This is a genomic window from Acidovorax sp. SRB_24, from assembly GCF_012931925.1.
The window spans coordinates 15219-68657 of record NZ_MWOM01000003.1 but is presented as its reverse complement, the minus strand read 5'-3'; the positions used below and the strand labels follow the sequence as shown (position 1 = coordinate 68657).

The following is a 53439-nucleotide window of genomic DNA, read 5'->3' as shown; positions in this document are numbered from 1 at the left end:
GGCGGTCGACGATTTTTCACGTCCTGGGTGTAGCGTTGATGGACCACCAGCACTGCGTCGGGCGCCTCCACCATGACCAGCCTTGCACGCCCATGCAGACCAGCGTAGGCGTCTGAAGAAAGCGCCAAGGTGTCGCAGCTGTCCTGCATGAGGGTCCGTCGCTGCGCCACATGGCCGTCGCCGTCCTTGGGCAGGATCTGCCACAGGGCATAGCGCGCCCCAGGCGCCCCCATCGGGCCTACACAGCGCCAACGCATGCTAGCCCGATGCACGCAGCACAAACAGCCTACTGTTACAAAGGTAGTCGCCCGATCGCACGTAACCCTTGGCCGTTGCAAGGTCGGGTTTTCCGACAGAACGGTCTATGGTGTGCGCCCCGTCGCGGCCGACCGGGGGGCTGGTCTGGAGTAGTCATAGCCCGTCTCTGGGCGATCGGGCGTGAGCCCAAAAGGCGCGATGGCACCCTCCTGTGCCAGCAGCGCTGGCTGGGCAATGGCATGGTCTGCAGGCATGACTAGCAGCAGCATCGGATCGGTGCCGCCGTCCTGGGCGGCCAGCGCAGCGAGCGTCAGGGCGGGGGCTGTATTGCGGCCATGGAGCTCCAGCACGATACGGGCCTGCGGCCGATCAGACGCACAGATGCGTGCCCGAGCCGCCCGATAGCACCACGGCTGAATCGTCAACATGCAGGCCTACCGTTTGTCTGGGTGCAAGGTCGACGCATGCGCTCTACCCACCGCGCCGGACGCGCATGACGGGGGCGGCGCCTGGCGCCGACGAAAAATCACCGGGTAACAACGGTATGGCGGCAAGAACGCAGGCCCCATTTCGCACGGCGCTTCGCAGGGCTGGGTCACTGCGGCTTCGTGCCGCCAGGCCGCCTTATTCCATTTGATGGCACGCAAGCGCTGCTTGGGGTCCGTGTTTGCAGCGCGCCCGCCGCGCCGCGGGTGCGCTCCTACAATGGCCCCGCCCCGGCCATTGGGGCAAGCTTGCCTCCCATGAGCCAGTACTCCGTTCTCTTCGTTTGCATGGGCAATATTTGCCGCAGTCCCACCGCGCAAGCGGTGTTCCGCCAGCGCGTCGCAGCGGCGGGGCTGGCGCAGCGCGTGCGCATTGACTCTGCGGGCACCCACGCCGCGCCCCAGGGCGAGGCACCGGATCCACGCGCACAGGCCCATGCACGCCAGCGGGGCTATGCCATGGACGCGATCCGGTCGCGCCCGGTTCACGAGGGCGATTTCCACCGGTTCGATCTGCTGCTGGCCATGGACGACCACAACCTGGCCTTGCTGCAGAGCCGCTGCCCGCCGGCGCTGCACCCGCGCTTGCGGCGCCTGACCGACTTTTGCCTGCGCAGCAGCTGCTCCGTGGTGCCCGATCCCTACTACGGCAATGCCCAGGGTTTCGAGAATGTGCTGGACTTGCTGGAAGACGCCTGCGACGGACTGCTCTTGCATGTGCGCCGGCAACTGGACTCGGCGGGATGAGCATGCGGCGCGGCCGCGGGACGGACGCAGGGCGGGCCCCAAGCGCCTGGCGACAGAAGCCCCGCGCGGAGCTGGACTCGCGAGACGCTCAGGCCGCGAGCGCGCCCCGCATCGCGGTGATCACGTCCCGGTAGTCGGGCTTGCCAAAGATGGCGCTGCCGGCGACGAAGGTGTCTGCCCCCGCGTCGGCCGCGCGGCGGATGTTGTCCACCTTGATGCCGCCGTCCACTTCCAGCCGGATGTCGCGGCCCGTGGCATCGATGCGCCGTCGCACCTCTTCGATCTTGCGCAGCGCCGAGTCGATGAAGCTCTGGCCGCCGAAGCCGGGGTTGACGCTCATGATGAGCACGAGGTCGATGTCGTCGATCACCCAGTCGAGCACATCGAACGGCTCGGCCGGGTTGAACACCAGCCCGGCCTGCACGCCTTGGGACTTGATGGCCTGGATGCTGCGGTGCACATGGTGCGTGGCGTCGGGGTGGAAGCTGATGAGATCGGCGCCGGCCTGGGCGAAAGCGGCAGCCAGCGCATCGACCGGCTGCACCATGAGGTGCACATCGATGGGGACGGCCACACCCTCGGGCGTGACGGCGTGGGGCTTCAAGGCCTGGCAGACCATGGGGCCGAAGGTGAGGTTGGGCACGTAGTGGTTGTCCATCACGTCGAAGTGGATCCAGTCGGCTCCGGCAGCGATGACGCTGCGCACTTCGTCGCCCAGGCGGGCGAAATCGGCAGACAAAATGGAAGGGGCAATGCGGTGGGTGCGGCTCATGCCTGCAATTGTCGCAGTTACCATTGGCCGATGCCAAAGTACCAATTCCAGGTCGAAGTGCAACCCGAATACCTGCCTGAGCAGTCGTCCCCGAATGCGGGTGTGTTCAGCTTTGCCTACACCATCACCATCACCAACGCGGGCTCCGTCCCGGCGCAACTGGTCTCGCGCCACTGGATCATCAGCGATGCGCACGGCCACACCGAAGAAGTCCGGGGCCTGGGCGTGGTCGGGCACCAGCCGCTGCTCAAGCCCGGCGAGTCCTTCCAGTACACCAGCGGCTGCCAGCTGCGCACGCCCAGCGGCACCATGCACGGCAGTTTTTTCTGCGTGGCCGAAGACGGCGAATCCTTTGACTGCGCCATCCCGCTGTTCGTGCTCGAAGCGCTGGACCCGGGCGAGCCCAGCCAGCCCCTGAGCAGCCGGGTGCTGCATTGAAGGTCGCGCCCCTGGACTTGGCCGCCCTGCTGGCGCGGCTGGATCCGCAGGCGCCGCTGGCCGAGCGCCACCTGTGGCTGATCGCTCTGCTCGACTGGGTGCGCGGCGCGCGCGACTCGGTGCCCGCCAGCCTCGGGCGCGTGCAGCTGCTGATCGATGCTGTGGAGGCGCGCCACGACGTGCGCGCGCGCCTGCAGGCTTGGTGGGCCGCGCTGGTGGAGACGGTGGACGTCACCACCTTGCTGGCCGATTTCGGCTTTGCGCCGCGCACGGCACTGGTCAGCGAACTGGCCGAGCGCCTGCGCCGCAAGCTGCTGCCCAGCAGCCCCGAGACCATCGATGCCTCCGAACTGTTCACGCTGGCGCTGCCCAGCGCCTTCGATGCGCAGTGGCTGGGGGCGCTGCACGAAGAGCAGCTCGAGCGCCTGGTGGCACTGCTGGCGGACGGCGAGGGCCACACCACGCGCTGGCAAAAAACCCTGCTCGACGCCATCACCTACTGCGCCGGCCAGATCCTGTCCACCGGCTATGCGCCCGAACTGCGCCTGCGCATGAGCGAGGCCGCGCGCGAGGCACAGCCGTTCCACGCGCTGATCCGCGATGTGGAGAGCCTGCGCGTCGAGGTGCTGCACGGCCTGCGCACGCGCGACCGGCTCGACGAATCGGCGCAGCGCCTGCGCGAGCGGCTCGATGCCTGCCGCAGCGCGGCATCCACCGTGTATGCGCACTTCGAAGACAACGGCATCTCGGTCGGCCTGGTGTTCCGACTGCGCCAGCTGCGCGTGCGCATCCTGCGCGTGCGCGAACTGCTCGAATGCGTGCTCTCGCCCACACCGGCCGTGAGCGCGGCGCGGCTGCTGGCCCACCTGGTGCAGGTCGGGCAGGAGCGGCGCAGCCTGCGCGCGCTGCTGGCGGCCAACTCCTCGCTGCTGGCGGCCAAGGTGGCCGAGCGCAGCGCCGAGACCGGCGAGCACTACATCACGCGCACGCGCGGCGAATACTTTGCGATGGTGCGCAACGCCGCCGGCGGCGGCGCCGTGATGGCATTCACCACGCTGCTCAAGTTCGCTCTGTACGCGCTGGCGCTGTCGGCCTTCTGGGGTGGCTTTGTCGCCGGCATCAATTACGCGGCGAGCTTTGTGCTGATCCAGCTGCTGCACTTCACCGTGGCCACCAAGCAGCCGGCCATGACGGCGCCGGCCATGGCCGCCAAGCTCAAGGACATCGATTCCGACAGCGGCGTGGCCGAGTTCGTCGACAAAGTGACCTACCTGGTGCGCTCACAGGTGGCGGCGGTGCTGGGCAACGTGCTGGTGGTGTTCCCGGCCGTGCTGGGCCTCACGGCCCTCTGGGCCCTCGCCACGGGCGGCCCCGCGATCAGTGAAAAGAGCGCGGAGCAGGTACTGGACTCGCTGCACCTGCTGGGGCCGTCCCTGCTGTTTGCGGCGTTCACCGGGGTGCTGCTGTTTGCCTCCAGCATCATTGCCGGCTGGACGGAAAACTGGTTCGTGCTGCACCGGCTCGACTCGGCCATGCGCTACAACCCGCGCATCACGCGCCTGCTGGGCGCCGCGCGCGCGGCGCGCTGGGTGCGCTTCCTGCGCGACAACCTCTCGGGCCTGGCGGCCAACATCTCGCTCGGATTCATGCTCGGGCTGGTGCCGGCATTTGCCAGCTTCTTTGGCCTGGGGCTCGATGTGCGCCACGTCACCTTGTCGACGGGCCAGCTGGCCGCCGCCGCGGCGAGCCTGGGCCCGGACGTGCTGAGCCACCCCGCGTTCTGGTGGGCCGTGGCCACCCTTCCGCTGCTTGGCGCCCTGAATGTGAGCGTGAGCTTCTACCTGGCCTTCCTGCTGGCGCTGCGCGCGCAGAACGTCACCGGCGTGGAGCGCGCGCGCATCTATGCCGCCGTGCGCGCGCGCCTGCGCTCGAAGCCGCTGAGCTTCTTCGTGCCCGGGCGCCAGGACAACTGAGGCCGGCCCATGCCCTCCTCCCTGCCGGGCGTGCCACTGTCCTACAGCGAACGCCTGCAACAGACGGTAAATTCAGGCTATCGCGCCGGCGCACGGCGTGCGCCCCCCAGGGTGCGATCCCCCTTCTCTGCGCGCACATGCCGCGCTTGACGCACAAGGACCCACACACATGAACGAGATCCTGTCTTTCTGGGCGCAATGGCTGCGCCCCTCTGCCGGGCTGCCCACCGTGCAGTGGTCGCTGCTGCTGGCCATGGCAGCCATGGCGGGCTACCTGTGCCAGCGCCACATCGGGCTGCCCAAGGTCGTCGGCTACTCGCTGGTCGGCACAGCGGCGGGCCTCGCAGGCTTCAGCGGCGCAGTCTGGCCGCTGCAGGGCATCGGCCTGTTCTTGCTCGAACTGGGCATCTCCGTCGTGCTGTTCGAGTGCGGCGCACGCATTCCACTGCGCTGGTTCCGCCACAACCCCATGGTGCTGGTGCAAAGCGTGCTCGAGTCGGCGCTGACCTTTTTTGCCGTCTATTGGACGCTGGTGTGGCTCCAGGTGCCCGAGCGTGTGGCCGGGCCGCTGGCCGTGGTGGCGCTGGCGGCTTCGCCCGCCGTGCTCACGCGCGTGGTGAGCGACACGCGCGCGGCCGGCCCGGTGACCGAGCGCGCCATCGTGCTGGCCACGCTGTCCACGCTGTACGCCCTGACGCTGGGCAGCGCGCGGGCCGAGCTGATCCACCGCCCGGCCATCTCGTTGGCCGACACGGTCTACCCGGTGGTCGTGGTGCTGGGCGTGTCCATCATCGTGGCCGCGCTGCTGGCGCTGGTGATGCGCATGGCGCTGCGCGCCATGAGCCCGACCAGCGAGAACACCTCCATGCTGCTGCTGGCCCTGATCGCCGCCAGCACCGCCGTGGCCGCGCACATGGGTGGCTCGGCGCCGCTGGCCGCGCTGCTGGGCGGCATGCTGCTCAAGCAGCTCAACCCGCGCCCCTGGGCGTGGTCGCGCCAGCTCGGCACGGCCTCGTCGCTGCTGACCATGCTGATGTTCGTGCTGGTCTCCACCGTCGCCGCGCAGGCCGACTGGAGTGCTCCGGTGGCCGGCCTGGTGCTGGTGCTGATCGCCGTGCGCCTGCTGGCAAAGGTGACGGGCGTGGCCATTGGCAACGTCGGCAGCGGCGCCAGCTGGCGCCAGGCGCTGTGGGTCGGCGGCGCGATGACGCCGATGTCGTCGATCGCGCTCCTGATCGCATCGCAGTTCGTCGTTGCCTCGCCCGCCACCGGCCAGATGATCGCCCGCGTGGCGCTGCCCGCCATCCTGCTGATGGAGGTGCTGGGCGCCGTGATCGCCACCATGGCCATCTACCGCGCCGGCGAGAGTTCCAAACCCTGGGCGCCACTGACGACACGCGCCAGCAACGGAGACACCCGTGAGCCTTGAAGCCTTCCACCATTCCGAACCGCTGACGCTGGGCGTCGAGCTCGAACTGCAACTCGTCAACACCCACGACTACGACCTCGCGCCCTATGCCGAGGACATGCTGCGCCTGATGCTCAAGAACCCGCTGCCCGGCAGCGTGGTGCCCGAGATGACCAACAGCATGATCGAGATCTCGACGGGCATCTGCCACTCGTCGAGCGAGGTGCTGGGGCAGCTGAGCCCGATCCGCGACGCGCTCGTCAAGAGCGCCGACAAGCTCAACATCGCCGTGGTCGGCGGCGGCACGCACCCGTTCCAGCAATGGCACGAGCGGCGCATCTACGACAAGCCGCGCTTCCAGGAGCTCTCGCAGCTCTACGGCTACCTGTCCAAGCAGTTCACCATCTTCGGCCAGCACGTGCACATCGGCTGTCCCGACGCCGACGCCGCGCTGCTCATGCTGCACCGCATGTCGCGCTACATCCCGCACTTCATCGCGCTGTCGGCGTCCAGTCCCTATGTGCAGGGGCAGGACACCGCGTTCGACTCGGCGCGGCTCAATTCCGTGTTCGCGTTCCCGCTCTCGGGCCGCGCCCCCTGCGTGCTGACCTGGGCCGAGTTCGAGCAGTATTTCGACAAGATGACGCACACCGGCGTGGTCAAGAGCATGAAGGACTTCTACTGGGACATCCGCCCCAAGCCCGAGTTCGGCACGATCGAGATCCGCGTCTTCGACACGCCGCTGACCATCGAGCGCGCCGCCGCGTTGTCCGGCTTCGTGCAGTCGCTCGGGGCCTGGTTCCTGGCCGAGCAGCCCTTCACGCCGACCGAGGACGACTACCTCGTCTACACCTACAACCGCTTCCAGGCCTGCCGCTTCGGCATGGACGCGGTCTATGTGGACCCGGCCACGGGCAGCCACATGCCGCTGCGCGAGCACATCATGCGCACCATGGACCAGATCGCCGGCCACGCGGCGGCGCACGGCGCCTCGGGCGCGCTGCACCTGCTGCGCAGCGAGGCCCATGCCGGCCAGAACGACGCGCGCTGGCTGCGCGAGCGCCAGCGCGAGGAGCAGCTGCTCGCCGAGGTCAGCCGCCAGGCCGCGCAGCGCTTTCGCGGCATGCCGGTATGACCGCGCCCCTGGCAGCGGCGCCGAGCATGGGCGAATTCGACCTGATCGCGCGCTATTTCACGCGTCCGGTGCGCCGCGCCGCGCTCGGCGTGGGCGACGACTGCGCGCTGCTGGCGCCGGCCCCGGGCATGCAGCTGGCGGTGTCGAGCGACATGCTGGTGCAAGGCCGGCACTTCTTCGCCGGCACCGACCCCAAGCGCCTGGGCCACAAGGCCCTGGCCGTCAACCTGAGCGACCTGGCGGCCTGCGGCGCACGGCCGCTGGCGTTCACGCTGGCGCTGGCCCTGCCGTCGGCGGACGAGCCCTGGCTGGCGGGCTTTGCGCGCGGCCTGCTGCGGCTCGCCGACGCCCACGGCTGCGAGCTGGTCGGCGGCGACACCACGCGCGGCCCGCTCAACATCTGCATCACGGTGCTGGGCGAGGTGCCCGCCGGCCAGGCCCTGCTGCGCAGCGGCGCGCGGCCCGGCGACGACATCTATGTGAGCGGCACGCTCGGCGATGCACGCCTGGCGCTCGAGGCGCTGCAGGGCCGCGCCGCCCTGCCGCCGCTGTGGCTGGCCGCCGCGCGCGAGCGTCTCGAACGCCCCACGCCACGCGTAGCGCTGGGCCTGGCGCTGCGCGGTGTCGCCAGCAGCGCGCTGGACGTGAGCGACGGCCTGCTCGGCGACCTGGGCCACATCCTGCGCGCCTCGGGCGTGGGGGCCCGCATCGACACCTCGAAAACTATCGAATTGATAGCTGCCAGCGCTTATCCAGCAAGCGCCCGAGGCATGATCGACCCCGAACTGCTGCACCAGTGCACGCTCGCCGGCGGCGACGACTACGAGCTGGCCTTCACCGCTGCGCCCGCGCAGCGCGCCACGGTGGCGGCCGCGGCGCAGGCGAGCGGCACGCCGGTCACGCCCATCGGCGTGATCGAGGCGGCGCCGGGTCTGCGCCTGGTCGATGGCCGGGGCCAGCCGGTGGCCCAGCGCTTCGCCTCGTTCGACCACTTCGCCTGAGAAGGCGGAATGCCCCCCCTTTCCACAGGAGCCCCCATGTACACACAGATCCTCGTGCCCATCGACGGCAGCCCCACGTCCGACCATGCCCTGGGCGAGGCCGCGGGCCTGGCGCAGCTGGCGGGCGCGCGCGTGCGCCTGCTGCACATCGTCGATCCGATGGAGCACACCAACGGTTTCGAACGCCCCGAGGTCTACCACCGCGACGTATTGCCCGGCGCGCTGCGCGCGGGCGAAGCGCTGCTGCGCCAGGCCCAGAAGCGGCTCGCGCAGCGCGGCGTGCAGGCCGAGACCGCGCTGGTGCAGAGCCTGGGGCCGCGCGTGGCGCAGCTGGTGGTCGAGCAGGCGCAGCAATGGGGCGCCGACCTGATCGTGCTCGGCACCCAGGGGCGGCGCGGCCTGCCGCGCCTGATGATGGGCAGCGACGCCGAGCAGGTGGCCCGCACCGCGCCCGTGCCGGTGCTGCTGGTGCGGGGGGCGCAGGCAGGGGCAGCGCCGGCCTAGAATTCCGCCATGCACAGCCCCTCCGACGCCTCCCCCGCGCGCCCTGGCGTCCGTTTCCTGCTCGCCCACCCGGCCCACTTCATCGCGCTCGGCTTCGGCTCCGGCCTGAGCCCCAAGGCGCCGGGCACCGTGGGCACGCTGTGGGCGTGGCTCGCCTTCCTGGTGCTGCAGCACTGGTTCGATCCACTGCGCATGGGGCTGCTGATCGCCTTTGCCACGCTGGGCGGCTGGTGGGCCTGCACCGTCACCGCGCAGCACATGCGCGTCGCCGACCCGGGCGCCATCGTCTGGGACGAAGTCGTGGCCTTCTGGCTGGTGCTGTGGCTGGCCATGCCGATGGGCTTCTGGGGGCAGCTCGCCGCGTTTGCGCTGTTCCGCTTTTTCGACGCGGCCAAGCCCGGGCCCGTCGGCTGGGCCGACAGCCTGTTCAAGGGCTTTGGCTGGCGCGGCGGCTGGGGCATCCTGTTCGACGACTTCGTCGCGGCGTTCTGCACGCTGCTGGTGTTGGCGCTGTGGAGGTTCTGGGCGTGAACGCCAAGGAACTATTAAATAAGGAGCTACCAGCGCTTGCCAGCCAAGGGCTGGAGGCCGATTTGGCGCATATTTCAGCGCAGCTGCTAGCCCGGGGCTGGATGCTCGCCACGGCCGAGAGCTGCACCGGCGGCCTGGTCGCCGCCGCCTGCACCGAGATCGCGGGGTCGAGCCAGTGGTTCGAGCGCGGCTTCGTCAGCTACTCCAACGCGGCCAAGACCGAGCTGCTCGGCGTTCCGGCCGCGCTGATCGAAGCCCACGGCGCCGTCAGCGAGCCCGTGGCGCGCGCCATGGCCGAGGGCGCGCTCGCGCATGCGCGCGCCCAGGCCAGCGTGGCCGTCACCGGCATCGCCGGCCCCACGGGCGGCAGCGCCGACAAGCCCGTCGGCACGGTGTGGTTCGCCTGGTGCGTGGCCGGGCAGACGCGCAGCGAAAGGGTGCGCTTTGCCGGCGACCGCGCCGCCGTGCGCCAGGCCACGCTGCGCCATGCGCTGGCGCGGCTGGCGGGCTGGTTGCAGGCGCCGGCGTAGTCCGACGGGGCCGTGCCACCGACGGCATACCGCGTCCTGCACAGAAAACAGTCAAATCGGCCTGAAACCCTTGATGCACCTGCGCAGCAGCTATGCTTTTTGCGAAGGCAGCAGCGCAGCATCAGGCGGCCCCGCTGCCCAGCCGGTCGATCAGCACCGCGCTGGCCGCGTTCAGGCCCACCACCTCGACCGTGCAGCCGTGGTGGCGCAGCCGCTGCACCACCTTGTCGAGCGCGGCCACGGCGGTGACGTCCCAGAAATGCGCGTGCGAGACGTCGATGCGCACATTGCGGCGCTCGGCACCGAGCACGTCAAAAGCCTCGATGAAGGCGTCGGCCGAGGCGAAGAACACCTGGCCCGAGACGCGCCAGGTGCGCGTGCCGCCACGGTCCTCGCAGCGCACGTCCAGCATGCGCGAGACCTTGAACGCGAAGAACACACCGCTGAGCAGCACGCCCACGGCCACGCCCGCCGCCAGGTTGTGGCTGGCGAGGGTGGCGACCACCGTGGCCAGCATCACGGCGCTGGACAGGTGCGGGTGGCGCACCAGCGTGCGCAGCGATGTCCAGTCGAAGGTCTCGGCCGACACCATGACCATGATGGACACCAGCGCAATCACCGGCACCTGCGACACCCAGGGCTTGAGCGCCACCATCAGTACCAGCAGGAATACACCGGCGAACAACGTGGACAGGCGCCCGCGCCCGCCGTATTTGACGTTGCCCACGGCCTGGCCGACCATGCCGCAGCCGGCGATGCCGCCGAAGCAGCTGGCGGCGATGTTGGCCACGCCCAGGCCGACGCACTCGCGGTTCTTGTCGCTGGGGGTGTCGGTCAGTTCGTCGACCACGGCGGCCGTGAGCACCGATTCGAGCAGGCCCACCATGGCGATCGCCAGCGCGGGCAGCAGGACGATGCGCAGGGTCTCGAGCGACGCCGGCACTGCGGGCAGGCCCCACACCGGCAGCGCATCGGGCAGCTGGCCCAGGTCGGCCACCGTGGGCAGCGCCAAGCCCAGGGCGGACGACAGCACGCTGAGGACGACCACGCAGATCAGCGGCGACGGAATGGCCGTGAGCGCGCGCCAGCCCAGCAGCGCGCCCAGGCGCGGCAGGCCGTAGATCAGCGCCAGGCCCAGCGCCAGCAGGGCCCAGGTGGCAATGCCCGCGCCGGCCAGGTGCGGCAGCTGGGCCGAGAAAATCAAAATCGCCAGCGCATTGACAAAGCCGGTGCGCACCGAACTCGAGACAAAGCGCATCAGCACGCCCAGCCGCAGCAGGCCAAACAGCACCTGCACCGCGCCCGCCAGCAGCCCGGCGGCAAACAGGTACTGCAGCCCGTGCGACTGCACCAGGGGCGCGGCCACCAGCGCGACCGAGCCTGCTGCCGCCGACACCATGGCCGGGCGCGAGCCCGTGAACGCGATCACGAGGCTGATGACGAACGAGGCGAACAGGCCCACCGACGGGTCGACGCCCGCGACGAAAGAGAACGCGATAACCTCGGGGATCAGCGCAAACGTGGCGACGGCGCCGGCCAGCAGCTCGCGCGGAATGCTCGGCGCCCATTCGGCGCGCAAGCGGGTCAGCAAGGGGGAGGTCATGGAACAGCAACGCGCCCGAAGGCGCGTGAAAGGGAAAAAGCATCAAATCGGGCGAAAGCGCCCGTCCAGAAAGCGTACCAAGCTATTTAAAGCATAGCGTTGCGCGCCCCCTGGACTGGGGCCGCGCAGCGCTCAGGCGCCGTGGCACTTCTTGTATTTCTTGCCGCTGCCGCAGGGGCAGGGGTCGTTGCGGCCGGGCTCGGGCGCCTTGCGCAGGGTCTCGACGCGCGGGCCCATGCTCTGCCAGAGCTGGCGCAGGTCGTAGACGGCCCAGATGGCCTCGCCGAACAGCTCCACGCGCGCCTGGCTGGTGCTGGGCGGGCCGTCCTCGGCGTACATGCTGACCTCGGGCTTGCCGGTGTCGTCCTCGGTCAGCGCGACGATGCTGCCGAGCGCGTCGTCGAGCCACTGCGCTGCCTCCTTGTCGCGCGGCGCCTGCCACTCCTCGGGCCAGTTTTCGACCGCGAACATGAAGCCCAGTGCCCACACCTGGGCAAACGACGGGATCTCCTGCCCCTCCATCTCGGCGCGCTCGTCCTCGGGCAGGCTGGCGATGGCGCCGCGCATGTCCATGACTTCGGGCTCGAAGGTGCGCTCGTCGTCGAGCTTCTCGACCGGGGTGTCGAGCGCCAGCACCACCTCGTCCCAGCGGCGCATCCACAGGTCCAGGAACTGCGCCTGCTGCGCGGCGTCGGCAAACATGGGCAGCAGCGGCAGGGCCTCGCCCTCGGCCACTTCGACGGGCTCGCCGTCGCCCAGCAGCATGGGCAGGTATTCGCCGGGCGGGATGGCGCGGCGTGTGCAGACCAGCGCGGTCAGGAAGCCATCGCAGAACTCCCACTGCGGGATCTCTTCGCTGCGCGTGCGCAGCTCGTCAAGCAGGGTGTCGAGGGCGTCGAGCTCGTCGGCGCCAAGGGCCGGCGCACCGGCGGCGCGTTCGGCAGTGTCCGGGGTGCGTTCATTCATGGGGGATTCCGATCATCGGTCAAAGGCTTCTATGATGCCCAAGGGCAGCGCCATGCGGCGGGCCCGCGGGGACGGCGCGCCGGGCAGGGCCCGTGCACGGCGGCAAGTGTAGTCCTGCACACCCCTGCCATCCCCCTTGTCAACCACCCAGCGACCTGTTGAAGCGCGCCGCGATATTTGAGCACGCAGCGCTGAGATAAATCGGATGCTCTGCATTTTCTCTCAGTGCAAGAGAATTGCGGATATGGACCCCCATCATGACAACGGAGTGCTCGCGCTGATCCGGGGCGAAGAAATCGCCGCGGCCTCGCAGCGCCTGCCTCAGCCCGAGCAAGGCCTGCCGGAGCGAATGACCGTCGATGTCGACTTGCTCCAGCACGGCCGGGTCAGGATCACCTTTCGGCTGACGCTGCACAAGCGTGGCAAAAGCCGACACTGGTTCTGGACCGCAGTACACGCCGAGCAGCTGACCTGAGGCTCAGAACAACCCTGCGGGCTCGGCCGCCCTATCCCAGTTGTAGATCACCAGCTCGCCGCGCTCGACCCGGTTGGCGCCGCCGCCCACGGTGTAGTCGATCTTGAGCGCCTCCATGTCGTAGCCTGCAAAGCACTCCCGGATGGCCGGGTGGTCGTTGATGCTGATGACGGCCTTGCCCTTGATCGCGCGCAGCTTGCTGGCCATCAGCTCGTACTGCTCCCAAGGGAACGGCACGCCATAGCCCTCGGTCTGCCAGTACGGTGGGTCCAGGTAGAACAAGGTGTGCGGGCGGTCGTAGCGGTCGACGCAGGCCGCCCAGTCGAGCTGCTCGATATAGGTGCCGCCCGCCAGGCGCAGGTGGGCGGCACTCAGGTTTTCTTCGATCCGCAGCAGGTTGATCGACGGCGCCGTGGTCGCGGTGCCCCAGGTCTGGCCAGACACGCGGCCGCCAAACGACTCCTGCTGCAGGTAGAAAAAGCGCGCCGCGCGCTGCACGTCCGTGAGCGTCTCAGGCCGGGTCTCCTGCAGCCACTTGAACACCTGACGCGAAGAGATCGCCCACTTGAACTGGCGCACGAACTCTTCAAGGTGGTGCGTGACGACCCGGTACAGGTTGACCAGGTCGCCGTTGACGTCGTTGAGGACTTCGACGTCAGCCGGGTGGCGCGCGAAGAACACGGCCGCGCCGCCCGCGAAGACCTCGACGTAGCAGCTATGGGGCGGGAAGCGGCTCAGGAGCAGCTCGGCGAGGCGGCGCTTGCCGCCGATCCAGGGAATGATGGGGGCCATGGGTGGGTCCGTTTGCGTTTGACGCTCCATGGCGCTCAAGGGTGGGGCTCTGGGCCCTCAGCGAATTGATGGCCCCGCAGCGGGGGCACTTGATGGTCAGCCGGGTGTAGACACCCTCGCCGAGTTTGCGGCTGCATGCGCCGCACCGTATTTCTTCCATTTGCAAGCCTGTTTCTCTGTGCGAAAACTCTGATAGGCTCGGCCGCACTCTGTACAGGGTGGCGGGCCTTGCCGGCTTGCAGGCGTGTTCTGCGGGTTGGGGCTTGGCCAGGTGTTAGCGCACCTGGGCAGGTCGCCCGTCTTTTTTTGTGGTTACGCCTCCCCTTCGACGTATGTCAGCGCTGGCGCGGGGCCATCGATCACGCCATCGCGCACGAAAACCCGCTGCCCCACGGTTGCCTGGCCACGCGCCTGGATGACTCCGCCGCCTGGCAGCATGATCGTGGCCACGCCAGCGTCGACGGCTGTCACCTCGCCGCTTTGCAGCGGCCGCTTGGGCAGCAGGTCCAAGAATTGACGGTAGATGTTAGGCATGGGTCTCCAGCTTGATGGTCTGGCGCAACTTCGGGAAGCTCCAGTCGATGGACGTGCTGCGCACGATGCCCATGACGGGCCTGTCGCCCAGGTAGCGCACAAACTTGCCAGGCACGATGACGCCGGTCTCGGGCAGCACCTGCATATTGAGGGTGACGTGCTGTTGGCGGCCGGTGTTTGACAGCTCGGCCACGCCGCGCTGGCGGTGGACCACGGCGTCTGTGATCAGTGCGTGGGTGACCTGGGGAGCGATCACATCGCCCGCAGTGCCGGCACGTGTGAATGGGCCGAACACACCAGCACCCACACCGCCAACGAACACCCGGTTGTAGGCGGGCTGGTCGATGTACTCGGTGCCCTCGACCTCGGCCGCGTCTGCCGGGATCTCGAAATCGGGGCTGATGCTGCCCCAGTCCCACGGCGCGGCCGGGTACCTTGGCAGGATGCGCAAGACGGAATCCGTGGGGTGCGGCTGCACGTAGCCGCCCGCTGCGGCTGCTATGTCGTTGATGGCGTCGATGTAGCTGCCCTGCATGGCCCAGGCGCCGGCCGGCACCAACCAGTCCTGCAGGTGCCAGTCCACCGCCCAGCCAATGCCCACGCCGTTGACCGTGAGCACGTCGGCCATGAGCTGCTGGGCCGTGCGTGCGGCCGATGGGTTGCCGAAAGGCATTGCTGGCGCATACGGGCCGCTGAGGATCGAGGCCTTGCCTCTGCCAGAAACGCCCCAGCGCGTGGGGTTGAAGCGCCGGTCGCGGGTGATGCGCTCCATGCGCAGGCGGAACTGCTGGCCGTTGACCATGATGGCCAGCTCAGCCGGGTCACCGTGATTGACGCGACCCAGGTAGTCAGCGGCGTCGTGGTGCAGCGATGCCTGCCAGCTCCAGGTCCACGATTGGTAGTCGAGTGACATGCCGAAGCTGTGCGCGCGCAATTCGGCGCCGGTGTCCACGCGATGGAGAGTGATGTTGTTGAGCACTATGTAGACCCTTTGGAGAGGAACAACGACGCCCGATTCGGGCTCGGGCTGTGGGCCGGGGCCGTGCCGCTCGCAGATAAAAACCAACCCCGTGTCGCTCGACCAGAGGGCGTCGAACAGCAGGTGCGGATCGGGCAGGTAGCACGGGTCTATTTCTGGCAAGACCGGGATGCGACTCCACTGGCCTGCGGGCGGGCGCATAGCGTTCTCGTGGCGGGCGCCGAACCCCTTGTTGAGCCACTGGGCCGGCCCCTGCCGGCTGGTGATGCCTTTTGGCGCCTCGGGCTTTGCCACTTGCCAGCGGGTTGTCCGCAGGGGGCGGCGGTCCGGGAGCCCGTCTTGATGGCGCTGCCGCAGGAGCGGGGTCTGGGCCTTTTCGGCGTTGGCGAATGCCTCGTGCAGCACCGCGCGAATGGAGCGCTGCGCATCTTCGTACAGCGCATAGGCGCTTGCCAGGGACCGCAGCGCCGACTGGTGGGCAGCGGAGGTGCCTATAGGCGTGCGGGCGGTGGTGCCGATGATGCCCTCGGTGTAGGCCGGCACGGGCTGCGCCGGTTGCCAGCGCGGGGCGGTGCCTGCGGGGGTCGCGTCGGTGTCCTGTGCGCGGTGCTGTATGCCGGATTCCAGGCTATCGGAGGGCGTCCAGGGGGCGCGAGACTGCCCCACCGTGGGGCGTTCCGTGTTGGACAGATACGCGGCGGCAAAATCCGCGACCAATGCGGGTTGCGGGAGGACGCTCGCCAGGGTGACGACATATGCCTGCCGCACGTCGATGCGCCCGGTCAGCTTGGGTGGCGGCAGGACTGCAGCAATCGATGCAAGGGTGTCCGGAATACCGAGCAGCACGCCGGCCAGTGTCGGCGGCGGAAGTACGCCTTCCAGGTGGGCGTTGACGGTAGCCGGTAGCGAGGTGTCCGTGAGACCAAAGACGAGTGCGACCGGCTGCCCCGTAGCAGGCAGTTGCGAAAACAGCAGGTCGACAGACGCCATGGCTTACCCCAGTACGCCAGAAGCCAAGTGCACGGAGCCCCCTGCATAGAGCTGAGTGGTGGCAAGACGAAGGGTGGCCGTGCCGGTGGTGTCGGACACGTCACAGTCGAACAGCAACGCGGTGCCGGCCATCACCCGCGCCCACAAAGCCTCGCCTGTGGACATGATGAGGGCGTCGGGAACCACTCCCAAGGTCAGCTGGCGGTCCGCGATAGTGCCCGCGGGCTTTGGCAGGGTGAAGGTTGCCAGTGGCGACCCGCCAGGCGCGTCTCCTGTAGCGGGGCGCACCGTGGCATAGATGTCGATGGTCGCACCTGTGGCCCCGGAATTCAGCGCTGTCAACGTGGCCTGCAACGCCGCCGCCGCACGGGCCTCTGCGTGTGTGGTCGAGAGGGTGATCATGGGGCCGCCTCGGGCAATATGTTGTCGGCGCCCACCGCACGGTAGTTGCGCGCGTAGTCGTAAGCGATGACCGTGTACGCATAGCCCGGGTTGATGTCGGTGAACTCGTAGGCGCCGGTTACCGCATCGCTCCAGGTCTCGCGCACGAGCATGCCGTCCACGTCGCGGTGCAGGCGCACCTTGCGGCGCAGCGGGGCGTTCGGCGTGCCTTTTTCTTCGACGGTGCCGGTGATGCGGCCGGGGCCGCCATGGATGTAGTCGCGCGACTTCTGGACACTCAGCAGCACGGGTCCACTGTAGGGCGCGGCAGCGCCCGCACTGGGTACGACCTGGATACCGAGCAGGATGACTGGGGCGGCGATTTCGGCCATGGTGCTTACCGCCAAGGGCCGGTGATGTCGAAGAAGCCCCGCCCGCCGCCAGGGGTATTGACGTTGAAAACAGAATCTGCACACACGGCATAAAAGTGCCGCCCTGCCAAGGTCACCCTGTCGCCAGGGGCAAACGAAGCGTTCAGGTTGGACTGCGGTACGTGATACACACCCGGTAGAACACCGCGAAGTACCGACGCATCGCCGGAGAGTGCGCCCTCCATTAAGAGAATGTTCGAAAACCGCAAGCCACCGTCGGTGGGCAGCGGAAATCTACCCAGCGTTCCGTCAAGGCCCGAGTAAGTAGTGGGGGATCCGCAGACGGGTGGGGCAAACGCCGACACCGCCCCTCCTAGCCCGGTATATGAGCGCAACCACCTGGTAGCGGCGCCTGATTGATTGGCGTTAAACACGCTACCTGGAGCCGCCGACTGACCGGGGGCAGAAGCAGCAGAAAATATTACGGTCGCAAAGGCGTCGCCGCTCTTGTAAGCTGTGGGCTCACCAAAAAAATAGGCGCCCTGACCCACCCGAACAGTTTGGCCGACACTGCCAATAACAGGGCAGTAATACAAGGCGCGCCCATCGGCAAACACATTCCATCGGGCGGCGTTGGCACTGGCTGCCTCAGATTTCGCCCAAAAACCGCCCGCGGCAGACTCTGCCACGGTGGGTGCCGGACCAGTACCAGCGTCCACCCCCGTCATGTTTTCGTAGGCGCGCACGTTTGCGTTGATGGTTCCGGTGTCGTTGATCCACAAATGCGCTCCACGGCTTGTGACGTCGAGGCTCTTGAAACCGGCTGTGTTCGTGCCTGGAAACTTTTTCTCCCACCCGGCCGGCGCCGTCTTGACCGTGATGGACCCCGTCGCCGTGCCGTCTGCTGCGGCGGTGGCGAACTTGATTTCGGTCGGACTGGCGAAGGTCACGCGCTGCTCGCCATTGAGGGCCGTGAGGGCGCCTGTGACACCGCTGACAAGTACCACGCTGTTGAGCAGATTGGGGTTTTTGGCGTCGCTGGCCAGCACGAGCGTGGCCACGCCGCCCGTCACCACCAGTGATGTGGCCGAGCGCAGGCCAAAGCCTGTGCACAGGCAGGCGTCGAGCAGGCTGAGGAGCGAGCCGGCCACGCCGTTGAGCACGGGGGCACCGGGGAAGTCTTCGCGGAAGAATTTGACCGAAGTATCTACGGGGGACGCCATAAATTTTCTCCTATGGAATTAGTGGCAAAAATTAGGGGCGGTCCACGTCGCCGCGAACCAGCAGGGTGAAGCTGTCGTCTTGCACCGATTCGGCGCCCTGCTGCACAGTGCGGACCACCCACACCGGAAACATCGCTCCCACGGTGTTCATCCGCACGACATTGCCTGCGGCCCAGCCCGTTCCCCAGCCCAGGGGCGACATGGAAAAGTAGGGGGTGTTGGTCGCCGGGTTGAGCGGGGCCGTGGTCGTGTTGATGCTGCCGGTGCCCACCACACCCACGTGCTCGCCGATGATGTCGAAGCTGGTCGAGTTGGTGAAGCGCAGCGCCCAGCGCTCGGTGACCGCGCCGGCGTTGGTGACCACCACAGGGGCCAGAACATCGTTGTAGCTGGCAACGGCGACGTTGCCCACCACGGTGTCGGACCAGGTGACCCCATCCCAGGAGGTTTGGTCGAAGAAGACGCTGACGCGGGATTTGAGATCACCGGCCATCAGGGCGCTTGACACATGTGAGCCGGACGCAGGATAGGCGTGCGTGAGCGCTCGGGTGAAGCTGATTTCGCCGCTGATCTGCACGTCGCGCACCACCGCCATGTCCTCAATGCGGTGCTCGATGGTGACGGGCTGCTTGTAGCTGGTCACGTCCGTGAACGCGACCTTGCCGGCGTCCAGGTCGGCGGTGTAGCCCGTGTTGATGACCTTCTTGTCGCTGCCCAGCACCCGCACGCGGCTTAGGCGCACCCGAGCGCAGTCGATGGTCTGCCCGTTGCTGACGGAGGCTGTGATTTTGCCGGTGTGCCCCACGACCGCGAAACCGCCGGGCCGGAAGATCGGCACGCGGCCGTCGCTGGGCAGGCGCACCGGGTCGATGCCCAGCAGTTCCGCGTTGAGCGGCAAGTAGCTGTAGGCCACGGCGTTGTAGCGCAGGGAGTTGAGAAGCACCAAGTCGCGCGGCAGCGATGTGAGCCCCGCGATGCCCAGGCCCGACAGGTCGGTGTTCATGCTTTGCGGGCCGTTCGGATCGACAAAGTAGAGCCGCACCAGACCGAACTCGTAATCGACGAGCCCCTTCACGCGCGTGCCGTTGATCTTGCCGTCCACGCCCGCCGTGATGTTGAACGTCGTGCCATCCTGCATGGTCCCCAGCACCGACAAGCTGCCGGGGCGAATCGGCGCGGTAGCCGTGCGGAACACGGTCTGGAATGCGGTGTACGGAGACGCCACGCCCTCTGCGGGCGGAACCAGCAGGCCGCGCCAATCTTTGATCTCCGGGTCGCTGCCTTGCCCCCAGGCGACCAGAGACACCCGGCCAATGGTGCTGGCGACGGAGCCCACCTGCGTGCCCCCGCCACTCGCCGGCGACGGGTTCACCATCACGGTATCGCCCGCCATCTGCCGGTACTCGTCGCTGCCAATGCGAAAACCCGCGCCGCGCAGTACGCGGTTGGGCAGCGTCGGTACGCTGACGCGCAGCTCGGTGGCAAGGGCGCCTACCGAGTCGGCGTTGGGCACTGCGCTTCCGTGTCGAACGGGGATCGATTGGTTCGGCGCAAGGGTTGTGGACGAACCCTTTGCGCCGGAATACATGGACCAGTAGGTCCAGTACGTGGTATTTGCTGCGTAGCCTTCAGACATGGTGTTCAGTACCCTTGGACTTGCGGGCCAAAGCCAAAGCTCGGCAGGTTGGAGGGGATGGCGAGCGTGAAGCGCCCTGTGGCGTAGTTGATCGTTCCGCACTCGACGCCGCCGCCGCTGGCGGTGAAGCCCGAGGCCATGTACAACTTGCCTGCCCGGTCAAAAAAGTTCCAAGATTCCAGCTCAGTGCTTTGCCCGGGCAGGTAGCGGCTGTACGACTGCCAGGTGTAGACACGCTCGATCAGGGCGTTAAAACTCACGCTGCCCGGCGTGATGTTGGTTGCGCCGATGTCGCCGCTGCTCAGGTCCACGTTCGGTGAAACCAGGCCGGTGTTGGACGTGGTGTCCAGCAGCAAAGGCGTGCCCGGGAGCGGCAACACATTGGGGCTCACGCGCACCACACCCGCTGAGTAGTCCACGGTGCCGGTGGCGTCGCCCGTCAGGTGGCCCAGGCCGTCGTCAATGGCCACTTTTGCGCCGCCATGGCTCCAGCCCACCATCACAGAGCCGGGCGCGATGGCCTTGCTGCCCTTTTCCTCGGTGATGAGTCCGTCGGTGTTGATGGGGATGTAGGCTTTGCCGTTGTTGGCGAGCGGCGCCGTGGAGGCAGGGAACTGCGCCACTGCGGAGTACGCCTGCACCACGAGTGCACTGCCCACGTCGGGCAAGGCGCCCAGCGTGACGACGATAGACCCAGTGGTGTAGTTCACGGTGCCGGCGCCGTAGCTGGTGTCCGTTCCCGAGAGCTTGCCGGCACCGTCGTCGCGCAGGGTGTACCAGCGGCCTTGGGCCAGGTAGGCAATGCTGGTGGTACGCGGCAGCGGCGCAGTCCCCAGCGTGAAGGCGTAGCTCAGACTGCGGCCCTCGGCCGTGATCGGCACCAGGGTCTGCTCGGAGACCATCTCGGGCAGCGCGGCCGGCACAAAGGTGACTGCGAAACTCAAGGCGGACGAGCCGAACACGGGGGTCGAAAGTGTGACGATGCCGTTCGCATAGTCCACGGTGCCGACCTGCGCGCCTGCGTTGACCAGGTTTCCACCCCGGTCTGTCACGGTGATGCCCTGCCCGGTGATGGACAGAGTGCCCGGGTAGATCGGGCCGCCCACATGCAAATTCTGCGACGGGGTGAAGCCCAGCGTGAGCGTGCGGGTCAGTGGCCCGCCCGTGGCGACCAAGGCGGTGGCGAGCCCGTTCATGCGGATGTCGCTCAGGGGCGTTTCGGTCTGCGCGCTCGGCACCAGCTGCGTGTAGATCGAAGAACTTTTGACGGTGAAGTCGCCCAGGGCCGCAGCCTGCGTGAGCGGCACCACGCCCACATAGGTGCCGGCGTCGGCCACCACCGTATCGCGCACCTTGGTGCCATTGACCAAGCGCGTGAAGGTGCGCGAAGCCGGCGAGCCCGGCAGGTCAAAGCGCAAGGCGTCACTGAGGTCCATGGTGACGATGGCGGCCTTGTAGTCTTTGTCCGCGTCGTAGGTGAAGGTGCGCTCTACCGAAGACACCTTGGTCGCGCGCACGTACTGCTCTTTCTGATTGGGCAGGCCTTCGTTGGCCACCAGCACCAGGGTCTGCCCCACGTTCGGCAGCACATCGGTGGGCCGCTGGAACAGCTGAATGACGCGCTGCCCTGCGATGTGGTTCTCGTAGAGATACCCGGCCCACTCGGGGCCTTTGTTGAGGTACGCCTCCACGCGCGACTGGGCACCCGCGCGCCGATCAAATGTTTCCTTGGTCGAAAACAGGGTCACCGACACGTTCGGATCGGCGGGCGGATCGGCCACGATGACGTTGGAGCCCAGGTAGGTGTCCCGGCTGTCGGTCTGCACGTGCACGTGCAGCTTGCGCAGGTTGATGCGCCCACCCGCCCGGTCGAGTTCGGAGATGTCCGGGAAGATGGCGTTGCTGGCCCCGTCGACGATGGCCGTGGACGTGGGGGCGCCGCCGCCCTCGGGCACGTCGTCCATGATTTGCGAGGCGACGAGCTTGATGTCGCCGGCGAGGATGGGGGCAGTGGCCATGGGTCAGACTTTCAGAAACTTGAAGGTGGGCACATAGATCAGCTCGGCGGTGATCTCACCGTCCACGAGCTTCCAGATGGGCTGAGCGCTGAAACCGCCTTTGGCGTGGTCAAACATGACCCGGTGCGTGGTGCCGCGCAGCACCAGGTCGAGCTCGATGCCCGGCAAGCTGGCCCAGGCCTGCAGCGTGTCGCACAGTGCGCGGGTGATCCAGGCTGCCGTGTCTGCGCCCACCAGAGTGATCGGCTGTCCAGCCTTCTTGAGTGCCACGTCGACCAGCAGTGCGCCGGTGGTGCCGTAGGCCGTGGTTTGCTCGACCGGGCTCCAGTCGTACTCATCGCTCCACTGCAGGCGGTCGCTGATGTGGGCCGTGGTGCCGTTGTAGGTCAGGGTGATGCTCATATGGATGCGCCTTTGGCCTGGGCGAGCTGGCGCAGCAGATCGATCTCGGTCTGCGCGCTTTGCGCGTCGGTGTGGCGTGTGGTACCCCTGACGACGCCCCAGTCGCCCACGCCGTTGATCGTGACGTTGTTCGTGTAGGTGCTGCCACCACTACCGCCGCTGCCACCGCCGCCAGAAGGCGGGGTAGGCGCTGATGTCGAGTCGTCCTGCTTGTTCGCAAAGATGTGCTGCTCGGCGGCCTTGTGCAGCGCCTGCGTCATCGTGCTGTTCTTTCCGGCGTACTTGATCTGACCGCCGTTGTTGATGTAGGGCACGTTTCCGCTTGAATCGACGAACTCGCCAGAGATCTTTTTTGAAGTCTCTTCGTCCAGGCCGGCCTGTTTGAGCCAGTCCATGATGGCCAGGCGTGTCCACGCAAACTGCGACTCGCTCCCAGGGCGATTGGTGATGCTCGAGGCCGATGTATCTGCGGATTTTTGCGCTGCAGCAGCGGCCAGGAACTGACCTTGAGCTGCGAGCGCTTTGGCGCCAGCGTCGGAATAAGCGGCAGCAAGATCCCTGACAACCGACGTGTGCTGTCGAGCGGCATCGATAGCGACACCGTGCGAGCCAGCTGCACCGGACATTGCAACGAGCGTGGCCTTGCCCGCCGCGTCAACTTCAATCTTGTAGCCACGCGCTGCAGCGTGCGCTTCGACCCATGATGGAGCGATGCCTTTATTCGCTGCGATGGCTTTCTCTGCGGTGGCTTTGAATGCCTCGCCCATCTCGCGCGCGCTGGCCGTGCCGCTGACAGCCAAGGTGTCGTAGGCCTCCTTGGCGTCGACGGCCGCTTTCTTCAACGTTTCGTCGGACGTAATGCCGAGCTGTTTCATCGCCTCGCGCACGCTGTTGATGCCGGGCAATACCCCATCCATAGCGTCTTTGAGGTCCAGGCTCTTTTGTTTGGCCTGGTCGAGCAGGCCGTCAGCCAGCTTGTCGCCCAGTTCTTTGCGCAGCGTCTTGACGCGCGCGATCACGGCGTCGATCTCTGCCTGGTTCTTGGCGCCGTCCAGCATCTTGGCCAGCGCCTGGGCCACCACAGCGCCCGTGTCCACGCCTACGGCCTTGAGCTCGGGCAGCTGGCGGATCAGGATGCTGATGTCACTCTGCGCGTCCTTGAAGCCCTGGCTCATCTTGCCAAAGGCCGCGGGCACATCAATGCCCAGATTCTGTGCCGCCTGCTCGGCGATCAGCCCAAGACCGGTGCGCGTGGCGCGCTCGAAGCTGTCGACCTTGGCGCGCAGGGCGTCAATCTCGGCGCGCGGCTTCTTGGTGTCGATGGCGTCCTGCAGCGCCTTCTTGGCGGCATCCATCGCAACGACAAAATCCGCGCGAAACTTCACCAGCTCGGGGCCGCTGAGCTTGCTGATGGCCTCGGGCATTTTCTGGCGCAGCAGCAGGTCGAGGTCTTCACCGCGCAGCTTGGCGGCTGTCAGGTCGCGCACGATCTCTGCGATGGCAGTGCTGGCTGCAGGCTTTGTATTGATGGCCGTGGCGAGCCCCGACAGTGCGGTGCGCGCATCTTCTGCCGCCTTGGCGATCTTCCCGACACCAGCTGCGCCCTGCGCGCCACCCGAGGCCACGGCCTGGCCTGCAGCAGCGCCTGCGCCACCGAGCTTGCCCAAGCTCCCCACCCCGGCATCGGCGGCGCCGGAGATTTTGGAAGGTGCGTTTTCTGCATCTTTCCACATGCCGTCCAGGATCTGGTCCAACTCCTTGCCACGCGCGATGTAGCGGTCGAATGCCGCGTCGATGGTGTCGCTCGTGAAAATGGCGGCTGCGGCTTCTTTCAGGAAGACCAGGTCGTTGACCAGTGCCTGCATGAAACCCACCAGGCCCACGCCGAGCTTGCGGGCCAGCTCGGAGTTCTCGCGCAGCATCTCCCCGATCTGGAAACCGACTTCAAAGCCCACGGCCGCCACGGTGATGTTGATGACCTTGGGGACCTTCGAGAGCTCCAGTGACATCAGCGATGCAGCCTTGCCTGTGGCCGCCATCTCCACGGCAAATGCGCGCAGCGCCTGCACGCCCTGCACAGCCAGCGCAGCGGTGAGCACTGAGCCGGCACGCGCAGCCACACCGGCCAGCGTGTCCAGGTTGTTGGCCAGGGCGTTGATGCCCTGCGCGGCGATGGAGCTTTGCGCCGCGCCGCCGGTCAGGCCGCCAACGAACAGCGTCCACTGCGTTTGCAGATTCGTGAGTGCCCGGCCCACGGTGAGCGGCAGGGTCGAAAACTCTTTGTCGATGGCCTCGGACTGGCCCTTGAGGGCCTGCACCACCTTGGTGGATGTGAGCTGGCCTTGCTCAGCCAGCGCGCGCAGGGCCCCGACGGGCACGCCAAGCCCATCTGCGAGCGCCCTGGAGAGGCGCGGCGCCTGCTCCATGATGGAGTTGAATTCGTCGCCGCGCAGCACACCCGACTGCAGGGCCTGCACCAGCTGGATGACGGCCGCTTCACTGGCCTGTGCCGATGCGCCGCTGACCTGAATGGCCTGGTTGATCGTTTTTGTGACCCCCAGCGCCTCGGTGTTGGTGATGTTCAGTTCTTTGGCGCTGGCGGCCAGGCGTCCAAACAGTTGGGCCGTTCCGTCCAAACTGCTGTGCGTAGCCTGGGCCACTTCGCCGACACCGCGCACGGAACTCTGCAAGTCGCCCTGTGCGCCGATGGCCAGACGCACCTTGGCTTCCAGGTTCTTGTATTGGTCCGAGACCTCTTGCACGCTCTTGGCGTAGTCCACCACCTTGCTCACGGCAAAGGCGCCGGCAACGGCGCTGGCTACCTGCGTGAGTGCGCCCTGGTAGCCCTTGGCACTGGTGGCGGCGCGGTCGGTTGCCGCGGCGGTGTCGTTGACGGCCTTGGGACCTGCGCCGCCCAGGTCTTTGAGGCGCGCCGTGGCACCGGCCACCGACGCGTCGACCTCGCGCACGCCATTGCGCAGCGCGACCTGCTTTTGCGCCAGGCCGGCGGTCTCGATGTTGTTGTCGGCCAGCGTGCCGCGCATGGCTTGCAGGCGCAGCTGGGCCGCCTGGTAGGCGTCCTTGGTGCTGTTGACCGCCTCGCGGGCACGCCCAAACTCCGCGGTCTGCTTTTTGGTGGGCGCGTCGGTCGCGGCGAGTTCGCGGCCCAGCTGCTGGGCCTTGGCCTGGGCCGCCTCAAAGGCGGTGCCAGTGGACACCGTTTCCTGCTTGATCTTGACGAAGCTGTCGATCAAGCTTTGCTGGCGAGCCATCTCGCCCAGCTGCTGGCGCAGCTGCTCGGCCTGGCGCTTGAACTCGGTGGTTTCTACACCGGCTTTGTCGAGCTCATCAATGACGCGCGTGAGGTTCTCCAGCCCCTCATTGCGTACGCCAATGGTGTATTCAACGCGTTTGTCTGCCATGCCCGCCTGTTTTTTTGAAGATGGAGCGCCCAGGCGCACCTAGTGCGCCTGGGGCGTGCACCCGCATTGCGCGGGCGCGGTCTATCACGCCATGCTGGCCTTGTAGTAGCGGCTGATGCCCACCCCCGTTTTGGTCGAGTCCATCAACACGGTGCCTTCGACGTCGAGTGCGCCGAAGTCCTTGTTGATGAGTGCCAGGCTCTTGGTGATGCCCTGGCTGGCACGCCAGATCTCCACCACCATGGGCTTGCCGCCATCGGCTTCGTTCAGGCCGCCAAAGGTCAGCTCGAGCTCGATAGCGTTGGTGGTGAGCGCCTCGATGGCGGCGTACGCGCCGTAGCTATAGCTGGCCCACAGCTTGTCGGCATAGGCAAGGCCGGCCGCTTCGGGCAGCATGAAAATACCTTCCGGGCGTACCTCGTAGTTGCCTGCGGCTGTGACAGGCGTCGCCGTGGCCTTATCGGCACCCTTCTTCACAATGACTGCCGTGGGCTGGATGTGCTGCAAGCGCAGCAGCCCGCCCAGCGTCGCGGTGTGCGGCTCATCTTCGACCGTGCCGGCCTCAATGGCCTGCGCCGTGCCCAGCACGCCACGCGCCAGGTTGACCACGTTCAGGTCGGCCAGCTTCATCTTGACCAGGACCTCTTTCACGCGGCGCTTCTCCGCGTGGGTGCCGCCGCCCAGCGCGGTCATGTCGTCTTGCTTCTGGACGTCTTCGCTGTGCTCCAGTGCCAGCTCCAGCACGTTGCCAATCGGCATGGGGGCCGTGGCCGAGCCGTAGGGGCGGGCATACACCTGGCCCACGAGACTGCTGGGGCGGTAGACCTTCTTGATGATTTCGACTGCCATGGTGGGCTCCTATTGCGGTTTGCGAAAAATGGTTTCTGCCTCGAAGGCCGAAGGGATGTACTGGTGGCCTGCGCGGTACGAAGCGGGCGGTGGGCTGACCAGCGTCAATGGCCGCGTGGCCCCGGGCACGTTGGCGCCGATCAAAGCGCCCACCACCGTGGCCACAAGCGGGCCTGCGGCTTGGCGTGCCGCCTGGCCGCTGCGCTGCGTAGCCACGTTGCGCACCACCGCAACGGCGTACCACTTGTGCGCCAGCTTCCAGGCGGTACCCAGGTCTTCGGCCATGCGGTAGCCGCCGTAGATCAGGTGCACAGCGGGCGTTTTTTGCGCGCCTTCCTTCACGTCGGCCAGGTCGGCCGACGTGAGCACATGCACGGCGGGCTTCATGCCCTGTACGGCCTGCTGCACGAGTTGCACCAGGTGCGACTCCAGCCCCAGCCAGTTGTTGGCCTCGGAGACGGTTTGACCCTGCGTGCTCATGCATAGCCCCGCGTGCTGTCGTCGGTGATGCGGCGCGGGCTGAAGCCATGGAACACCTCGGCATCGCCGGGCGCATCGCCGGCCACCAGCGTGCCAGGCACGCCGCCCCAGGGGCACGACAGCACCGCCTTGCCTTCGGCTATCTGGCCCAGCTCGCGCTCGGCGGCCTTGTAGCGCAGGTACACCTCGTGCTCGGGCGCCAGGTCGCTGTAGAGGTAGTAGCGCGCCACGTCGCACACCACGCGGGTGAGCTGGGGCGGCGGCACGAACTGCACTGCGTGCGGATCGCCCGGCACTGGCGCGGGCTTGCTGCAGCCCGGCAGCGGCAAGCGGTACACGCGGCCGACAAAGCCGTCGGCAAACGCCTGGGCGTCGGCCAGGGCGCGCTCGGCCTTGGCGGCCTGCACGGCAACGATGTCCGGGTCGGTGAGCTCGATCATCTCGGGCTCGTCGTAGCGGTCGATCATGTCCTGGACGGTGGCGTAGTTCATGGGCGGCTCAGAGTGCTGGCGCTCAGGCGTGCACGTGCTTGTAGAGCTGCACCTCGATCAGCTGGCCGGCAGCCGTGGCTGCACCCAGGGCGCGGCCGCAATGGTCTGCGGCAGTGCCTGTGATGGCCCTGCCGTCGGTGCCCACCTTGACCAGGGCCCCGAACGTGATGGCCGCCTCGGCTTCCACCAGGGCGCTGTAGCCGGTGATGGCAGTCACTGCTTCACCGACATCGGCGGCATGCTCGGTGACGCCCTGGGCATCCTTTGCACCACCAGTCACGCTGGGGTAGCCGCCGTCGTAGGCGATGAAGCGGCAGGCGGCCACGGCCGCCATGGCCACGATAGTGACCGCGTGCGTCTTGTCGTACTGCCGGCCGGTGTTGTTTTGCGATGGCATGGTGTGAGGCTCCTGTGGTTACTTGCGCGCGGGGGTTTTGGCGGCGGCCTTGGCCGGTGCTGCTGAGGCGGCCTTGGCCGGATCTGCTGAGGCGACGCCCTCGCCGTCTGCGGTGGTGACTGCGGTGGCCGTGGATGCCTGTGCCTGCTGCGCACGTTGGCGCGCGGCTTCAAATTCGGCGGCTGTCGCAGCGGCGGCGCGGGCGTCAGCCTTGACCTTGGCAGCAGTGTCGGCAGTGTTCTCGGCGGCGCCGGCCAGCTTCAGCTCGCGCTCGTCGTGCTCGTTCAGGTCGGTCAGCTCTTCACCGGGCTGGATGACGGTGCGCACACCAGCCACCATCACGGCGGTGGCCACCAGGGCAATCAATTTGCTCATGTCGTTCCTTTGAGTGCTTCGGATGGCCCCGCAGGACTGCACTGCGCCTGCGGGGCGTCTCCGGGCCATTGCTGGCCCATCGCGCTACGGTTGTTACTTCGGGTTGGTGAACAAGAACGCGGCGGTGTTGTAGGCCACGTTGGGCTTGCGCTCGTAGGTGGCGCCATAGATCCAGCTCTTGGTGCCGTCCTGAGTGAAGTACGGCGTCTCGGCAAACGGGTGGCCTTCGATCACGTTGGTGAAGCCGAATGCGGGCTCCGCCAGGCTGACGTCCGCGCTGCCACCTCCGGCCATCTTGGGCACATAGGCCAGCACGGCGTTGTTGCCCCAGACGTCGCGGCCGGTGTCGGTTTCGTCGATCCACACCGCGTCGCCCACCACGATCTCTTCGACCTCCAAGATCGACTTGAGCTCGTTGACGCCGGGTGTGCCGATGAAGGTAGAAGGCAAGCGGCTGAGCACCTGCTTGTTGCTGCGCAGCGCCGTGAATGCATCGGCCGACAGAGTGAGGCGATTCGGCCGTTTGCCGATCTTCTTACGGACCACGTCCTTTGCCGCGTCGATGTCGGTTACGGGCGTGCCTGTGTCTGCGGACCACTTCGTGCCGCCTGCCAGGGCCAGCACATGCCCGGCGGCATAGGTGCCCGCCGCGGTGGCGAGCTGGGCTACCTCGATCTCGTAGTCCAGAGCAAGGATGTCGTTGGCCGTTGCCATGGCCATGCGACTGATGTCCAGGTAATTGCCCACGTTGAGCTTGCGGCTCTCGTCGGCCTCACGGATCAGCTCGCGGGGAATTGGGACATCCACCGCGTACTGCTCCACCGCGTATGTCTTGCCCTCGTACTTGATGTTGACGCGCTTTGTGGCGCCACCTGGCGCGCGGCGCAAGTTGTAGCGGCGCAGACGCTCGTCACCCAGTTGGGCCAACATAACGCTGGACAGCGCCTGTGGCAGACGCGGGAAGAGCTTTTCAGCGATGTATGTGCCCTGGCCCATGCCGAGCAGCAGCTTGGTCAGGATGGGGTTTTGCTTGAGCCGGATCTCGGCGGCGGTCATCGTCATGGTGTTCGGTTCCTGTGGGGTTGATGTGCTATCCGCCGATCAGCTCGTGAACGACGCGGTGACGGCGGTGAGCGCTTCGGCGTAGCTCACCTTGTGCTGGCGCATGTAGGCGTCGGCGGCCTGATCGACCTCGGCATCGCTCTTGCCCTTGGCGGCACCAGCCTGTGCTTGGCTGCCGGTGTTGCCTGGTGCGAATTCGCCAAAGTTCACGGCAGGCTTTGCAGCGGCGATCAGGTCTTGCAGCCACTGGGCCGGGCTGACCTTGCGGGTGCTGTCGCCCTCAGCAAACTCGACCGGCTGCACATCGGCCAGCGCGTCGAGCGTCGCTACGGCCATGTCCTTGTCCTTGGGCAGCAGACGCCCCGCTTGCACTTGCGATTCGGCGAACGACACGAAACCTGCCTTGCGGTCGGTGCGCGCCTTTTCGGCAAACGAGGTGGCCTTTTCCTGGGCCTCGGTGGCTGCGGCTTTGTGCTTGGCAGCATCGGCTTCTGCTCGTTCGCGGGCGGTCTTCTCGGCCGCAAGCTGGGCTTGTGCGGCCTCGAGCTGTTCTTGCAGGGTCTTGCTCATGTCGTCGGGCTCCTGGGTGGTGGTGACGGTTTCGGAAAAGTTGACGGCGCCAGCCTGGTCGCCTTCGGAAAACTCGATGTCCTTGAGGCCGGCCACGGCCGGCGGCTGCGCGCCCAAGAAAGCGACGTGGCGCAAGTACCACTTGCCGGGCGTGGGGTTGTTGGGGGCGTGCGGCGGGTAGAAGCTGGCGCTGCGCTTTTTGAAGCGGCCGGCCTGCACCATCTCGGCAAACTGCGGCTCGACCTGGTGCGGCGTGATGGCCAGTGCGCCGGCTGCCGTGCGCGCCACGGCCTTGACCCAGCCGTAGGCCGGCAGGTTGTCTTTGGGGTGGCCCACCGTGAGCGGGGCCTCGCGCAGCGCGGGGCTGTAGCTGGCGGCCATGCCGTCCAGATCGGCCTCAGAAAAGTGGTGCGCTACGCCGGCGTCGTCCAGGTGGCGGCCGGCGCGGAAGATCTCGATGCCGTCCGGGAGCGCGGCGGGCGGCGTGGTGGTAGCGGGCTTGTTGGAAGGCATGGCCGCTACTGTCGTGCGGCAGGGCCTGCCCGGCTAAATCGAGCACTCCACAGATTCACAGCAAAGAAAAAGCCCCGCGCGCGCGTGGCGGCGGGGCTTGGCGCGCGGGTAAGCCGGCGGACGTCAATCCAGCGGCAGCTGCCCCTGGCGCGCGGCCAACTGCTGGCGTCGCCACTCACCCTCGATCTGGCGCACACGTGATTCGGTCAGACCCGTGGCGTCGGCCACCTGCTTGTAGCTGGCACGCTGATCCAGCAGCTCCATCGCGCGGCGGGCCTTGGCGCTGGCAGCCATCATGGCGCCCACAGGAATATACGGCTGCGAGCCACCCAGGTCTTGCGCAATGCCCAGCGTCAGGGCCACCGCTAGGCGCGCCAGTGCCAAAGGCTCCACTGCCTGCGAGCCGGGCGCGGACACCAGCGTGAGGTAGTGGCTGGTGGCCAGATCGCGCCAGGTGTCGGGCCATGCGGGCGGGATCACCCCTTCCAGAGGAGCAATCTTGTCGGCCGTCAGGTCGGCCAGGTCCATGCGTTCAAACATTTCAGTGATCATGCCCACCTCCATGCGCATCTCTGCGCTCTTGCCACGCCTTGAGCGCCTCGATCAGCGTGTCGAGCTGGGCGCTGTTGGCAAAGCGCAGCGCGCTCACGTGTACCGTGCGCTCGACCCAGGCGTTCAGCGCCGGGGCGCTGGTGTTTTGCACCACGCCGTCGCGCCCGAGCTGGTGCCACAGCGCCCACACCTTGCGCTCCTTTGGGCTCGCAGCGGCTTTGACCTGGTCGAACTTTGCGGGTGCGTAGGGGCGCCGCTGCGTGGGCTGCGCCACACCCATGCGCTCGGCCAGTTTTTGCATGTGGTCGCGCACCTGCTGGCGCTCCGGGTCCGTCATGGACTTGCTACTGTTTTTGCCCGAGAGCTGCAGCAGCAGCGCGCGATAGTCGCCGTCGGTGAGCTGCAGCTTCGACTTGAGCACGTGGATGGCGCTGATGTGGTTTGTTGCCATGGCCTTAACCCAGCAGCAGCGGCCCGAGCCACCAGTTCCACAAGCCAACGATGCTGGTGATCAGAAACACGCACTGTTGCGCGAACATGCGCCAGTGCCGGTGGCCCGCGCTGAACGCCAGCCAGCCGATGTTGCTGACCAGGAACGCCGCAAAGCCCAGGCCCGGGTGCACGGCGCTGGCCAGCAGCGCAGCGCCCAACATTCCGGCCGCGGCCGCAGCGGTTTCGATGGCGAGGGCAAGGCGCATCAGACCTCCTTCGCTTTGAGGGCCACGGAGACGCTTTCAGGCTTTGCAGCACCCAGTGCCCCAGTTTTGGTTTTGGGACGGTTTGGGAGGGACTCCTGCGCGTCTGAGGCAGCTTTCGGGCTGATGGCGGCGGCCACATGTGCCAGAAGGCGTGCAGCGTCCGCCCCGGTGGTGCGGATCGTGATGCCCTTGGAGGTTTCGCGCACGGTGATGCTCATACAGCCGCCACGTCCAAGCTGATGGGCAGGTACTCGCCCGTGGCGTCGCTGCGCTCATAGAAGCGGATGTAGGGCTTGGTGCTGGCCGTTTGCATGCTGTCTGCGATGGCATGCATGGCTTGCTTCCAGGCTTCATCGTGGATGGCCAGGCTGCGCAGGCCCAGCACCCGGCCGGTGTTGATCTTGCCCTCCTTGTCGGTCTGGAACGCATGGTTGACCAGCACGCGGATGTTGTCGTTGGCCCCCTCGCTCCAGGCCTGCACGCACTCGTCGATGAGCTCCTTTGCGGCCATGAGCTGCTCGCCAAAGATGATGCGGTCTTGCATCTGGCGCACCAGCTTGAACTTGCCGTCATAGCTGAACAGAGTGACGTTGCCCTTGGCGCCGCCGCTCTTGACGCCGTACTGCTCCATGCTGGTGGATACCAGTGCTGCCACCTCTTGCATGGCGTCGAGCTTGAATCTGCCGAGCGCAGTGGAGCTGGCCTTGGCGAGGGTGCACAGATCGGTGACGACCTGGTGGCGCAGCTTGTCGATGTCTTTAACCTTGGCCTCTGGCACCAAGTTGCCGTGCTGGTCTTGCCAGTAGCCGGGAGGAATGTGCGTGTCTGTTGCCATGTGCAACTCCTTTCAATGAACGGGGGTTGAAGAAATCAGGCTCTTTTTGGTAGCCGAGGCCTGCATAAGCTCGCCCGCATATGCGGTGAGCGCAAAGCCCGCCGCCCCCAGGGCTTCAGGCGGCAATTGCATGCACGTGAAGCGGTGCACCCTGCAGAGAGCCTCCAGGACCAGGAAAGCGTCCTGTTCGCCGGTCAGCGCTTGGACGATTCGGCGGGCCATGGCATCTGCCTGGGCGGAAAACTCGGATTTGCTCAGTTGTTTGTTGGACAAAGTGCTCTCCTGGTCAGCAGCTGAAGCCGCGGCTGGCCACGGCAGCAAAGTCCATCGCGCCACGGCGGGTCGGTGCAAAGCTGGGGGGCGTGTAGGTGCCGGCCATGACGTTGATACGGCGCGGCGGCACCAGATTGGGCGTGGCTGGCGGCGTGGCCACGGCAACGGCCAGCGCTGCGCGCGCCGAGGGGCGCACAAACCACTGCTGCACGCCTTCGCTGTTCCAGCCGAAGTCGAGCCAGCCGCCGGCGATCAGGTTGCTCAGGCGCTTGAGCAGGTCGGGGCGCTTCTCTGCAGGGAACTGCGCGAGCAGCGTCTTCGCGGTGCTGGGACCGTGCGCCCTCAGGTGCGTGACGAGGACCAGGCTCTCGTGGCCCAGGGTTGTTTTGCGGCTCATGCTTGACCTTTCTTCTTGCGTTCGATTTCTTCGCGCATGCGGCGCACGGTGGGGCTGGGGCCTGCAGGTGCTGCCGGCATGACGGGTGCCGGGCGCGGCGCCAGCGCCTGGGCCACGTGCGTGGGTTCGTTGGTGATGGCAGGGCGCGGCCCGGTGCGGCGCTCCTGCTCCTGTTTCTGCTCGGCCGCGGCCTCGTGCTTGTCGGCCAGGGCCGCCAAGATGGCGTACAGGTAGGCATGCCCCGTCATGGGCAGGCTCAGCCGGTCGTTGGCGCGGGCGCTCAGCATCTGCTCGATGGCCTGCGCCCAGGCGGGCAGCGGCGCATCCCAGTCACGGCCTTTGTGGGTGATGGCCTTGCGCTCGATGTCGGGCAGGAGCTGTCCAACCAGGCGCAACTTCTTGGTGTTGGTCAGACGCTGTTTTTCTGGCACGAACAGCGTCAGGTACTGCAGCACCAGGTTGCCAAGCGGCACGCTGATGGACACGAGGCGGTCGAACGTGCGCTCGGCCTCCAAGTGGCCCAGCAGCTGCTCGAAGGTCACCTCGGCGGAGCACACGGGGCAGACCAGGGTTTCTCCACGTTTGCTCATTGCAGGGGCCAGCCTTTCACCTGCGCGAGCGCCGCCAGGAAGCCGACCAGCCCGGCGAATGCCAGCACTCCCATGGCTTGCAGTACCAGGCTGCCCAGGGGGCTGATGCGCAGAGCGCGGCGTGCGCGCCGCGGCTCATGGGCAATGGCACCGGGGGCGAAGTAGAAGCCACCGGGAGGCAGGGCCTCGGTGTCGTGGCTGCACTGCTGGCTGCATTCGGCATTGCGGGGCTCCGACAGGCACACACCCCGCCGGATGCAAAGGCGCGGCGCGTTCATGCGGGCCTCCGCACAAACAGGGCCGAGACGCCGCGCGCGTCCGGAAAGTCGGCCAGGGTTTGCAGCACGGCTTCAAAGCCGTCGGTGAACAGGCCGGTGTAGCGGCTCTTGCGGCCGTCGCCGCGGGTGATGTGGATGCGGTAGATGGCCATGGCTCAGCACCCCGCAATGACCTGGCCGTCGACCTGCGGCCAGCTGGCGCGCGCAGCGGCGTTCATGGCGCGGCACACTAGGTTATTGACAACGAGCGGGTAGCACTCGCTGCGCGCGTCCTGCGGCTTGCCGCCGCGCGGGATATGCACCAGGCGTGCCCGGATGGCGTCGGCTGCATCGGGCGCGAGCACGTCTTCGTATTTGAGGTCGAAGCGCGCGAACTTGTGGCGCAGGTAGCCTTCGAGCTCGCCGTCCAGCGGCTCGAGCTCGACGATTTCGCAGCGCTGGGCCACCTCGCGCACCTCGGCGTTCTGGCTGGAGAGGCGGTCGCGCAGTTCGGGCTGGCCGATCAGGGCCACGCCCACCAGGCGCTGCATGCCGTCCTTGAGCTCGATGAAGCGCTTGAGGTGCTTGAGCGTGGCGCTGGGCAGGCAGTGGGCCTCTTCAATGACCAGCAGGTGGCGGCGGCCCGCACGGCGGCTGGCCTTGAGCAGCTCGTGCACCTGGCGAAAGCGTGCCTCGGGGCTGCTCTTTACCTTGAGCTGGGGGTCGAGCGCGGCAGCGATGGCTTCGGCAATGTGGCTGCTCTTGAGCGTTTTGCCCTTCTGGTCGTTGGCCTCCATGGCCAGGACGTAGGGGCGGATGATCACGATGTCGCGCTTGTCGGCCTTGATGCGCTCTTCGAGGTCTTCCGCCAGCGTGCTCTTGCCCGCGCCGCTCTCGCCCACCACGGCCACAAAACCGTGGTGGTTTGCGCAGTCGGTGAGCGTGGCGCGCACATAGCGCACGCTGGCGGTCTGGAACACGTCGTCGGGGCTTTGCACGTCGTCCAGGAAGGGGTTGCGCGGCAGCGCAAAGTGCTTGCGGGCTTCGGGGCTCAGGGCTTCGTTCTGCAGTAGCATGGTTTCCTCCTCGGGGGTTTCGGTTGGTTTCGGGACTTCAGGGGCGGCCTCGGTGGGGTACGAACCCACCGGGGCCAACTTCTTTTTGCTCGCCATGACGAGCGCTGCGCGGCATGCCGTGAGCTGCTTTTGTGTCAGCCCACGCGCCACCAAAAAGGCATCGATTTGCTTGCGCGCCTGCTGGGCACTGCGCGCCGGCCACTCGCCATGCGCCACGATGCGGCTGACGGCCGAGCGTGAGAGACCCGTGGCACGGCACAGGTCGGACTGGGGGATGGCGAACTCCACCAGCAATGCAGAAAAGCTCATGCCGCACCCCCTGCCACTACGCGCAGGCCGCTGCGCACCGTGAGGCGCGCCTGCAGGTCCTGCAGCTGGTCTTCGGGCACGCCTTCGGGGTACCAGGCGCGGACCTGGGCGCTGGTTTCGCGGCTCATCGTCACGCCCAGGCGCACCAGCGCAGCCGAGGCTTCAAAGGGCGAGAGCAAGCGGGCTGGCAGGGGCGTGTGGCTGGTGGTGATGGCCGGTGCCAAATCGGTGCCCCGGCGCGGCATGAAGGTGCGCTCGGGCGCCTGGTCGATGACCTTGCCGGGATCGATCCGGCCGCCGAAAGGCGTGGCCTTGGCCTTGCGCTTGACCTCAGCTTCGGCGTCGGTGGCAGCGTCGTAGGCAAAGCGATCGACTTCTTTGCGGTTGCCCTCCAGCTGGGTGTCTGCCGGGCGCGCCCAGTCCTCGCCGATCACGTTGGCATCGTCGCGGAAACCCGCGTCGTTGCGCACGACCAGCGGGATGCTGTGCAGCACCTCGTTGCCGTCCTCGTCGGTATCGACCACCATGGCGGCATCCGGCACCCAGGGGTTGAGGGTGATGTGCAGCTTCTCGCCGACCATCACGTTCGGCACGCCGCGCACGTCGAACTCGCGCCCCTTGTACGAGACGACGAGGAAGTCGGTGACCTTCCGGGCCTCTGGCGTCTCCGTGAGCAGCGCCTGGCATACCTCGACGGGCGGGGCCACGCGCAGCTGCTCGGCGGTGATGGTCATCCACTGGTCGTAGCGCGCCTTGCCGTGGCGGCTGTGGATCTTCGTGGCGTTGAACCAGCGGGCCCAGCGCTGCGCCTGGGCGTTGAGCTCGGCCAGGTCGCGCACGGGGCGCAGGCGCAGGCCCGACTCAAAGCTTCGCTCGATCAGGTCGCGGGCTTTCTCGACCTGGCCGGTGGCGCGGGCGTTGCCAGGGGCGTGGGCAATGGTCTTGACCTGCAGGCGCCGGGCAAGGTTGGTGAACAGGCCGCTGGTGTTGGCGCTGCCCATGTCCATCATCAAGATGAAGGGCACGCCGTGGAACGGGTCGCCTTCGCGCTTTTGGATGGCAGAGATAAAGCACTCGGCCAGGTTGGTGCCACTCTCGGCGCCCATGACGTACTGCACGTATATGGCCGAGCTGTTGTGGCAGGTGATTTCGTAGCTCCACACGCGGTCTGCCTCAATGCGTTTGAGGTTCGCGGGCTTGTTCTTGTAGAACTTGTCGCGCTCCATCACCTGCAGGCCGCTCTCGGCCGGGGTGCGGGCATTGAGGTAATACAGCACGCACAGGCTGGCATCGATTTGCCAGACGTGGTTGGGGTGAAGACTCTTGAGCTCGACGGCGGGCGCCGGGCGGTTGAGCTGGTCGGGGTGCAGGTTGTAGTGGCGCAGGGCGCGGGCTATGGCCGAGTCGCTGAGCGACGCCACCTCGCCGGTGGCGGGGTCCACACGCTCGGCGCGCACCTCGCCGTTGGCGCGCATCACGTCCACGGCTTGGCCGATGGACATGAGGCGCTTGTTGGTCTTGCGGTGGCTGACCATGAGCGCGGCGCTGATGGCAATGGCCTCGTCGCGGGTGAGCGAGACATCGCCCGCATCGCTGCGTTTTTTGCGTTCAGGTTTCACGGTGATTTTTCCCAGTTGGCGGTGCAGCGTGGCGGCGCTCATGCCGAGCTCGGCGCAGGCCGCCGTGTAGATGGCCTGCTTGCCGCCGCGTGGGGCCGCCTGCGCGGCCTGGCGCACCTGCACCAGGCGTTCGACGATCACGGGGTTGAGCGACATGAAGGATTCGGGCCTATGTGCTCACTTGCCCCACTGCGCCACTTCGGCGGCCAGCTGTGCGTCTGCAGCGTTCGATACATCGGGCAGGTTGAACTCCTCGCGCAGCGCGTTGAGGTCGGCTTGGATCTGCCCAATCAGCCCGGCCATGAAGACCGATTTGTTGGCACCGTCGGGGGCATCGTTGAGAGCGACGAGCGCCTGGCGCACGCCGCCGCGGATGGCACCCATGGCATCGCGCGTGATGGCCGTGGCCTCTTTCATGGTCTGCTCCAGAGCTTCGTCGGCGGGGAGCGTTTCGATGCGCTTGACCTGGGCGCGCAGCTTGTCCATGGCGGCGTTCTTGTCGGAGAGCACCTTCTCGACCGCTCCCTTTTCCTCGCGCGCTTCGCGCAGCGCAGTGCGCAGCTCACTGGCGCTCATCTTTTCGACTTCGTCCATTTCGGCCAGGTTTTCGAGCACGTCGTCGTCGTGCGTGACCAGTTCCAGGAAGGCGCTGGCGCTTTTGACCTGAGTGCTCAAAAGTGCCAAATTGGCACTTTTCGCCGTTTTCGTCGCTGCCTGCATAAAGCGGTACGCCGTGCGGCGCGAGAATCCAAGCAGCCCTAAACGCTCATCAAATTCCCCGCGAGGCGTCAGTTCGCGGAGCACCAGCAGGCGCTTGCCCGTTTCCAGAATGGCCTCGACCGTGCGGCGCTGATAAAAGCGGATTTCGTCTTCCAGGGTGCCTACGGTGACGGCGCCCTGGTAGCCGATCTGCGCGGCCATGGCTTGGGCATTTGCGTTGGCTTCGATGCTCATCACGGCCAGCTGGTTGGCGGCGGAGATCTCTTGGGCGATGACCGCATCGTTGGCGGGCGTTTCTTTGTTTGCTGGTGCAGGGGTCTCGTGTCGTGCCATGAATTTCTCTTCGGGTTGTTGTGGTTACAGGGGAACGGAATAGCGGGCGCTGATGTCGTCGAGCTGGCGCTTGGCAGCATTGAGGTTGGTGGCCACGGTGGTGGCGATGCGCACGAACTGCACGCCCAGGCGCCAGCGGTTGGTGCCGGCCACCTGCTCGACGTAGCCGGTGGTGGCCAGGGCCGGCAGGTTCTGGCTGACCCAGCTGGGCGCAACGCCCAGGCCCTTGGCGATTTCGCCGGGCGCGAGGCCCAGCACCTCGTGGCCCGCAAGCAGGCGGAACAATTCGCAGGTCTTGCGGATGGGACCGGCCAGGGGGTAAGTCTTTTCGCTCATGCTCCAAACTCCAGTTCTGGTGTGGCGTGCTGCTGCACGTTGGCGCGGTGGTAGGCCACCTGTTGCAGATGGGCTTCCAAGGCAGCCAAGGTGTCTGCAGGGTCGGCCTGGCCGGGGTGGGCGTAGTAGTCGCTGAGCAGTTGCAGGGCTGCGGCAAAGCCGGTGTTGAACTCGACCATGTCGGCCGGCGTGGCGGTGCGACCAGTGGGCATGTCCACCAAAACCTTGCCGGCGTTGATCGCATACCAGTGGCTCGCAAAGTGGCAGCCGCAGGCCATCTCGTAGGTAGGCAGCAAGATGGCCGGCAGGCGGCCAGTGGCCAGCCACTTGTAGAGGCTGTCGTGCGTGACGCCCATGCGGTCGGCAATGCGCTCGACGCTCAGGCGATGGCGGTCGGCGGCGAACTCTTTGCAGAGGCGCAGGGCCTCGACCAAGCTGCTCGGGCGCACGCGTTTCCAGTTGCGACGCGTCATTGGAAACCCCTTGCAGCCGTGCAAAAAGCGGCTTCCAAACAAATGGAAGATGTGCATGCGTCGCAAACGGCTTGTTGCGGGCAAAGTTGCCGCTTCACCAACACGGGGGCACCCATGGAAGACACAGAGTTCAACGAACTGGCGGGCCGCATCGAAGGCGTAGCGCGGGCCGTGCTGTTGCTGGCGCAGATGATGGAGCGTGAGACTTGCATGGACGGCCTCACGCTGACTCGCCAGTGGCGAGACTCTTTTCCGCTGCAAGCCGGTGCGGACATTCCAGACACAGCGCGCAGGACCCTGCACGAGATGGCGCAGGCGTTGGATGACGCACGTAGGACGCACCAAGAATTGGTTGCTGCGGCAAGGCGGGCCAATCCACCTCTGTAGTCCGCGCACGTTCAGGATCGACACCCATCACTGGGGCGTGGATCGCAGTGCCCATTGCGTCGCGCGGTGCGTGGCTTGCGCGAAGCGTCTCGGACATGACCGCAGTTGGATCTGCAGTCAGGTTCGCGACTTCGAGGTTTGTTACATTGCGTACAGGATGCGTCATGCCTGTCCTCACGCAGCAGCCAAGCGCTGTGCGCTGGGTCGGCGCGAAACAACGCCTTCTTTGAGGCCGAGTTGCACCGCAATGTTGTGGGCATCGCCGCGCAGGCACTTGAGGCGCAGGTTGGCTTCGTTGTCGGCCAGAATGGCGATGACCATGTTGGGGCTGTAGCCGTTGTCTTTGGCCCACGCAGAGATCGACCAGCCCTTGCTGGCGAACTCCTCGCGGACCTGCGCACGTGTTTTGGGCATGGCGGTTGGCGTCCTATTTGTTGTGCAGCAGTTGGCGCTGCTGCACTGGTTGATGTGTTGTTGTGTTGAATTATGGAGCCAATTATTTCCATTGGCAATTGAAATATGGAAATATTTATTTCCATCGGCGAACGCTTAAAGGAAGAGCGCGAGGCGATGGGCAAGACGCAAAGTGACTTCGCTGCAATCGCCTCAGAAGCAGGCGTGCCGGGTGCAACGCGGCAATCCCAAGCAAAGTACGAGAAGGGGCTGGCCTCACCGAGTGCGGCTTATTTGTCCGCCATCGCGCTGCAAGGTGTCGATGTGCGCTACGTCCTCACTGGTGACCGCGAAGGTCCGACACTGGCAGCGCTGTCGGGCGAGCAGCGTCTGTTGCTCGACTACTACAACGATGCTTCGCCAGCCATGCGCAAGGCAGCCATGGCTGTGCTGCTGTCGGGCGGTTCAAATAGCGGCGCCGCGCAGGTCTTTCACGGAGATATTTCCGGAGGCGTGGCTGGCAATAACGTGATCAACAAAGCTGCCGGGAGCCGCAAACGGTGAGTGCGCGCGAGCAAATATTCCACGGCACCATCAACGGAGGAGTGGCTTTGGGCAATGTCGTCAACAACATCCATGTGCCACCAGAAAGGCCCGAGTCGGAGTTGCAGGCAGTTTTCAAGCAACACACCGGCATCCACTGCGGTCGCGAGGTGCGTGAACATCTGGAACGCTTGATGGCGCACCACGGTTTTACCGGCCAAGAGCTAGCACGTGCTTGGAACGTTGGCTCCTTGGTGTGGGATCAAGAAGCGCGCGGGTTGAAATCCGGCTCCCGCAAGCTGGACTTGGTGGGAGGCTGGGCTGGCGTAACTACGCTAACTGCCGCCCTGGTAGTTTCGCTGTTAGAGATCATGTCTAGGATGCCTAGCCCGTTGGTGAAGACGGCATTCGTGTTGGCGATTTGTATCGCGTATCTCTACGTAACTAGGTTCGTCTTGCTATCAACCATCTTTCCGCAAGCCACTGCGAGGCGGGTCGAGAAAACTTTGACTTTGAGAGGGTAGCAATGGTTCGCGAGATTGTCTTCTGTATCGCTTTGCTGTCTGCGGCTGCGCCTGGCTGGGCTGTGAACAAGTGCACAGGGCCGGATGGCAAGGTGTCTTTTCAAGATGGTCCTTGTGCAGGCAAAGGCGAGAAGCTCGACGTGCGCCCCGCTTCAGGCGGAGCCCGCGCTGCCGTACCAGAGCGTTCGCTCCAAGCCCCGATGCCACCGGCCGATGCTGCACTGCCGTTGCCAGGAGCCGCAGTTTTGCCGACACCCACCGCACCCATTGCAACGAAATCGCTCCTCACACGCGAAGCCGATGAATGCTTGTCCTGGTACAGACCCAAGCTGCGTGACCCTGCTGGCGCCTATTACACAGGGCCTTTAAAGAATGGCCGTGTGCTTTCCATCACGATCCACGCGACTAACGGATATGGAGGCTATGTCACCCAGCGCGGGAGCTGCGAATTCAACAACGGTAAGTTGGACGGCGACTGGACAAAAATTCACGCGACGCGGGACGGATGGTAATGCTGCAGCCTATAGGCTGCAGCATCAGTCTTTTACATGTGTGCGCTGAGCTGCATGGTATGCAGTGTCACAACCAGGGCCGTGGAATGCCTGCTGGTAGCGTGGATGAATTCGTGCGAGATAAAGGCCTTCCGATCCTGGGCGAGGCCGGCCGGATGTGATATCGCGCTGGATTACGCCGCACTTGATGTCGGAGTAAAGAAGAAGTTTTTAACGAGAGGAGAACCTGAGATGTCTAACAAGAAACCGCCACCGCCACCGCCACCGCCGCCGCCGCCACCACCACGACCATCGCCACCGCCGCCGGCGGCGCCAATACAGCGATCACCATCAAGACCAGCCGAGATTTTTCGGAAGTCAGACCCGTTGAATGAAACGACGGTCTTCTTTTCTCCGCCGCCGCCAGCGCCGCCCAGGCCAAAAGGTTAATCCGCTCTGGTGTCCAACGTGACTGGCGCAGTTTCGTCCGATTCACCGCCTAGCGAGAGCGATGGCGCGGATGATGTGTGGAAAAAGCGGATGCTCTTACTCCATCGAGCATGGGTGGAAGTCCGCTACCACCGACGGCGGCAGAGGTTTTTTGATTTTGCCGACAAGGGCACCAAGGTGATTACTCTTGTGTTGGGCGTCACTCTAATTGGTCAGCAGGTACAACAGAGGTTCCCTTGGGTCGGATCGGCAATTATTCTAGTAAGCCTCTTAGAACTAATTTATAGCTACAGTGAAAGAAGGCAGCAACACAAGGAACTTTCTGAAGCTTCAGCGCGGCTGGTAGCAGATATTGAGAAGGTTCCTGTGACAGCTCTGCGCTCCGACGATACAGCTTTATGGGCGGCGAGCTATGCCTTACTTTGTGCGAATTCACCCCCGCCCTTGAAGGTGCTCAAGATGATCTGCGAGCGTGAGCAAAGCATCGCGGACGGGCATAAGGAATCTGCAGATAAAGATAATCCGGAGCGGCACTGCTTGCGCCGGTTCATCGCTGATTTTTTCTAGCTCAGCAAATAAACAAATCATTGGCGCGCACCATTTAGCGCGCTCAATGCGCGCGCGGCAAAGTGCCGTGCATGAGCAAAACCCGCACCGCAATAGCCGCCTTGGCGCTGTCTGCCACCGGCCTGGTCTACATCGCGCAGCGCGAAGGCTATAGCGAACAGGCCTACCCCGATTCTGTGCATGGCACCAAAGTGCCCACGGTCGGCTTCGGCAGTACCGGCAACGTGAAGATGGGCGACACCCTGGCGCCCGTGCGTGCGCTGGTGCGCCTGCGCGCCGATGCCAGCGAGTACGAGCTGGCGCTCAAGCGCTGTATCTCCGTGCCCCTGCACCAGCACGAGTGGGACGCCTTCGTCGGCCTGGCCTACAACGTGGGCACGACAACCGTCTGCAAGAACAACGACCGCGCCGGCCCGAGCGCCATCGTTCGGCGCCTGCAGTCGGGCGACTATCCCGGTGCCTGCGAAGCCATCCTGCTCTACGACCGCGCCGGACCAGTCAACAAGCCCCAAGACCGCTGCAGCCACCCGGACAACCGCACGTGCCGCGGCGTGTGGACCGACCGCCAGAAACTGCACGCCATGTGCACCGGCGCCACGCAATGAGTGTGCGCCTGGTTCTTACGCTGACCTTGACGCTGGCCGCTGCGCTGGGCATGGGCGCGTACCGCAATCACCTCGTGGCCAGGGGCGACGCCCAGGGCGCAGCCCGCGTGCAGGCTGCCTGGAACAAGCAAGAGGCCGAGCGCAGCGCCGCCACGGCGCGCGACAACGCCACCAAGTTCCGCAATGCCGAAAGAGTCACCCATGAAAACGCCCAACGTGAAGCTGCCCGCCAGGCTCGTGATGCTGCTGCCGCTGCTGCTGTGCGTAGCCTGCGCGCCGAGATTGACCGCCTCAGAAAGCGCCCCGATCCCTACCCAGCAGGAGATGCCGGCCTTGCCGCCTGCGCTCGCGAAGCCACCACCGGCCGAGAGCTTTTCGGAGAGAGCGCAGAAGCGTATTCAGAGCTGGCAGCAGAGGCTGACGGATTCCGCGACCAGGTAGCTGGTCTGCAGGACTTTGCGCGCACCGTGTGCCGCGTGCCCACTCACTCAACCAAGGCGATTCATGATTTTTGAGCTGACGATGACCAACCTGATCTCTCTCGCGGGCCTGTTCCTCGGGGCGCTGTGGGCGCTGCTCAAGGTGATCGCGTTGCAGGCGGAAAAGCGTTCGAATGAAAAGTTTGCAGCGTTGCAGGACTCCATTACCAAGGTGGGCATCGATATGAGGCGCGAAGCCGAGGCTGCACGGCAGCTTGAGACATCGTTCCTACGGTTCCAGGCCGAGCTGCCGCGCGACTACGTGCGGCGTGACGATTTTGTCCAGGCTATCGGCAGCATCAGCACACGGATCGACAACTTTGCGCTGCGCGTGGAGCGCGCACTCGACAACCGATTTGGAGGCACTTCGCAATGACCATCAACTATTCAGCCGCCGCGCTCAAGGCGCGCCGCGAAGCGATCCGCTGGCATCTTCTGTCGGCGGTTGACCTGTCTCGCCCTGTGGGGATCTACACGGAGGCGTTGCTGCCCATCATCCAGTCGGTGTACCCGGACGCCACGCACCAGGAGATTCGCCGCGAGCTGGACTATCTGGAGGCGCGTGAGATGGTGACTATCGCCCGTGACCCCACAGACCGCTGGTTCGTGGATCTGACGCGTACCGGCATTGAGTTCGTGGAGTACACGATTGAGGCGCAGCCTGGCGTGGCACGGCCACGCATCACGCAGGGTTGAGGCATGGCACCGCGTAGCAAAGTGCACACCCTGCCACCCGAGCTCAAAGAGTGGCTCGATGCCGAGCTGATCGCGCGTGGCTTTGGCGACTATGTGCAGCTGGCGGCCGACCTGAAGGCGCGCGGCGCCGAGGTGTCCAAGTCCGCGCTGCAGCGCTATGGCTCGCCTTTCGAGCAGCGCATGGCTCAACTCAAGATGGCCAGTGAGCAGGCCCGTGCGCTGGTGGATGCGGCCCCCGACGAAGAGGACAAGCTGGGCGCTGCAGTGGTGCGCATGACGCAAGAGAAGATTTTCAGCTTGCTGATGGATCTGGAGATCAACCCCAAGGATGTCGACGTCAACAAGTTGTTCAAAAACGCCGCCGAAATTGGCAAGGCATCCGTCACGCAGAAGAAATTCAGCCTGGCCGTGCGCAAGGAGATCGAGGATGCCGCTCGCAAGAAAGCGCTGGAAGAAGCGGCACAGCAGGCCGGTGAAACGGGTCGGCAGCATGGCCTTTCTGCCGCTGGCGTCGATGCTTTGCGCACTGCAATCATGGGGCAGTTGTGATGCAGCAGAGCCAGGTGGCCCAGGCCGCGCGCATCTTGATGCAGTACCAGGTGGACTGGATTGCAGACAAGTCGCAGGTCAAGATCATGGAGAAGTCGCGGCGCATTGGCATTAGCTATGCCGAAGCAGCCGACGACGTGCTCTATGCGGCCAGCGCAGAGGGTGCCAACGTCTATTACATCTCCTACAACAAAGAGATGACAGCGGGCTTCATCCAGGACTGCGCCACCTGGGCGCGGGCTTTCAACGCTGCGGCAGGCCAGATCGAAGAGTCGGTGATCGAGGAGGAGGACAAGCAGATCCTCACCTACACGATTAAGTTCGACAGCGGTCACATGATCCAGGCCTTCACCAGCAGCCCGCGCAACTTGCGTTCCAAAGGCCGGCCAGGTGAGCGCCTGGTGGTCGATGAGGGCGCTTTCCTGGACGACATCAAGGAGGTGCTCAAGGCCGCCATGGCCATGACGATGTGGGGCGGCCAGATCCGCATCATCAGCACGCATGACGGCGACGACAACCCGTTCAATGAGCTGATCAACGATGTGCGCGCAGGCAAGTTCCCGTACAGCCTGCACCGCGTGGATCTGGACGATGCGCTGCGCGATGGCCTCTACAAGAAGATTTGTACGGTCACCGGGCAAGAATGGTCGAAAGAGCGCGAGGTCGAGTGGCGCCAGACCATGATCAACCGCTACAAGCCCAATGAGGACGAGGAGCTGTTCTGCATCCCATCCAAGGGCGGTGGTGCCTGGTTGACACGCACGCTGATCGAAGCGCGCATGAAACCCGCACCGGTCATCCGGTTCACGGGCTCGCCAGACTTCAACAACGCCACACCAGAGCAGCGTGCGCGGGTGATGCAGGACTGGATCACCGAGGAACTGCAGCCACTGCTGAACTTCAATCCAGCGCTGCGCCACGCACTGGGAATGGACTTTGCGCGCACCAGTGACCTGTCCGCCATTGCTCCGTCACAGATCGCCGCGAATCTGCACGTGACCATCCCGTTCATCGTCGAGATGAAGAACGTGCCCTACAACCAACAGCTGCAGGTGCTTTTCGCTATCGCGGATGCACTCCCGCGCTTGGGCGGCATGGTGATCGACAGCCGGGGTAACGGCAGCTACGTGGGTGAGGCTGCCTATGACCAATACGGCTCCGTGGTGGTGCGGCTGATGCCGACCGAGGGCTGGTACCGGGACAACATGCCGCCGTACAAAGCAGCGTTTGAAGACGACACCATCACGGTGCCAAAACACGACGGCTTGCTGCAAGACCACCGGGCGATCAAGCTGATTCGCGGCGTGCCCCGTATGCCAGAAGGCAAGACGTCGGGCGACAGCCACGGCGACGGAGCCATGGCCTGCGTTTACTCGCATGCGGCTACGCGTATCGACTATTGCCCCATCGAATTCATGAGCGGCGGCCCGCGCGACAGCTCTCAACCCCTTTCGGACTTCATCTATGGCTAAACGCACCCGGCTCACGCGCGACACCGCTGAGCCAGCCTCCCACCGCCCCGAGCTGGACTCTGAGTTTGCCAACCGCCTGCGCGACCCGTTCGAGCAGAACTACATGGGCGTGCTGCGTACCAACGACCCGTTGCTGCTGGAGCGCGGCAACAACGGCGTGGAGCTGTACCGAGACCTCAAGCGTGACGGCAAGGTGTTTGACGGCCTGCAAAAGCGCCAGCTCGCCCTAATTGGCAAGGAGTGGCAGGTGGAGCCGCGCAACAAGGGCAATGCCAAAGGCACGGCAGACGCCAAAACCCTGACCGAGATCCTGAAGGCCTGCAGCTTTGACAAGCTGTGCGCCGAGCTGCTGGAGGCGCTGCTCGCGGGTTTTTCGGTGTCGGAGATCGTGTGGACGGTGCGCGACGGCCTGGTGGTGCCCAAGCGCGTCATCAAGCGGGCGCAGCGCCGCTTTGTCTATGTGCAGCTGGATGAGAACTCGCCGCCATGGCTGCACCTGCTGACGCGCGAGAACATGCTGACGGGCGTGCCGGTGCCTGAGCGCAAGTTCATCGTGCACCGGGTCAACCCCGAAGACGACAACCCGTATGGCACGGGTCTGGGGCTGCAGCTGTTCTGGCCGGTGTTCTTCAAGCGCAAGGGCATCGTGGCCTGGAACAAGTTGTGCGATCGCTTCGGCTCGCCCACGCCGCATGGCAAATACCCGCGCAACGCCGGCCCCAAGGAAAAGGGCACGCTGGCCGACGCGCTGCGCGCCATGAGCAACGATGGCTACCTGATGACGCCCGAGGGCATGGAGATTGCACTGCTGGAGAGCAAGCTTTCGGGCAACGTGACCACGCAGCAGGCCCTGTGCGAGTACATGGACGACTGGATCGCGGCCGTGCTGACGGGCCAGGAGGCGCGCAGCTCGGCCGGCGGCGCCTTGGCGGCTGCCAGCAAGGAGCGCAAGGACGTGCGCCAGGACTTGACGCAGGCCGACAGCGACTTGCTGAGCGAGACCCTCAATGAGACGCTGCTGGCCTGGATCTGCGAATACAACGGGCTGGAGCCGTGCCTTGTTTATCGCCAGATCAAGGAGGAAGAGGACACCAAGGTCCTGGCCGAGACGGACAAGATCGTCTCGGAAATGGGCTTCGAGCTGGACGAAGACACGGTGCGAGCGCGCTATGGCGATGGCTGGAGCAAGAAGGCGGTGCCGCCACCACTGCGTGTGCCCGCGAATTTCGCTGAAGGTGCTACCGTGGCCGAACAGCGCGACGCACTGGACGCGTTGATCGACGCCGAGCAGGCCCAGTGGCGCCCGGTGATGGACCCGCTGGTGGACCCGATCAAGGCGCTGCTGGCCGATGCGCAGGCGCGCGGACAGTCGGCGGCCGAGCTGCTCGCCCGTTTGCCCGAGCTGCTGCCCCAGCTCGATGCCGACAGCCTGGCCAGTTCACTGACGCGCGTTGCTTTCGCTGCCCGTCTGGCGGCCGATGCCGGCTTGGCGAACGAATAGGCCCATGTCAGCAGCTACCGACTTCGCCCAGCTCCAGAAGCTCACGCCGCAGGAGGCGGTGGATTGGCTGATCGCTCGCGGCCATCTCGCTAAGAGCTATGCCTGGCAGGACGTGTGGCAAGACGAGCATGGCCACCAGTTCACGGTGAGCCGGCTCGCGCGGCTGGACCTGCTGCAGGCACTCCACGACGCCATCGTGCAATCGGTGCAGGGAGACCTGAGCCGCAAGGACTGGATGCTGGACGCCGAGCAGCTGCTGACAGACGCCGGCTGGTGGGGCATCAAGGCGGTGACCGATCCGGCCGACGGTGAGATCAAGCTGACCAAGTTCGACGCCGCGCGCCTGCGCCTGATCTACGACACCAACACGCGCCAGGCCTATGCGACGGGCCTGTGGGAGCGGGTGGAGCGCAGCAAGCGCACCCATCCCTATGTGCGCTACATCACCAAGCAGGATGAGCGCGTGCGTGCCAGCCACCGTGCCTGGGACAACCTGGCGCTTCCAGTGGACGATGCTTTTTGGAAAACGCACTGGCCGCCCAACGGATGGCACTGCCGCTGCCGTGTGATGAGCATGAGCCAGCGCGACTATGACCAGGGTTACACGCTGGACCGCCCCGGCGCGGAGTACTCGCTGGACGCGCCGACCGTGCGCAAGCCCCTGAACAAGCAGGCACCCGAGGTGGCCACAAGCGAATATGTGAACCCGCGCACCGGAGAAGTCACCCAGATTCCCGTGGGCGTGGACCCTGGCTTTGCCTACAACCCTGGCATGGCACGCCAGCAGGCGCTCCAGGAAGTGGTGGACGGCAAGCTGCGCAGCGCCGACCCCGACCTGGCCGAGGCCGCGCGCCGCGCCGGCCTCAAGAAGGACTGACCGCCATGCTCACGATCACGGCCGACGACAAGGTATTCCGCGACAGCCTGGCGCAGCTTTACCGGGGCATGGGCAACCTCACGCCCGTCATGCAGAGCATCGGCATGGAGTTGGAAAGCCGGATCAGCGGACGCTTTGAGAGCCGCACCGATCCCAGCGGCAGCGCCTGGGCACCCTGGGCACAGTCCACGGTGGACAGCTACCCCGAGGACGGCAACCGCCGGCTGCTGGACCGATACGGCGACATGCTGGCCAGCCTGAGCCACCAGGCAGACGCGACGAGCGTGCGCGTGGGCTTCGGCCAGCCCTACGCCGCCTTCGACGAGTGGGGCACCAAGCACATGCCCCGCCGTGGCCTGCTGTTTGCCGACCCCGATGCGGGCACGCTGGCCGATGGCGACGAGGCGGCGGTGCTGGACATCCTTGGGGTGTGGCTGGATGGCCTGATCGCTTAGCTGCGGCAAAATGCAAAAAGCGCCAGAAACGGCGCCTTTTTCTACTTTGCTGCTAGTTTGCATGTGGGGAAAGAGATTTTCAAAGGCCCATCCCACTTTGTCCCGCGCCAACCCGGAAAATCCCGGTTTATCGCGCCTCTCTCTCTTTCTTTATCTCAACTCCCCTCAACCTGTTTCGGACCTTGATGCGCCTGCCCAGCCCTTGCCCCCCGCTGCCCTGGCGGACCCTGCGAGCGAACGCATGCCGGCCCTGATGCCCGAATCTTCCGCGCCGCCGCGCGTGCCCCCCGACTACGCCGCCTTCCTGCGCCGCCAATTGCCGGCGCAGCAGTGCAACGTCGCCAGCTATACGCTCGACGGCGAAGAGGTGTGGCTCAAGAAGGCCGGCCCGCGCCATGGCCTGTGGCGCTACCACGCGCTCGGCGCGCTGGCAGGCCTGGCGCGCCTGCCGGTGCTGCACCCCGTGCCCAACCTGGGCGGGCGCGCGGCCATCGCGACCGAGGCGCGGCGCCTGCGCGAGCTCGGCGCGCTGGGCCTGCGCGTGCCGCCGCTGCTGGCGGTGCACGCCGATGGCCTGCTGCTGCGCCATCTCGGCGCCCCGGGCCAGCCCACGCCCTCGCTGGCGCACGAGATCGAGGCGGCGGTGGTCGACGGTCCCGCCGCCGTGCAAGCGCTGTGGCAGCAGGGCCTGGACGCGCTGGCGGTGGTGCATGGGGCGGGCAGCTGCCTGAGCCAGGCCTTCGCGCGCAACCTGGTGCGCTGCCCCGATGGCGTGGTCGGCTACATCGACTTCGAGGACGACCCGGCGCGCACCCTGCCGCTGGCGCACTGCCAGGCGCGCGATGCGCTGTGCTACGTGCATTCCACCGCGCTGTCCCTGGTCCAGGGCGGCGCACTCGGCGGCGCGCGCGCGCTGTGGGCCCGCTGGCTGGCGCAGCGCCCCCCGGCCCTGCGCGCAGCGCTGGACGGCACGGTGGCGCGCATGGGCTGGCTGCGCCACCTGCCGGCCAGCCAGCGCCTGGGACGCGACCTGCAGCGCGCGCGCGCCGCGCACGACGTGCTGAGCGCCTGACCGCCGCAGCGCCCGCGGCGCCCGGCTGCAGCGCTGCGGCGAAGGCGCTACCATCGCAACCCGCTCGTCTGCCCCCCCATCCGCCATGCCCTCGCCCCGCCCCGCCACACCGCCTGGCCACGCTGCGCACGGGCCCAACTTCGTGCATTCGCTGGCCAAGGGGCTGGAGATCCTGTCGGCTTTCTCCGAAGGCGAGATGCGGGGCAACCAGCAGCTCGTCGAGCTCACCGGCCTGCCCAAGGCCACGGTCTCGCGCCTGACCTCGACCCTGGTGCAGCTGGGCTACCTGCGCATCGACGCGCACACCCGCAAGTACCTGATGGGCACGCGGCTGCTGGGCATGGGGGTGAGCGTGCAGCGCAAGATCGGCCTGCAGCGCGTGGCCCGCCCCTTCATGGAGGCCCAGAGCCGCGAGACCGGCCTGACGGTCGGCCTGGGCACGCGCGACCGCCTCGGCCTGGTGTTCCTGGAAGTGCAGCGCCCGCCAACCCATACCGGCCTCGTGACCAACGCCGACGCCGGCACCGTCCTGCCCCTGGCCACCACGGCCATCGGCCTGGCCTACCTGGTGGCCGCGCCGGTCAAGGAGCGCTCGCAGATCCTCGAGGGCCTGCGCCGGCGCTTTCCCGACGACTGGCCGCTCATGCGCCAGAACATCGAGCGCGCGCATGCCGATTACGCGCGCCACGGCTTCGTCACCACCGAGAGCTCGTGGGGACGCGATATCAATGGTGTGGCCGTGCCGGTGCTGCTCAGCGAACGCAACGCCTTGTACGCGTTCAACTTTGCCGGGCCGGCCTGCCGCATGCCGCTGGCCTACATCCAGAAAGAGCTGGGACCGCGCCTGCTGGCGATGGTGGCCGAGGTGCGCGAAGCCATGCTGCGCACACCGCGCCCGCGCCTGGCGCCGCCCGAACTCTACGCGCCCTGAGCCCCACGGCGCCGTGGCCGTCTTCCACCACGGCGTCCGCCGCTTCAGAGTGCCCTGCGTCTGGCCTGGTCGGCCACGGGCACCGGCCCGCGCGGCGACGAAGCAGGCCTGCGCCACCTGTTCTGAGCGTCCAGGTGTGGCTGCGCAGCCCCCCGGGCAGCCGCCTGGGCGCCGCGCAAAATGCGCCAATGTCCTAAGCATGGGTAGGCGGGCGCCGACGCGCACACCCGGGGCACCAGGGCTATCGTGCAGCAGGCGCTCTTGCCGGCTTTGAAACGCGTTGTTGATGCCTCTCTCCCGTGCTGTTCCCTCTGCAGCGGGCGCTGTGCCCGCTGCTTCCGCGGCAGCTGCCGCGCCATCCCAGCGCACCCGGGTTGACCTGGGAGACGCGGGTGCCCCTCCCGACGACGGCGACGGCAGCGCCCCAGGTGGCAACGGCGGGCGCCGGCGGCGTGTGCCGGGGCTGTCCACGGCCGCCTGGCGCCAGTTCCTGGGCGTGGCGCTGCCGTACTGGCGCGGCGACCGCCGGCGCATCGCCTGGGCGCTGCTGGCGCTGCTGGTGGCACTGATGCTGTGCGAGACGCAGCTGGCGGTGATGCTGGTCGACAAGACCGGCGAGATGACCTCCGCGCTGGCGGCCAGGGACCGCGAGCGCTTCTGGAGCGCGGTGCGCATGTGCCTGCTGGTGCTGTCCTTCGCCGTGCCGGTGTACGTTTTCTATTACTACATGCGCGACGCGTTCGCCAACCACTGGCGGCGCTGGCTCACGCACCGCTTCCTGGACGGCTACCTGGGCGAGCGGCGCTATTACGAACTGGGCAACGGCGCGGTCAGCGGCGCCATCGACAACCCCGACCAGCGCATCAGCGAAGACATCAACACCTTCACCGGCCGTTCGGTGAACTTCCTGCTGCTTTTCCTGGGCTCGGCGATGCAGCTGGTGGCTTTCAGCGCGGTGCTGTGGTCGATCTCGCACACGCTGGTGGTTTTTTTGGCGGTGTATGCACTGCTGGGCACCTTCCTCGCGCTGTACCTGTTTGGCGCGCCGCTGATCCGGCTGAACTTCTGGCAGTTGCGGCGCGAGGCAAACTTCCGCTTTGGCCTGATGCGCCTGCGCGAGAACGCCGAATCGATTGCCTTCTACCGCGGCGAGGCGCAGGAGCGCGCGCAAATCAACCGCCGTTTCGACGAAGTGTTCAACAACTATGCGCGCCTCATCAAGAAGCAGCGCTCGCTCAACTTCCTGCAGCGTTCGTTCAGCCAGCTCACGGTGGTGCTGCCCAGCCTCATCTTGGCCAACCAGGTGCTCTCGGGCGAACTGGAGGTGGGGCGCGCGATCCAGGCGGCAGGCGCGTTTGCCGCGGTGCTCGGCGCGGTGTCGCTGATCGTGGACAACTTCGAGAGCCTGAGCCGCTTCGTCGCCGGCATCGACCGGCTGCACGCGCTCTCGCAGCTGGTGCTGAGGACGGCACCGGCCCCGGGCGCCGCCGCGCAGGCCGCCGCCCAGGGCGGCGCCCCCGCCCCTGAGCCCGTGCCGACCCAGATCGCCACGCGCGTGGGCCCCTGCCTGGCCATCGAGGTGCTGACGCTGTACACGCCGCAGTTCGGGCGCCTGCTGGTGCAGGACCTGACGGTGCAGCTGCAGCCGGGCGAGGCGCTGCTCATCACGGGCCCGAGCGGCTGCGGCAAGAGCTCGCTGCTGCGCGCCATTGCCGGCCTGTGGCGCAGCGGCTCGGGCACCATCGTGCACCCGCCGCGCGAGCACATCTTCTTTTTGCCCCAGCGCCCCTACATGCAGCACGACACGCTGCGCAGCCAGCTCATCTACCCGAGCCAGGTGACGGCGCTGGACGACGCCCAGCTGCGCGCGCTGCTCGACGAAGTCAACCTGGGCGACCTGGCGGAACGCGTGGGCGGGCTCGATGCGGTGCACGACTGGGAGAAGCTGCTGTCGGTGGGCGAGCAGCAGCGCCTGGCGTTCGCGCGGGTGCTCGTGCACCATCCGGCCATGGTCATCCTCGACGAAGCGACCAGCGCGCTCGACAGCGCCAACGAAGCGGCGCTGTATGCGCGCCTGCGCGGCACCGGCGCGACGCTGGTGAGCATTGCGCACCGCAGCGCCGTGCTCGCGCACCACACCCACGTGCTGCAGCTGCTTGGCGGCGGCGCGTGGCAGCTGCACGCTGCCCGGGGATTCCGCTTCGACAGCGCCGAATGAGGCCGGGCGGCCACGGCGCCTCCCGGTACGCGGCCGCGCAGCCGCGCCTGGAATGTCGAAAAAGATAGCTGAAAGCGCATACTCATCAAAGGCTGGAGCCCTAAAACGCGCTGAAAAGAGAGTGACAGGGGTCAGGGCGCGAACCCTGGCCCCACGGCGTAGGCCAGCGCCGCAACGCCGCCAGCCCGGGAACACGCGGAGAGGCCGTGTTCCGGGACTCAGGCCAGCACGCGCCCCGCGCCTGTCGGCGCCGCACCCGGTGCGCCGGACGGGGCGCACACCGGTGCCCACACCAGCGCCGAGCCCACGTGGGCGCCGTGCGCCAGCATGCGCCGGCGCAGGGCCACCACGGCCTTGTCCTTGCTGAGCAGCACGGCGCGGTGCGCGGCCGCCAGGTCGAGGAATTTCTGGTCGTCGGCATCGCGGCAGGCGGGGGGCACGCGCGGCGCC

At 66.4% G+C, this 53439-nt stretch carries 64 protein-coding genes and 1 pseudogene; 26 read left to right on the top strand and 39 right to left on the bottom strand.

Annotated elements, in window-relative coordinates; genetic code table 11:
- The first annotated feature begins 1001 nt into the window (after positions 1–1001).
- The gene (locus B2J89_RS01670) at positions 1002–1490 is read left to right on the top strand and encodes a low molecular weight protein-tyrosine-phosphatase (protein ID WP_169167491.1); all 489 of its coding nucleotides are present in this window, start codon (positions 1002–1004) and stop codon (positions 1488–1490) included.
- An 88-nt stretch (positions 1491–1578) separates the two neighbouring features.
- Here B2J89_RS01670 and rpe read toward each other — a convergent pair whose 3' ends face one another.
- Positions 1579–2262: a ribulose-phosphate 3-epimerase gene (gene rpe, locus B2J89_RS01665; protein ID WP_169167490.1), complete on the bottom strand. Its 684-nt coding sequence runs from the start codon at positions 2260–2262 to the stop codon at positions 1579–1581.
- Positions 2263–2292: 30 nt separating this feature from the next.
- Between rpe and apaG the strand changes: the two genes are divergently transcribed.
- The 8 genes from apaG to B2J89_RS01625 all read left to right on the top strand — a co-directional run bounded on the left by apaG (position 2293) and on the right by B2J89_RS01625 (position 9782).
- On the top strand, positions 2293–2700 hold the full coding sequence (gene apaG, locus B2J89_RS01660) for a Co2+/Mg2+ efflux protein ApaG (RefSeq protein WP_169167489.1): 408 nt from the start codon (positions 2293–2295) through the stop codon (positions 2698–2700).
- Positions 2697–4673 carry a site-specific recombinase gene (locus tag B2J89_RS01655; RefSeq protein ID WP_169167488.1) on the top strand — a complete coding sequence of 659 codons (1977 nt, stop codon included), beginning with the start codon at positions 2697–2699 and terminating at the stop codon, positions 4671–4673. The genes apaG and B2J89_RS01655 overlap by 4 nt, the downstream gene beginning before the upstream one ends.
- Before the next feature lie 169 nt (positions 4674–4842).
- A complete protein-coding gene (locus tag B2J89_RS01650; protein ID WP_169167487.1) occupies positions 4843–6102 on the top strand; it encodes a cation:proton antiporter in 1260 nt (419 codons plus the stop codon).
- A complete protein-coding gene (locus tag B2J89_RS01645; RefSeq protein ID WP_169167486.1) occupies positions 6092–7216 on the top strand; it encodes a YbdK family carboxylate-amine ligase in 1125 nt (374 codons plus the stop codon). The genes B2J89_RS01650 and B2J89_RS01645 overlap by 11 nt, the downstream gene beginning before the upstream one ends.
- A gap of 26 nt (positions 7217–7242) precedes the next feature.
- A complete protein-coding gene (gene thiL, locus B2J89_RS01640) occupies positions 7243–8217 on the top strand; it encodes a thiamine-phosphate kinase (protein WP_169167534.1) in 975 nt (324 codons plus the stop codon).
- A 36-nt stretch (positions 8218–8253) separates the two neighbouring features.
- On the top strand, positions 8254–8721 hold the full coding sequence (locus B2J89_RS01635) for a universal stress protein (RefSeq protein ID WP_169167485.1): 468 nt from the start codon (positions 8254–8256) through the stop codon (positions 8719–8721).
- A gap of 9 nt (positions 8722–8730) precedes the next feature.
- Positions 8731–9252: a phosphatidylglycerophosphatase A gene (locus B2J89_RS01630; protein WP_169167484.1), complete on the top strand. Its 522-nt coding sequence runs from the start codon at positions 8731–8733 to the stop codon at positions 9250–9252.
- Between the two features lie 101 nt (positions 9253–9353).
- Positions 9354–9782, top strand: coding sequence for a CinA family protein (locus tag B2J89_RS01625; RefSeq protein ID WP_206041734.1), 429 nt, complete (start codon positions 9354–9356; stop codon positions 9780–9782).
- Between the two features lie 121 nt (positions 9783–9903).
- Here the strand turns inward: B2J89_RS01625 and B2J89_RS01620 are convergent, their stop codons facing one another.
- On the bottom strand, positions 9904–11385 hold the full coding sequence (locus B2J89_RS01620; protein WP_169167482.1) for a SulP family inorganic anion transporter: 1482 nt from the start codon (positions 11383–11385) through the stop codon (positions 9904–9906).
- A gap of 132 nt (positions 11386–11517) precedes the next feature.
- Positions 11518–12351, bottom strand: a complete 834-nt coding sequence (locus tag B2J89_RS01615) for a UPF0149 family protein (protein ID WP_169167481.1) — start codon at positions 12349–12351, stop codon at positions 11518–11520.
- A 244-nt stretch (positions 12352–12595) separates the two neighbouring features.
- Here B2J89_RS01615 and B2J89_RS01610 point away from each other — a divergent pair, with 244 nt between their 5' ends.
- A complete protein-coding gene (locus tag B2J89_RS01610; RefSeq protein WP_169167480.1) occupies positions 12596–12826 on the top strand; it encodes a hypothetical protein in 231 nt (76 codons plus the stop codon).
- A gap of 3 nt (positions 12827–12829) precedes the next feature.
- Here the strand turns inward: B2J89_RS01610 and B2J89_RS01605 are convergent, their stop codons facing one another.
- The 33 genes from B2J89_RS01605 to B2J89_RS01445 all read right to left on the bottom strand — a co-directional run bounded on the left by B2J89_RS01605 (position 12830) and on the right by B2J89_RS01445 (position 38779).
- The gene (locus tag B2J89_RS01605; RefSeq protein ID WP_169167479.1) at positions 12830–13618 is read right to left on the bottom strand and encodes a DNA adenine methylase; all 789 of its coding nucleotides are present in this window, start codon (positions 13616–13618) and stop codon (positions 12830–12832) included.
- Entirely contained in the window at positions 13542–13778 is a 237-nt protein-coding gene (locus B2J89_RS01600; protein WP_169167533.1) for a Com family DNA-binding transcriptional regulator, read from the bottom strand. Before B2J89_RS01600 ends, B2J89_RS01605 begins: the two co-directional genes overlap by 77 nt.
- A gap of 152 nt (positions 13779–13930) precedes the next feature.
- Positions 13931–14152 carry a hypothetical protein gene (locus B2J89_RS01595; RefSeq protein WP_169167478.1) on the bottom strand — a complete coding sequence of 74 codons (222 nt, stop codon included), beginning with the start codon at positions 14150–14152 and terminating at the stop codon, positions 13931–13933.
- On the bottom strand, positions 14145–16121 hold the full coding sequence (locus B2J89_RS01590; protein ID WP_169167477.1) for a hypothetical protein: 1977 nt from the start codon (positions 16119–16121) through the stop codon (positions 14145–14147). The genes B2J89_RS01595 and B2J89_RS01590 overlap by 8 nt, the downstream gene beginning before the upstream one ends.
- A 3-nt stretch (positions 16122–16124) precedes the next feature.
- On the bottom strand, positions 16125–16523 hold the full coding sequence (locus B2J89_RS01585) for a hypothetical protein (RefSeq protein WP_169167476.1): 399 nt from the start codon (positions 16521–16523) through the stop codon (positions 16125–16127).
- A complete protein-coding gene (locus B2J89_RS01580; protein ID WP_169167475.1) occupies positions 16520–16894 on the bottom strand; it encodes a hypothetical protein in 375 nt (124 codons plus the stop codon). Before B2J89_RS01580 ends, B2J89_RS01585 begins: the two co-directional genes overlap by 4 nt.
- A 5-nt stretch (positions 16895–16899) precedes the next feature.
- Complete coding sequence (locus tag B2J89_RS01575; RefSeq protein WP_169167474.1) at positions 16900–18096, bottom strand: hypothetical protein; 1197 nt, start codon at positions 18094–18096, stop codon at positions 16900–16902.
- A gap of 31 nt (positions 18097–18127) precedes the next feature.
- Positions 18128–19609 carry a hypothetical protein gene (locus tag B2J89_RS01570; RefSeq protein WP_205763660.1) on the bottom strand — a complete coding sequence of 494 codons (1482 nt, stop codon included), beginning with the start codon at positions 19607–19609 and terminating at the stop codon, positions 18128–18130.
- 128 nt (positions 19610–19737) lie between these two features.
- A complete protein-coding gene (locus tag B2J89_RS01565) occupies positions 19738–21750 on the bottom strand; it encodes a hypothetical protein (protein ID WP_169167472.1) in 2013 nt (670 codons plus the stop codon).
- Positions 21751–21753: 3 nt separating this feature from the next.
- Complete coding sequence (locus B2J89_RS01560) at positions 21754–22152, bottom strand: hypothetical protein (RefSeq protein WP_169167471.1); 399 nt, start codon at positions 22150–22152, stop codon at positions 21754–21756.
- Complete coding sequence (locus B2J89_RS01555; protein ID WP_169167470.1) at positions 22149–25574, bottom strand: tape measure protein; 3426 nt, start codon at positions 25572–25574, stop codon at positions 22149–22151. The genes B2J89_RS01560 and B2J89_RS01555 overlap by 4 nt, the downstream gene beginning before the upstream one ends.
- An 84-nt stretch (positions 25575–25658) precedes the next feature.
- Positions 25659–26423: a hypothetical protein gene (locus B2J89_RS01550; protein ID WP_169167469.1), complete on the bottom strand. Its 765-nt coding sequence runs from the start codon at positions 26421–26423 to the stop codon at positions 25659–25661.
- A gap of 9 nt (positions 26424–26432) precedes the next feature.
- Positions 26433–26903, bottom strand: a complete 471-nt coding sequence (locus tag B2J89_RS01545; RefSeq protein WP_169167468.1) for a hypothetical protein — start codon at positions 26901–26903, stop codon at positions 26433–26435.
- Positions 26900–27394: a gp436 family protein gene (locus B2J89_RS01540; RefSeq protein WP_169167467.1), complete on the bottom strand. Its 495-nt coding sequence runs from the start codon at positions 27392–27394 to the stop codon at positions 26900–26902. Before B2J89_RS01540 ends, B2J89_RS01545 begins: the two co-directional genes overlap by 4 nt.
- A gap of 22 nt (positions 27395–27416) precedes the next feature.
- Positions 27417–27791 (bottom strand): capsid cement protein, encoded by a 375-nt coding sequence (locus tag B2J89_RS01535; RefSeq protein ID WP_169167466.1) that lies wholly within the window; start codon positions 27789–27791, stop codon positions 27417–27419.
- Between the two features lie 18 nt (positions 27792–27809).
- Positions 27810–28166 (bottom strand): hypothetical protein, encoded by a 357-nt coding sequence (locus B2J89_RS01530; protein ID WP_169167465.1) that lies wholly within the window; start codon positions 28164–28166, stop codon positions 27810–27812.
- Positions 28167–28259: 93 nt separating this feature from the next.
- Positions 28260–29228 (bottom strand): hypothetical protein, encoded by a 969-nt coding sequence (locus B2J89_RS01525; RefSeq protein WP_169167464.1) that lies wholly within the window; start codon positions 29226–29228, stop codon positions 28260–28262.
- A 39-nt stretch (positions 29229–29267) separates the two neighbouring features.
- A complete protein-coding gene (locus B2J89_RS01520) occupies positions 29268–30311 on the bottom strand; it encodes a hypothetical protein (protein ID WP_169167463.1) in 1044 nt (347 codons plus the stop codon).
- A gap of 123 nt (positions 30312–30434) precedes the next feature.
- Positions 30435–30863, bottom strand: a complete 429-nt coding sequence (locus B2J89_RS01515) for a hypothetical protein (RefSeq protein ID WP_169167462.1) — start codon at positions 30861–30863, stop codon at positions 30435–30437.
- Positions 30853–31314: a regulatory protein GemA gene (locus tag B2J89_RS01510; RefSeq protein ID WP_169167461.1), complete on the bottom strand. Its 462-nt coding sequence runs from the start codon at positions 31312–31314 to the stop codon at positions 30853–30855. The genes B2J89_RS01515 and B2J89_RS01510 overlap by 11 nt, the downstream gene beginning before the upstream one ends.
- 4 nt (positions 31315–31318) lie before the next feature.
- Positions 31319–31561, bottom strand: a complete 243-nt coding sequence (locus B2J89_RS01505) for a hypothetical protein (protein WP_169167460.1) — start codon at positions 31559–31561, stop codon at positions 31319–31321.
- Complete coding sequence (locus B2J89_RS01500; protein ID WP_169167459.1) at positions 31561–31779, bottom strand: hypothetical protein; 219 nt, start codon at positions 31777–31779, stop codon at positions 31561–31563. The genes B2J89_RS01505 and B2J89_RS01500 overlap by 1 nt, the downstream gene beginning before the upstream one ends.
- Positions 31776–32396 (bottom strand): DUF3164 family protein, encoded by a 621-nt coding sequence (locus tag B2J89_RS01495; RefSeq protein WP_169167458.1) that lies wholly within the window; start codon positions 32394–32396, stop codon positions 31776–31778. Before B2J89_RS01495 ends, B2J89_RS01500 begins: the two co-directional genes overlap by 4 nt.
- Before the next feature lie 12 nt (positions 32397–32408).
- Positions 32409–32669 (bottom strand): hypothetical protein, encoded by a 261-nt coding sequence (locus tag B2J89_RS01490; RefSeq protein ID WP_169167457.1) that lies wholly within the window; start codon positions 32667–32669, stop codon positions 32409–32411.
- Between the two features lie 13 nt (positions 32670–32682).
- Positions 32683–33066 (bottom strand): hypothetical protein, encoded by a 384-nt coding sequence (locus B2J89_RS01485; protein WP_169167456.1) that lies wholly within the window; start codon positions 33064–33066, stop codon positions 32683–32685.
- Complete coding sequence (locus B2J89_RS01480; protein ID WP_169167455.1) at positions 33063–33656, bottom strand: hypothetical protein; 594 nt, start codon at positions 33654–33656, stop codon at positions 33063–33065. The genes B2J89_RS01485 and B2J89_RS01480 overlap by 4 nt, the downstream gene beginning before the upstream one ends.
- Complete coding sequence (locus B2J89_RS01475; RefSeq protein WP_169167454.1) at positions 33653–33934, bottom strand: hypothetical protein; 282 nt, start codon at positions 33932–33934, stop codon at positions 33653–33655. Before B2J89_RS01475 ends, B2J89_RS01480 begins: the two co-directional genes overlap by 4 nt.
- Positions 33931–34086, bottom strand: a complete 156-nt coding sequence (locus B2J89_RS01470) for a hypothetical protein (RefSeq protein WP_169167453.1) — start codon at positions 34084–34086, stop codon at positions 33931–33933. Before B2J89_RS01470 ends, B2J89_RS01475 begins: the two co-directional genes overlap by 4 nt.
- A gap of 3 nt (positions 34087–34089) precedes the next feature.
- Positions 34090–35298: an ExeA family protein gene (locus B2J89_RS01465; RefSeq protein WP_206041722.1), complete on the bottom strand. Its 1209-nt coding sequence runs from the start codon at positions 35296–35298 to the stop codon at positions 34090–34092.
- Positions 35295–37073: a DDE-type integrase/transposase/recombinase gene (locus tag B2J89_RS01460; RefSeq protein ID WP_169167452.1), complete on the bottom strand. Its 1779-nt coding sequence runs from the start codon at positions 37071–37073 to the stop codon at positions 35295–35297. Before B2J89_RS01460 ends, B2J89_RS01465 begins: the two co-directional genes overlap by 4 nt.
- 21 nt (positions 37074–37094) lie before the next feature.
- Positions 37095–37838 carry a DUF3102 domain-containing protein gene (locus B2J89_RS01455; RefSeq protein WP_240964686.1) on the bottom strand — a complete coding sequence of 248 codons (744 nt, stop codon included), beginning with the start codon at positions 37836–37838 and terminating at the stop codon, positions 37095–37097.
- 156 nt (positions 37839–37994) lie between these two features.
- Positions 37995–38306 (bottom strand): transcriptional regulator, encoded by a 312-nt coding sequence (locus B2J89_RS01450; RefSeq protein WP_169167450.1) that lies wholly within the window; start codon positions 38304–38306, stop codon positions 37995–37997.
- A complete protein-coding gene (locus tag B2J89_RS01445; protein ID WP_169167449.1) occupies positions 38303–38779 on the bottom strand; it encodes a hypothetical protein in 477 nt (158 codons plus the stop codon). Before B2J89_RS01445 ends, B2J89_RS01450 begins: the two co-directional genes overlap by 4 nt.
- Positions 38780–38893: 114 nt before the next feature.
- Between B2J89_RS01445 and B2J89_RS01440 the strand changes: the two genes are divergently transcribed.
- Entirely contained in the window at positions 38894–39166 is a 273-nt protein-coding gene (locus B2J89_RS01440; protein ID WP_169167448.1) for a hypothetical protein, read from the top strand.
- A 174-nt stretch (positions 39167–39340) separates the two neighbouring features.
- On the opposite strand, the gene B2J89_RS01435 is transcribed toward B2J89_RS01440, so the two are convergent.
- A complete protein-coding gene (locus B2J89_RS01435; RefSeq protein ID WP_169167447.1) occupies positions 39341–39580 on the bottom strand; it encodes a DNA-binding protein in 240 nt (79 codons plus the stop codon).
- 105 nt (positions 39581–39685) lie between these two features.
- Between B2J89_RS01435 and B2J89_RS01430 the strand changes: the two genes are divergently transcribed.
- Both B2J89_RS01430 and B2J89_RS01425 read left to right on the top strand, forming a co-directional pair.
- A complete protein-coding gene (locus B2J89_RS01430; protein WP_169167446.1) occupies positions 39686–40123 on the top strand; it encodes a helix-turn-helix domain-containing protein in 438 nt (145 codons plus the stop codon).
- 47 nt (positions 40124–40170) lie between these two features.
- A complete protein-coding gene (locus B2J89_RS01425) occupies positions 40171–40626 on the top strand; it encodes a hypothetical protein (RefSeq protein WP_169167445.1) in 456 nt (151 codons plus the stop codon).
- Between the two features lie 747 nt (positions 40627–41373).
- On the opposite strand, the gene B2J89_RS23110 is transcribed toward B2J89_RS01425, so the two are convergent.
- Positions 41374–41613 (bottom strand): hypothetical protein, encoded by a 240-nt coding sequence (locus tag B2J89_RS23110; protein ID WP_169167419.1) that lies wholly within the window; start codon positions 41611–41613, stop codon positions 41374–41376.
- A 44-nt stretch (positions 41614–41657) separates the two neighbouring features.
- Here B2J89_RS23110 and B2J89_RS01415 point away from each other — a divergent pair, with 44 nt between their 5' ends.
- The 13 genes from B2J89_RS01415 to B2J89_RS01355 all read left to right on the top strand — a co-directional run bounded on the left by B2J89_RS01415 (position 41658) and on the right by B2J89_RS01355 (position 52989).
- Positions 41658–42134, top strand: a complete 477-nt coding sequence (locus B2J89_RS01415) for a hypothetical protein (RefSeq protein ID WP_205763659.1) — start codon at positions 41658–41660, stop codon at positions 42132–42134.
- Between the two features lie 71 nt (positions 42135–42205).
- Positions 42206–42739, top strand: a complete 534-nt coding sequence (locus tag B2J89_RS01410) for a lysozyme (protein ID WP_169167443.1) — start codon at positions 42206–42208, stop codon at positions 42737–42739.
- Positions 42736–43254, top strand: a complete 519-nt coding sequence (locus B2J89_RS01405) for a hypothetical protein (protein ID WP_169167442.1) — start codon at positions 42736–42738, stop codon at positions 43252–43254. Before B2J89_RS01410 ends, B2J89_RS01405 begins: the two co-directional genes overlap by 4 nt.
- Before the next feature lie 7 nt (positions 43255–43261).
- Positions 43262–43594, top strand: a complete 333-nt coding sequence (locus tag B2J89_RS01400) for a hypothetical protein (RefSeq protein ID WP_240964685.1) — start codon at positions 43262–43264, stop codon at positions 43592–43594.
- Positions 43591–43914 carry a hypothetical protein gene (locus B2J89_RS01395; protein ID WP_169167440.1) on the top strand — a complete coding sequence of 108 codons (324 nt, stop codon included), beginning with the start codon at positions 43591–43593 and terminating at the stop codon, positions 43912–43914. The genes B2J89_RS01400 and B2J89_RS01395 overlap by 4 nt, the downstream gene beginning before the upstream one ends.
- Before the next feature lie 3 nt (positions 43915–43917).
- Positions 43918–44463 carry a DUF3486 family protein gene (locus tag B2J89_RS01390; RefSeq protein ID WP_169167439.1) on the top strand — a complete coding sequence of 182 codons (546 nt, stop codon included), beginning with the start codon at positions 43918–43920 and terminating at the stop codon, positions 44461–44463.
- A gap of 14 nt (positions 44464–44477) precedes the next feature.
- A complete protein-coding gene (locus B2J89_RS01385) occupies positions 44478–45935 on the top strand; it encodes a terminase large subunit domain-containing protein (protein ID WP_371809016.1) in 1458 nt (485 codons plus the stop codon).
- Positions 45928–47436: a DUF935 domain-containing protein gene (locus B2J89_RS01380; RefSeq protein WP_169167437.1), complete on the top strand. Its 1509-nt coding sequence runs from the start codon at positions 45928–45930 to the stop codon at positions 47434–47436. Before B2J89_RS01385 ends, B2J89_RS01380 begins: the two co-directional genes overlap by 8 nt.
- A 4-nt stretch (positions 47437–47440) precedes the next feature.
- Entirely contained in the window at positions 47441–48313 is an 873-nt protein-coding gene (locus B2J89_RS01375) for a phage minor head protein (protein ID WP_169167436.1), read from the top strand.
- A 5-nt stretch (positions 48314–48318) separates the two neighbouring features.
- Positions 48319–48768 (top strand): phage virion morphogenesis protein, encoded by a 450-nt coding sequence (locus B2J89_RS01370; protein WP_169167435.1) that lies wholly within the window; start codon positions 48319–48321, stop codon positions 48766–48768.
- Positions 48769–49021: 253 nt separating this feature from the next.
- Complete coding sequence (locus tag B2J89_RS01365) at positions 49022–49840, top strand: hypothetical protein (protein WP_240964684.1); 819 nt, start codon at positions 49022–49024, stop codon at positions 49838–49840.
- A gap of 85 nt (positions 49841–49925) precedes the next feature.
- Positions 49926–50771 (top strand): IclR family transcriptional regulator, encoded by an 846-nt coding sequence (locus tag B2J89_RS01360; protein WP_169167433.1) that lies wholly within the window; start codon positions 49926–49928, stop codon positions 50769–50771.
- Between the two features lie 490 nt (positions 50772–51261).
- Positions 51262–52989, top strand: coding sequence for an ABC transporter ATP-binding protein/permease (locus B2J89_RS01355; protein WP_169167531.1), 1728 nt, complete (start codon positions 51262–51264; stop codon positions 52987–52989).
- Between the two features lie 218 nt (positions 52990–53207).
- Here B2J89_RS01355 and B2J89_RS01350 read toward each other — a convergent pair.
- A pseudogene (locus tag B2J89_RS01350) lies at positions 53208–53439 on the bottom strand (PIN domain-containing protein); the annotation flags it as partial.

Bases quoted from the DNA above. Each gene is read 5' to 3' on its own strand.
- B2J89_RS01615 (WP_169167481.1), bottom strand. From the start codon at position 12,351: ATGAATGAACGCACCCCGGACACTGCCGAACGCGCCGCCGGTGCGCCG.
- B2J89_RS01605 (WP_169167479.1), bottom strand. From the start codon at position 13,618: ATGGCCCCCATCATTCCCTGGATCGGCGGCAAGCGCCGCCTCGCCGAG.
- B2J89_RS01415 (WP_205763659.1), top strand. From the start codon at position 41,658: ATGCTCTTACTCCATCGAGCATGGGTGGAAGTCCGCTACCACCGACGG.
- B2J89_RS01505 (WP_169167460.1), bottom strand. From the start codon at position 31,561: ATGCGCCTTGCCCTCGCCATCGAAACCGCTGCGGCCGCGGCCGGAATG.
- B2J89_RS01580 (WP_169167475.1), bottom strand. From the start codon at position 16,894: ATGGCCGAAATCGCCGCCCCAGTCATCCTGCTCGGTATCCAGGTCGTA.
- B2J89_RS01590 (WP_169167477.1), bottom strand. From the start codon at position 16,121: ATGGCGTCTGTCGACCTGCTGTTTTCGCAACTGCCTGCTACGGGGCAG.
- B2J89_RS01450 (WP_169167450.1), bottom strand. From the start codon at position 38,306: ATGAGCGAAAAGACTTACCCCCTGGCCGGTCCCATCCGCAAGACCTGC.
- B2J89_RS01390 (WP_169167439.1), top strand. From the start codon at position 43,918: ATGGCACCGCGTAGCAAAGTGCACACCCTGCCACCCGAGCTCAAAGAG.
- B2J89_RS01460 (WP_169167452.1), bottom strand. From the start codon at position 37,073: ATGTCGCTCAACCCCGTGATCGTCGAACGCCTGGTGCAGGTGCGCCAG.
- B2J89_RS01535 (WP_169167466.1), bottom strand. From the start codon at position 27,791: ATGCCATCGCAAAACAACACCGGCCGGCAGTACGACAAGACGCACGCG.
- B2J89_RS01430 (WP_169167446.1), top strand. From the start codon at position 39,686: ATGGAAATATTTATTTCCATCGGCGAACGCTTAAAGGAAGAGCGCGAG.
- B2J89_RS01375 (WP_169167436.1), top strand. From the start codon at position 47,441: ATGTCAGCAGCTACCGACTTCGCCCAGCTCCAGAAGCTCACGCCGCAG.
- B2J89_RS01465 (WP_206041722.1), bottom strand. From the start codon at position 35,298: ATGAGCTTTTCTGCATTGCTGGTGGAGTTCGCCATCCCCCAGTCCGAC.
- B2J89_RS01470 (WP_169167453.1), bottom strand. From the start codon at position 34,086: ATGGCCATCTACCGCATCCACATCACCCGCGGCGACGGCCGCAAGAGC.
- B2J89_RS01610 (WP_169167480.1), top strand. From the start codon at position 12,596: ATGGACCCCCATCATGACAACGGAGTGCTCGCGCTGATCCGGGGCGAA.
- B2J89_RS01360 (WP_169167433.1), top strand. From the start codon at position 49,926: ATGCCCTCGCCCCGCCCCGCCACACCGCCTGGCCACGCTGCGCACGGG.
- B2J89_RS01545 (WP_169167468.1), bottom strand. From the start codon at position 26,903: ATGAGCACGCAGGGTCAAACCGTCTCCGAGGCCAACAACTGGCTGGGG.
- B2J89_RS01525 (WP_169167464.1), bottom strand. From the start codon at position 29,228: ATGACGATGACCGCCGCCGAGATCCGGCTCAAGCAAAACCCCATCCTG.
- B2J89_RS01530 (WP_169167465.1), bottom strand. From the start codon at position 28,166: ATGAGCAAATTGATTGCCCTGGTGGCCACCGCCGTGATGGTGGCTGGT.
- B2J89_RS01585 (WP_169167476.1), bottom strand. From the start codon at position 16,523: ATGATCACCCTCTCGACCACACACGCAGAGGCCCGTGCGGCGGCGGCG.
- B2J89_RS01405 (WP_169167442.1), top strand. From the start codon at position 42,736: ATGAGTGTGCGCCTGGTTCTTACGCTGACCTTGACGCTGGCCGCTGCG.
- B2J89_RS01600 (WP_169167533.1), bottom strand. From the start codon at position 13,778: ATGGAAGAAATACGGTGCGGCGCATGCAGCCGCAAACTCGGCGAGGGT.
- rpe (WP_169167490.1), bottom strand. From the start codon at position 2,262: ATGAGCCGCACCCACCGCATTGCCCCTTCCATTTTGTCTGCCGATTTC.
- B2J89_RS01445 (WP_169167449.1), bottom strand. From the start codon at position 38,779: ATGACGCGTCGCAACTGGAAACGCGTGCGCCCGAGCAGCTTGGTCGAG.
- B2J89_RS01515 (WP_169167462.1), bottom strand. From the start codon at position 30,863: ATGATCACTGAAATGTTTGAACGCATGGACCTGGCCGACCTGACGGCC.
- B2J89_RS01410 (WP_169167443.1), top strand. From the start codon at position 42,206: ATGAGCAAAACCCGCACCGCAATAGCCGCCTTGGCGCTGTCTGCCACC.
- B2J89_RS01365 (WP_240964684.1), top strand. From the start codon at position 49,022: ATGCCCGAATCTTCCGCGCCGCCGCGCGTGCCCCCCGACTACGCCGCC.
- B2J89_RS01575 (WP_169167474.1), bottom strand. From the start codon at position 18,096: ATGGCGTCCCCCGTAGATACTTCGGTCAAATTCTTCCGCGAAGACTTC.
- B2J89_RS01440 (WP_169167448.1), top strand. From the start codon at position 38,894: ATGGAAGACACAGAGTTCAACGAACTGGCGGGCCGCATCGAAGGCGTA.
- B2J89_RS01670 (WP_169167491.1), top strand. From the start codon at position 1,002: ATGAGCCAGTACTCCGTTCTCTTCGTTTGCATGGGCAATATTTGCCGC.
- B2J89_RS01540 (WP_169167467.1), bottom strand. From the start codon at position 27,394: ATGAACTACGCCACCGTCCAGGACATGATCGACCGCTACGACGAGCCC.
- B2J89_RS01625 (WP_206041734.1), top strand. From the start codon at position 9,354: ATGCTCGCCACGGCCGAGAGCTGCACCGGCGGCCTGGTCGCCGCCGCC.
- B2J89_RS01475 (WP_169167454.1), bottom strand. From the start codon at position 33,934: ATGAACGCGCCGCGCCTTTGCATCCGGCGGGGTGTGTGCCTGTCGGAG.
- B2J89_RS01555 (WP_169167470.1), bottom strand. From the start codon at position 25,574: ATGGCAGACAAACGCGTTGAATACACCATTGGCGTACGCAATGAGGGG.
- B2J89_RS01395 (WP_169167440.1), top strand. From the start codon at position 43,591: ATGACCATCAACTATTCAGCCGCCGCGCTCAAGGCGCGCCGCGAAGCG.
- B2J89_RS01485 (WP_169167456.1), bottom strand. From the start codon at position 33,066: ATGAGCCGCAAAACAACCCTGGGCCACGAGAGCCTGGTCCTCGTCACG.
- B2J89_RS01510 (WP_169167461.1), bottom strand. From the start codon at position 31,314: ATGGCAACAAACCACATCAGCGCCATCCACGTGCTCAAGTCGAAGCTG.
- B2J89_RS01500 (WP_169167459.1), bottom strand. From the start codon at position 31,779: ATGAGCATCACCGTGCGCGAAACCTCCAAGGGCATCACGATCCGCACC.
- B2J89_RS01565 (WP_169167472.1), bottom strand. From the start codon at position 21,750: ATGGCCACTGCCCCCATCCTCGCCGGCGACATCAAGCTCGTCGCCTCG.
- B2J89_RS01495 (WP_169167458.1), bottom strand. From the start codon at position 32,396: ATGGCAACAGACACGCACATTCCTCCCGGCTACTGGCAAGACCAGCAC.
- B2J89_RS01650 (WP_169167487.1), top strand. From the start codon at position 4,843: ATGAACGAGATCCTGTCTTTCTGGGCGCAATGGCTGCGCCCCTCTGCC.
- B2J89_RS01520 (WP_169167463.1), bottom strand. From the start codon at position 30,311: ATGCCTTCCAACAAGCCCGCTACCACCACGCCGCCCGCCGCGCTCCCG.
- B2J89_RS01455 (WP_240964686.1), bottom strand. From the start codon at position 37,838: ATGGCCGCGCAGATCGGCTACCAGGGCGCCGTCACCGTAGGCACCCTG.
- B2J89_RS01595 (WP_169167478.1), bottom strand. From the start codon at position 14,152: ATGCCTAACATCTACCGTCAATTCTTGGACCTGCTGCCCAAGCGGCCG.
- B2J89_RS01560 (WP_169167471.1), bottom strand. From the start codon at position 22,152: ATGAGCATCACCCTGACCTACAACGGCACCACGGCCCACATCAGCGAC.
- B2J89_RS01550 (WP_169167469.1), bottom strand. From the start codon at position 26,423: ATGGCAGTCGAAATCATCAAGAAGGTCTACCGCCCCAGCAGTCTCGTG.
- B2J89_RS01630 (WP_169167484.1), top strand. From the start codon at position 8,731: ATGCACAGCCCCTCCGACGCCTCCCCCGCGCGCCCTGGCGTCCGTTTC.
- thiL (WP_169167534.1), top strand. From the start codon at position 7,243: ATGGGCGAATTCGACCTGATCGCGCGCTATTTCACGCGTCCGGTGCGC.
- apaG (WP_169167489.1), top strand. From the start codon at position 2,293: ATGCCAAAGTACCAATTCCAGGTCGAAGTGCAACCCGAATACCTGCCT.
- B2J89_RS01635 (WP_169167485.1), top strand. From the start codon at position 8,254: ATGTACACACAGATCCTCGTGCCCATCGACGGCAGCCCCACGTCCGAC.
- B2J89_RS01380 (WP_169167437.1), top strand. From the start codon at position 45,928: ATGGCTAAACGCACCCGGCTCACGCGCGACACCGCTGAGCCAGCCTCC.
- B2J89_RS01370 (WP_169167435.1), top strand. From the start codon at position 48,319: ATGCTCACGATCACGGCCGACGACAAGGTATTCCGCGACAGCCTGGCG.
- B2J89_RS01435 (WP_169167447.1), bottom strand. From the start codon at position 39,580: ATGCCCAAAACACGTGCGCAGGTCCGCGAGGAGTTCGCCAGCAAGGGC.
- B2J89_RS01620 (WP_169167482.1), bottom strand. From the start codon at position 11,385: ATGACCTCCCCCTTGCTGACCCGCTTGCGCGCCGAATGGGCGCCGAGC.
- B2J89_RS01480 (WP_169167455.1), bottom strand. From the start codon at position 33,656: ATGAGCAAACGTGGAGAAACCCTGGTCTGCCCCGTGTGCTCCGCCGAG.
- B2J89_RS01400 (WP_240964685.1), top strand. From the start codon at position 43,262: ATGACCAACCTGATCTCTCTCGCGGGCCTGTTCCTCGGGGCGCTGTGG.